Annotated in this window: 49 protein-coding genes and 3 pseudogenes (1 of these 52 only partly in view); 30 read left to right on the top strand and 22 right to left on the bottom strand. The window is 52.7% G+C overall.

The features are described 5' to 3' along the window. Both ACOTX4_RS03280 and ACOTX4_RS03275 read left to right on the top strand, forming a co-directional pair. On the top strand, positions 1-220 hold the end of the coding sequence (locus ACOTX4_RS03280; protein ID WP_045354496.1) for an integrase domain-containing protein. 1,028 nt of this gene lie to the left of the window's left edge; only the last 220 of its 1,248 coding nucleotides appear in the window; its start codon lies off the left edge, out of view; its stop codon occupies positions 218-220. Position 221: 1 nt separating this feature from the next. After that, entirely contained in the window at positions 222-866 is a 645-nt protein-coding gene (locus tag ACOTX4_RS03275) for a hypothetical protein (RefSeq protein ID WP_045354499.1), read from the top strand. Between the two features lie 217 nt (positions 867-1,083). On the opposite strand, the gene ACOTX4_RS03270 is transcribed toward ACOTX4_RS03275, so the two are convergent. Next, the gene (locus tag ACOTX4_RS03270; protein ID WP_063938321.1) at positions 1,084-3,060 is read right to left on the bottom strand and encodes a hypothetical protein; all 1,977 of its coding nucleotides are present in this window, start codon (positions 3,058-3,060) and stop codon (positions 1,084-1,086) included. A 529-nt stretch (positions 3,061-3,589) separates the two neighbouring features. Between ACOTX4_RS03270 and ACOTX4_RS03265 the strand changes: the two genes are divergently transcribed. Next, the gene (locus ACOTX4_RS03265; RefSeq protein WP_032453753.1) at positions 3,590-3,805 is read left to right on the top strand and encodes an AlpA family transcriptional regulator; all 216 of its coding nucleotides are present in this window, start codon (positions 3,590-3,592) and stop codon (positions 3,803-3,805) included. A 35-nt stretch (positions 3,806-3,840) separates the two neighbouring features. After that, positions 3,841-5,910, top strand: a complete 2,070-nt coding sequence (locus tag ACOTX4_RS03260) for a DUF927 domain-containing protein (protein WP_058656529.1) — start codon at positions 3,841-3,843, stop codon at positions 5,908-5,910. A 366-nt stretch (positions 5,911-6,276) separates the two neighbouring features. Here the strand turns inward: ACOTX4_RS03260 and ACOTX4_RS03255 are convergent, their stop codons facing one another. After that, on the bottom strand, positions 6,277-6,693 hold the full coding sequence (locus ACOTX4_RS03255; protein ID WP_045354519.1) for a helix-turn-helix domain-containing protein: 417 nt from the start codon (positions 6,691-6,693) through the stop codon (positions 6,277-6,279). Between the two features lie 371 nt (positions 6,694-7,064). On the opposite strand from ACOTX4_RS03255, the gene srlA reads away from it, so the two are divergent. Genes srlA through ACOTX4_RS03235 form a run of 4 tightly spaced genes read left to right on the top strand, consistent with a single transcriptional unit; the run spans position 7,065 to position 9,967 of the window. Then, a complete protein-coding gene (gene srlA, locus ACOTX4_RS03250; protein ID WP_058656528.1) occupies positions 7,065-7,586 on the top strand; it encodes a PTS glucitol/sorbitol transporter subunit IIC in 522 nt (173 codons plus the stop codon). After that, positions 7,583-7,957 (top strand): PTS glucitol/sorbitol transporter subunit IIA, encoded by a 375-nt coding sequence (locus ACOTX4_RS03245; protein ID WP_058656527.1) that lies wholly within the window; start codon positions 7,583-7,585, stop codon positions 7,955-7,957. The genes srlA and ACOTX4_RS03245 overlap by 4 nt, the downstream gene beginning before the upstream one ends. After that, positions 7,954-8,934: a PTS glucitol/sorbitol transporter subunit IIB gene (gene srlE, locus ACOTX4_RS03240; protein ID WP_058656526.1), complete on the top strand. Its 981-nt coding sequence runs from the start codon at positions 7,954-7,956 to the stop codon at positions 8,932-8,934. Before ACOTX4_RS03245 ends, srlE begins: the two co-directional genes overlap by 4 nt. Positions 8,935-8,944: 10 nt before the next feature. After that, positions 8,945-9,967: a Gfo/Idh/MocA family protein gene (locus tag ACOTX4_RS03235; protein ID WP_058656525.1), complete on the top strand. Its 1,023-nt coding sequence runs from the start codon at positions 8,945-8,947 to the stop codon at positions 9,965-9,967. Positions 9,968-10,272: 305 nt separating this feature from the next. Here ACOTX4_RS03235 and ACOTX4_RS03230 read toward each other — a convergent pair whose 3' ends face one another. From ACOTX4_RS03230 to ptsG, 7 genes and pseudogenes are all read right to left on the bottom strand, one after another. Beyond that, complete coding sequence (locus ACOTX4_RS03230) at positions 10,273-10,686, bottom strand: hypothetical protein (RefSeq protein WP_058656524.1); 414 nt, start codon at positions 10,684-10,686, stop codon at positions 10,273-10,275. Between the two features lie 203 nt (positions 10,687-10,889). Next, positions 10,890-11,672, bottom strand: coding sequence for a DUF6615 family protein (locus ACOTX4_RS03225; protein WP_058656523.1), 783 nt, complete (start codon positions 11,670-11,672; stop codon positions 10,890-10,892). 372 nt (positions 11,673-12,044) lie between these two features. Then, positions 12,045-12,245, bottom strand: a pseudogene (locus ACOTX4_RS03220) (nucleotidyltransferase domain-containing protein); the annotation flags it as partial. A gap of 46 nt (positions 12,246-12,291) precedes the next feature. Next, positions 12,292-12,927, bottom strand: coding sequence for a 3-hexulose-6-phosphate synthase (gene hxlA, locus ACOTX4_RS03215; RefSeq protein WP_058656522.1), 636 nt, complete (start codon positions 12,925-12,927; stop codon positions 12,292-12,294). Positions 12,928-12,950: 23 nt separating this feature from the next. After that, positions 12,951-13,514: a 6-phospho-3-hexuloisomerase gene (gene hxlB, locus ACOTX4_RS03210; protein WP_058656536.1), complete on the bottom strand. Its 564-nt coding sequence runs from the start codon at positions 13,512-13,514 to the stop codon at positions 12,951-12,953. Further along, the gene (locus tag ACOTX4_RS03205) at positions 13,514-14,356 is read right to left on the bottom strand and encodes a glucose-6-phosphate isomerase family protein (protein WP_058656521.1); all 843 of its coding nucleotides are present in this window, start codon (positions 14,354-14,356) and stop codon (positions 13,514-13,516) included. The genes hxlB and ACOTX4_RS03205 overlap by 1 nt, the downstream gene beginning before the upstream one ends. Next, the gene (gene ptsG, locus ACOTX4_RS03200; protein ID WP_058656520.1) at positions 14,353-15,879 is read right to left on the bottom strand and encodes a glucose-specific PTS transporter subunit IIBC; all 1,527 of its coding nucleotides are present in this window, start codon (positions 15,877-15,879) and stop codon (positions 14,353-14,355) included. Before ptsG ends, ACOTX4_RS03205 begins: the two co-directional genes overlap by 4 nt. A gap of 222 nt (positions 15,880-16,101) precedes the next feature. On the opposite strand from ptsG, the gene ACOTX4_RS03195 reads away from it, so the two are divergent. From ACOTX4_RS03195 to ACOTX4_RS03180, 4 genes are all read left to right on the top strand, one after another. After that, positions 16,102-17,781, top strand: coding sequence for an SgrR family transcriptional regulator (locus tag ACOTX4_RS03195; RefSeq protein WP_058656519.1), 1,680 nt, complete (start codon positions 16,102-16,104; stop codon positions 17,779-17,781). Between the two features lie 579 nt (positions 17,782-18,360). Continuing rightward, positions 18,361-20,517, top strand: coding sequence for an AAA family ATPase (locus ACOTX4_RS03190; protein ID WP_058656518.1), 2,157 nt, complete (start codon positions 18,361-18,363; stop codon positions 20,515-20,517). Next, positions 20,514-21,821: an McrC family protein gene (locus tag ACOTX4_RS03185; protein ID WP_058656517.1), complete on the top strand. Its 1,308-nt coding sequence runs from the start codon at positions 20,514-20,516 to the stop codon at positions 21,819-21,821. The genes ACOTX4_RS03190 and ACOTX4_RS03185 overlap by 4 nt, the downstream gene beginning before the upstream one ends. Before the next feature lie 394 nt (positions 21,822-22,215). Beyond that, entirely contained in the window at positions 22,216-23,058 is an 843-nt protein-coding gene (locus tag ACOTX4_RS03180; RefSeq protein WP_058656516.1) for a hypothetical protein, read from the top strand. 350 nt (positions 23,059-23,408) lie between these two features. On the opposite strand, the pseudogene ACOTX4_RS03175 reads toward ACOTX4_RS03180, so the two are convergent. Continuing rightward, positions 23,409-23,636 (bottom strand): annotated as a pseudogene (locus ACOTX4_RS03175) (transposase); the annotation flags it as partial. 112 nt (positions 23,637-23,748) lie between these two features. Between ACOTX4_RS03175 and ACOTX4_RS03170 the strand changes: the two are divergent. The 4 genes and pseudogenes from ACOTX4_RS03170 to ACOTX4_RS03155 form a co-directional block, all read left to right on the top strand. After that, a pseudogene (locus tag ACOTX4_RS03170) lies at positions 23,749-23,895 on the top strand (Lrp/AsnC ligand binding domain-containing protein); the annotation flags it as partial. Between the two features lie 77 nt (positions 23,896-23,972). Next, positions 23,973-25,649, top strand: coding sequence for an AAA family ATPase (locus ACOTX4_RS03165; RefSeq protein ID WP_058656514.1), 1,677 nt, complete (start codon positions 23,973-23,975; stop codon positions 25,647-25,649). Position 25,650: 1 nt separating this feature from the next. Continuing rightward, entirely contained in the window at positions 25,651-26,709 is a 1,059-nt protein-coding gene (locus ACOTX4_RS03160; protein WP_058656513.1) for a hypothetical protein, read from the top strand. A 250-nt stretch (positions 26,710-26,959) separates the two neighbouring features. Beyond that, positions 26,960-27,271, top strand: coding sequence for a hypothetical protein (locus ACOTX4_RS03155; RefSeq protein ID WP_072202097.1), 312 nt, complete (start codon positions 26,960-26,962; stop codon positions 27,269-27,271). A 50-nt stretch (positions 27,272-27,321) separates the two neighbouring features. On the opposite strand, the gene ACOTX4_RS03150 is transcribed toward ACOTX4_RS03155, so the two are convergent. The 7 genes from ACOTX4_RS03150 to ACOTX4_RS03120 form a co-directional block, all read right to left on the bottom strand. Next, positions 27,322-28,116 carry a hypothetical protein gene (locus ACOTX4_RS03150; protein WP_058656512.1) on the bottom strand — a complete coding sequence of 265 codons (795 nt, stop codon included), beginning with the start codon at positions 28,114-28,116 and terminating at the stop codon, positions 27,322-27,324. 222 nt (positions 28,117-28,338) lie between these two features. Continuing rightward, on the bottom strand, positions 28,339-28,530 hold the full coding sequence (locus ACOTX4_RS03145) for a DUF1272 domain-containing protein (RefSeq protein WP_072202096.1): 192 nt from the start codon (positions 28,528-28,530) through the stop codon (positions 28,339-28,341). 444 nt (positions 28,531-28,974) lie between these two features. Continuing rightward, positions 28,975-30,285, bottom strand: a complete 1,311-nt coding sequence (locus tag ACOTX4_RS03140) for an amidase (protein ID WP_109948916.1) — start codon at positions 30,283-30,285, stop codon at positions 28,975-28,977. Positions 30,286-30,338: 53 nt separating this feature from the next. Then, positions 30,339-31,634, bottom strand: coding sequence for a histidinol dehydrogenase (gene hisD / locus ACOTX4_RS03135; protein ID WP_421635351.1), 1,296 nt, complete (start codon positions 31,632-31,634; stop codon positions 30,339-30,341). Continuing rightward, a complete protein-coding gene (locus ACOTX4_RS03130) occupies positions 31,635-32,777 on the bottom strand; it encodes an ester cyclase (RefSeq protein ID WP_032659993.1) in 1,143 nt (380 codons plus the stop codon). Between the two features lie 105 nt (positions 32,778-32,882). Then, on the bottom strand, positions 32,883-33,854 hold the full coding sequence (locus ACOTX4_RS03125) for a nuclear transport factor 2 family protein (protein ID WP_015571630.1): 972 nt from the start codon (positions 33,852-33,854) through the stop codon (positions 32,883-32,885). Then, the gene (locus ACOTX4_RS03120) at positions 33,851-34,921 is read right to left on the bottom strand and encodes a LacI family DNA-binding transcriptional regulator (protein ID WP_063938328.1); all 1,071 of its coding nucleotides are present in this window, start codon (positions 34,919-34,921) and stop codon (positions 33,851-33,853) included. The genes ACOTX4_RS03125 and ACOTX4_RS03120 overlap by 4 nt, the downstream gene beginning before the upstream one ends. Positions 34,922-35,229: 308 nt before the next feature. On the opposite strand from ACOTX4_RS03120, the gene ACOTX4_RS03115 reads away from it, so the two are divergent. The 6 genes from ACOTX4_RS03115 to ACOTX4_RS03090 all read left to right on the top strand — a co-directional run bounded on the left by ACOTX4_RS03115 (position 35,230) and on the right by ACOTX4_RS03090 (position 41,346). After that, positions 35,230-36,468 carry an MFS transporter gene (locus ACOTX4_RS03115; protein ID WP_058647803.1) on the top strand — a complete coding sequence of 413 codons (1,239 nt, stop codon included), beginning with the start codon at positions 35,230-35,232 and terminating at the stop codon, positions 36,466-36,468. Between the two features lie 75 nt (positions 36,469-36,543). Continuing rightward, the gene (hisD, locus tag ACOTX4_RS03110) at positions 36,544-37,866 is read left to right on the top strand and encodes a histidinol dehydrogenase (RefSeq protein WP_063938331.1); all 1,323 of its coding nucleotides are present in this window, start codon (positions 36,544-36,546) and stop codon (positions 37,864-37,866) included. A gap of 3 nt (positions 37,867-37,869) precedes the next feature. Beyond that, entirely contained in the window at positions 37,870-38,634 is a 765-nt protein-coding gene (locus ACOTX4_RS03105) for an SDR family NAD(P)-dependent oxidoreductase (RefSeq protein WP_045335646.1), read from the top strand. An 8-nt stretch (positions 38,635-38,642) separates the two neighbouring features. Further along, positions 38,643-39,386 carry an alpha/beta fold hydrolase gene (locus ACOTX4_RS03100; RefSeq protein ID WP_003862268.1) on the top strand — a complete coding sequence of 248 codons (744 nt, stop codon included), beginning with the start codon at positions 38,643-38,645 and terminating at the stop codon, positions 39,384-39,386. After that, entirely contained in the window at positions 39,368-40,159 is a 792-nt protein-coding gene (locus ACOTX4_RS03095; protein WP_022651683.1) for an HpcH/HpaI aldolase family protein, read from the top strand. Before ACOTX4_RS03100 ends, ACOTX4_RS03095 begins: the two co-directional genes overlap by 19 nt. A gap of 11 nt (positions 40,160-40,170) precedes the next feature. Further along, the gene (locus ACOTX4_RS03090) at positions 40,171-41,346 is read left to right on the top strand and encodes a hypothetical protein (RefSeq protein WP_063938333.1); all 1,176 of its coding nucleotides are present in this window, start codon (positions 40,171-40,173) and stop codon (positions 41,344-41,346) included. A gap of 100 nt (positions 41,347-41,446) precedes the next feature. Here the strand turns inward: ACOTX4_RS03090 and ACOTX4_RS03085 are convergent, their stop codons facing one another. Genes ACOTX4_RS03085 through opgC form a run of 5 tightly spaced genes read right to left on the bottom strand, consistent with a single transcriptional unit; the run spans position 41,447 to position 45,552 of the window. Then, positions 41,447-41,866, bottom strand: coding sequence for an ATP-binding protein (locus ACOTX4_RS03085; protein ID WP_080337577.1), 420 nt, complete (start codon positions 41,864-41,866; stop codon positions 41,447-41,449). Between the two features lie 7 nt (positions 41,867-41,873). Next, positions 41,874-42,212, bottom strand: coding sequence for an STAS domain-containing protein (locus ACOTX4_RS03080; RefSeq protein ID WP_003862258.1), 339 nt, complete (start codon positions 42,210-42,212; stop codon positions 41,874-41,876). Then, positions 42,202-43,416, bottom strand: coding sequence for a PP2C family protein-serine/threonine phosphatase (locus ACOTX4_RS03075; protein WP_032609966.1), 1,215 nt, complete (start codon positions 43,414-43,416; stop codon positions 42,202-42,204). The genes ACOTX4_RS03080 and ACOTX4_RS03075 overlap by 11 nt, the downstream gene beginning before the upstream one ends. An 8-nt stretch (positions 43,417-43,424) precedes the next feature. Then, the gene (locus ACOTX4_RS03070) at positions 43,425-44,324 is read right to left on the bottom strand and encodes a hypothetical protein (RefSeq protein WP_058647809.1); all 900 of its coding nucleotides are present in this window, start codon (positions 44,322-44,324) and stop codon (positions 43,425-43,427) included. Positions 44,325-44,334: 10 nt separating this feature from the next. Next, positions 44,335-45,552, bottom strand: a complete 1,218-nt coding sequence (gene opgC / locus ACOTX4_RS03065; RefSeq protein ID WP_003862253.1) for an OpgC domain-containing protein — start codon at positions 45,550-45,552, stop codon at positions 44,335-44,337. A gap of 282 nt (positions 45,553-45,834) precedes the next feature. Here opgC and ACOTX4_RS03060 point away from each other — a divergent pair, with 282 nt between their 5' ends. From ACOTX4_RS03060 to ACOTX4_RS03025, 8 genes are read left to right on the top strand one after another with little or no spacing between them, the layout of a single operon-like run. Then, on the top strand, positions 45,835-47,649 hold the full coding sequence (locus ACOTX4_RS03060) for a glycosyltransferase family 2 protein (RefSeq protein ID WP_023323634.1): 1,815 nt from the start codon (positions 45,835-45,837) through the stop codon (positions 47,647-47,649). Then, entirely contained in the window at positions 47,646-48,977 is a 1,332-nt protein-coding gene (locus ACOTX4_RS03055; protein ID WP_063938195.1) for a DUF3131 domain-containing protein, read from the top strand. The genes ACOTX4_RS03060 and ACOTX4_RS03055 overlap by 4 nt, the downstream gene beginning before the upstream one ends. Continuing rightward, positions 48,974-50,521, top strand: a complete 1,548-nt coding sequence (locus ACOTX4_RS03050) for a DUF3131 domain-containing protein (protein WP_045335651.1) — start codon at positions 48,974-48,976, stop codon at positions 50,519-50,521. The genes ACOTX4_RS03055 and ACOTX4_RS03050 overlap by 4 nt, the downstream gene beginning before the upstream one ends. After that, on the top strand, positions 50,506-51,900 hold the full coding sequence (locus ACOTX4_RS03045) for a DUF3131 domain-containing protein (RefSeq protein ID WP_063938192.1): 1,395 nt from the start codon (positions 50,506-50,508) through the stop codon (positions 51,898-51,900). The genes ACOTX4_RS03050 and ACOTX4_RS03045 overlap by 16 nt, the downstream gene beginning before the upstream one ends. After that, positions 51,897-52,331, top strand: coding sequence for a globin (locus tag ACOTX4_RS03040; protein ID WP_022651691.1), 435 nt, complete (start codon positions 51,897-51,899; stop codon positions 52,329-52,331). Before ACOTX4_RS03045 ends, ACOTX4_RS03040 begins: the two co-directional genes overlap by 4 nt. Before the next feature lie 2 nt (positions 52,332-52,333). Continuing rightward, on the top strand, positions 52,334-55,042 hold the full coding sequence (locus tag ACOTX4_RS03035; RefSeq protein WP_063938190.1) for a hybrid sensor histidine kinase/response regulator: 2,709 nt from the start codon (positions 52,334-52,336) through the stop codon (positions 55,040-55,042). After that, positions 55,011-57,209 carry a glycoside hydrolase family 2 protein gene (locus tag ACOTX4_RS03030; RefSeq protein WP_048209494.1) on the top strand — a complete coding sequence of 733 codons (2,199 nt, stop codon included), beginning with the start codon at positions 55,011-55,013 and terminating at the stop codon, positions 57,207-57,209. The genes ACOTX4_RS03035 and ACOTX4_RS03030 overlap by 32 nt, the downstream gene beginning before the upstream one ends. A gap of 35 nt (positions 57,210-57,244) precedes the next feature. Further along, positions 57,245-57,670, top strand: coding sequence for a hypothetical protein (locus ACOTX4_RS03025; RefSeq protein WP_063938188.1), 426 nt, complete (start codon positions 57,245-57,247; stop codon positions 57,668-57,670). The last annotated feature ends 1 nt before the right edge of the window (position 57,671 follow it).

The raw sequence follows: 57,671 nt of genomic DNA, 5'->3' as shown, positions 1-57,671 counted from the left end.
CATCGCCAGAACGGCGGGTGCAGGTCATTTTCCCCGTGAAGTACTGGAATCTGCACTGGCACACCAGAAAGAAGACGAAATCGAAGCGGCCTACAACCGCAGCGACTATCTGGAACAAAGGCGACCGCTGATGCAGTGGTGGGGAAACTACGTTGATGCCGCCAGACGGCAGGTGCTGCTCGGTGCAGAAGAACCGCTGCAAATCGTGGAAGGAGAATAATGTGACCAGTCCCATTCGTCAGAGTCTGTTTGAACGGGAATGCGATATGCCGCTGCTGGAAGCGCGGCATCTTGCCCTCCTGCTTCTCGGCCTCGATGCTTCCCAACCTGCAAACGCCCTGCCGGAAGAACATCAGGAGAATTACCGTATCCTGCACGACGCCATCAGCCGCACCATCAAAGCAACGGGCATGGTCAGCGCCCCGGCGAACAAACGCATGTTCTATGCCGATGAAATGTTCGCACTGGCCTGGCGGCTCATTGATGACGAACTCACGCCGCCAGAAATTAAGGCCCGGAGCCTGAAGGCGGTGATGAAACTGTCGCGTCACAGTCGCGGCCGTAAGTGGCTGAAGACACTCGGCGACGACGCGCTTCCGGATCTCACTGCTTCCACACAACCTTCCCAGCGTGGGATGCATAAACGCGACAAGGCTCGGGAGAATACTGCCAGGCTCTGCTGGTTACTGGTTCAGCTTCTGGTTGAGGAGACTGACGGGCGTTATGGTACGTCTGATAAACCGACTTCGGATCGGATACTTCGTAAGCTGAAGACGCTGGCGCAGGAGCGGGAATTACCGTCTGATGGGCTTGGACGGGGGACGTTTTATGAGGTGATGAAGATGGGGCGGGAGAAGAGAACATAGGTAGGCGCTCCCAGTGTCGGGTGTAGCGAACCGATTAAGCTCTGAAACCTTTGGCGTATAGTCAATATCGTGCCGGAAACACACACGTCTAACAAATAACAAATTTGGCAGACTGTTACGTCATGAAAATTCTTATATACTTTAAAGATTATTTGCTACCTTCTCCCCCATTAAACATTAGAGTGGCATTAGCTATTTTGTAAATGCCACTTTTTTATCAAAATGCTGGAGCTTTTTTCCCAAAATACTGATACCAGTAATCTTTCCAGTTAGAGCGCAAAGAAAATTGTGGATTTCTACCATTTTCATGGAACTCTAGCCAAGGAAGATCCAATATATTATCCTTTCTAAGTTCTCTTGACATATTGTTGGTTGCTATTTTTGGTCTATTTACATCAATAACAATGTGCTCATTTATTATTTTCGTCAACTCCACAGCATGGCTTTTATCAAAACCTCTTGCTTTTCTTAATGCCAATGCCACCATAATTATAGGAATATAAATTGTTCCTGCTATTTTCAATGAACCAATATTTTTTGGAATTGAATTTATTATTTTACTATCAATTGGCTTCTCTACGTTTTTATGTTTACCATTATTAATAGGAAGTTGCAGATGTTCTGTCGATGTCACTAAATTTAATCTTAATTGTTGACAACTTTCAAAATCTAAAATTGAATTTTTAACTGATCTATAATCTGACTTCGGAATCTCAATGTACTTTAACTCATCATTTTCATCTGATTCGATTATTAAGCCTAATGGAGCAGAACTTGAGGACATAAGTTCTACATAACAACCATAATCAAGAGTATAGAGTGTATATTTTTTTCCTATAGCGTTTCGAGCTGAAACTCCTTGTTTTAAAACGTGAATAACCCGCATATCATAAAGATAATCAATCAAAGGATTATTGTTTTCATTACTTATTAAAAAACCACGTGTTTTTCTATGTCCAATGACTTCGTTTATTATTTTATCAAGTAAAACAACTGCTTCAGGTTTGCTATTTAGGGCCGCATGTTTATTTACCTGAAACCATTTCTGCGCAGATTTACGGACATGTACAATTGATATTTTGTTCTCCAGTGCTGACTGTGCCGCAAGTGAAATGATATTTATAGCATCTCGAGGAACCCCTTCTACCGCACGGACATACTCATCGAACGCTGATGGTTGAGTAAACACATCATTAATAAACAAGTTTGCCTCAACATCACATATTGAATTTTTATCTATTGCTTGGGCATGTTTATGAAGCAGATTTTTGAAAAAAGTCTTAGCAGCATCACGATCGTTATCAAAAACCATATACTCATCTAAATTAATAACGGAAGAGGCGTCAGAACCAAGTTCAATTCCTACACGAACACCAGTGTCTTGATCATGTAGTAAAAAATTACATCGATGGGCTATTGCTGCTATTTTTACTGTAATACCAGAGATGGGATATAGAATTCTACGAAGAAGTTCTGCAAGATAAGGTTGAAGATCCATTGGTACCTCAGACCATTCATCAATCAGTACCCATAATTCTTTTTTTGGTAATTTTGAAACTATATTGCTGAGTAGCTTAGTGATTTCTCCGAAGTGAATCCTTAATGTTTTCTTTCCAGATACTTTTTTTCTTTCCGTATTATCTGATGATATTTTATCTAAGCGTGAAAAATTGGCAGATATGTTGGTATTAGTTACCATTAAACCTATCGAAGAATTCATAGAATTATGGCTTACCGAACAATTTTCCTCCTCCGTGGTACCTTCTATATTTAATGAGGTTGCCTTATCAATAAAATCATTAAGTAATTGCGCTATTTCAGTCGTATTTTCAAGATCCTTTTCAAAAATATAGTCTAGAATTATTTCATGTATATTACATAACGTGTCAGAAAGTAATCTGGTGGCCCTTTCACTTAATGAAATATTGGGGTCAGAAAAAATCCCTCCAGTAGATCCTATCAACCTCATGTCTATAGGAACACAAATGATCCCACTTTGTTGAATATTGTTGGAAAGAACAGCCAAGAAGTGCGTTTTCCCCGTACCTCTTCTACCGAACATTATCTGATTGTCATTACTGGACAATAGGGTATATGTGGGGCCAACGTCAACAAAGGATCTGATCAGATGGTCTGGCTGAAGTTTCTCTGCCCTCTTAGCAAGCCTCATCATTATTGAATTTATATTTCGCATAATCATCCATTCGAGTTCATCATTAGAATAAATTACGAAGAAGAGAAATTAGCTATTCCCTAATAAAATGGTACCTCAATACTATAAATTATCAAAGAAATTATTATGGAGCATCCGCGTTATTACAAGAAGTTCCTAAAAAGCAAACAGGTATGTAAGATTGTTTCAAGATCATCATAATTTCCTTTTCATTTGATTAATAAACATCGCCTTAAAAGACCCTAAGGATTGGTAATGTCGGTTTTTTCGCTCATAGCTGAGGGTGAGATTGCGATAGCTAATGCGAAGTGTTTATAGTCGTCCGTTGCCATTCATTAACCTCATCATGTAGGGTCTTGATTAAGCATTAGAAGATAAAAATCATTTACTTTCAATTAATTAACTAAAAGACATCAGTTTTACCAGTAAATAAGTTCTTCCAGGACTCATTACTTTCTATCCGGACTACGATTTTTCACCCGGACCTATACCTCCCCTTCCCGTTCCGCGCTATAACCGCTCCGACACTCTGTTCCCGTGAGGTGCAATCATGAAAACCCGTGTTGACAGTAACGATGCTTTTCCCGAAAGCGGTAACGTGCGTATGCGGCAGGTGGTCCAGTTTCTGGCGATGAGCGAATCTTCGGTTTACCGCCTGATTAAAGACACCGACTTTCCCCGCCCCGTCCACCTCTCTTCCCGACTGGTGGTCTTCGATGCCGCTGAAATCCGCCAGTGGCAACAGCGCCGCACCGCCATCCGTTAATCCACGCTCAGGGATGAGCCGACTGATACCCCATCATGAAACGCGCCCCTTTTCTCTGTAAGCAGTCTCCGGACCGCACGCTCGAAGTGGTGATCCTTGCCGGAAGCCTGGCATGGGAGACCTCACGCGACTGGCGAAAAGATCCTGACCGGGAAGATGATATTCCTCCGGTGGTACTCGGCCCGGATGAACTGGCCGATCTGGACAACCTGACCATAATCAGACCTGACGCGCTCTACGTCCGGGTACTTCGCACAGGCGATATCCGCGAGGAGGAGTTGCTGAAAATCGCCGTAAAACTGGCGCACACGAACGTACAGATGGCCCGGCTGATGAGCCCTGACGGTGAGTTGCTGGAGAACTGGACCGGGCAGCTTGAACGCCTGCGACAGGAAAGGCCCTCTGACATCCTGCCGGAGTACTTCCGCCTCGATGAAGAGGCACTGTGGTTTGACAAGCTCACCGAACGCCGGGACGGTGAAAGCGATGTCCAGCCCCAGCGCATCTGTTCCCCTCTGCGCGTCACCGCTATCACCTGCGACAGCCATGACGGCAGCTATGGCCGCCTGCTGGAATGGCACACGACCACCGGGCAGTTGCGGCGCTGGGCCATGCCGATGGCAATGCTCAGCGGAAACGGCGAGGAGCTGCGGCGCATCCTGCTGGAGAACGGCCTGACTTACATCTCCACCCGCCCCGCCCTGCGCAGCCTGCTGTGCGAATACATCTCACGGTCACTCCCCGGACGCCGGGTCACCTGCGTGGAGAAAACCGGCTGGCACAACGGCGTTTACGTACTGCCGGATGAGGTTATCGGTCCCGGTGGCGACAATGTCATCCTTCAGGGCAGCCACTACCTGACCGGCGGCTTTGCGCAGGCCGGTACGCTGGCAGAGTGGCAGGAGCAGGTCGCCGCACTCTGTGCAGGCAATTCACGGCTGGTCTTTGCCGTCTGCTGTGCGCTGGCCGCCCCGTTGCTGCGCCTGACCGGAACGGGCGGTGGCGGTTTTCACCTGCGCGGTGAGTCCACCGATGGCAAGACCACGGTGATGAAGGTGGCCGCCTCCGTCTGCGGTGGCACGGACTACTGGCACTCCTGGCGGGCCACCGGGAATGCGCTGGAGGGAATTGCCAGCCGCCACAACGATGCCCTGCTGCCGCTCGATGAACTACACGAAGTGGACCCGCGTGAAGCCGGGATGATTGCCTATATGCTGGCGAACGGCCAGGGCAAGGGGCGCGCCCGCACCGACGGCGAGGTACGTAATCGCAGGCACTGGACGCTGCTGCTGTTCTCCACCGGGGAGCTGTCGCTGGCAGAACACACCGAACGCGCCGGGGAGCGCCTCTACGCCGGAATGGACGTGCGCATGGTACAAATCCCCAGCGACACCGGGCAGCATGGCGCGTTTGAGCAGCTACACGGCTTTGCCAGTGGCCAGCAGTTCGCCGATGCTCTCTGCGACCGGGTGGCCCGCTTCCACGGCACCGCCTTTCGTGCCTGGCTGGCCTTCCTCACCCACGACCTGGACGCCAGCACCACGCAGGCAAGAGAGTTACTTCGCGGCTACCAGACCGCCCTGATGCCGGACAACGCCGGAAACCAGGTGCAGCGCATCGTGGCCCGCTTTGCGCTGCTGGCGGTGGCCGGAGAGATAGCGACGCTGCAGGGCATCACGGGCTGGCAGGAAGGCACGGCGTATGAGGCGGTGCAGATCTGCCTGCACGCCTGGCTGAACGAACGCGGCCATATTGCTAACCAGGAGGATGAAGGTGTGCTGGCGCAGATCAAGCGGTTCATTACCGCGCACCAGTACAGCCGTTTTGCCTCGTGGGACGGCCCGGACCGCCCGCTGAATATGGTGGGCTTTCGCCGGGTGGAAAAAGATCCGCTGACGGGTGAAGAGCACACACTGTTTCACATCCTGCCGGAGGGCTGGCGGGAAATGTGCCGGGGATTCAGTCCCGCCAGAGCGGCCAGATTATGCCAGGAAGCAGAGTGCCTGCTGCCCGGCAGTGACGGGAAATACCAGTCGCAGGTTCGCCTGCCGGAGATCGGCAAAGCCAGGGTCTACCGACTCACCTCCCGCATCCTCAGTGTCTGAGTACAGTCTCGCGTGCTTTAAAAAAAGGTGGTACAGGGTGGGACAAGTGGTACACGCAGAGCTGGCGCGGGTTACAGCGTCCCACTTTAGATAATCTAGTTTAAAAAAAGTGGTACAGGGTGGGACAGCCGGTGCTGATTCTGTCCCACTTTTCAGACTAGCATTTTTCAGGTGGTACAGCGCAAAGCCACGGCTGGCGCGGTTGTACCACTTGTCCCACCTGTACCACCTCAAAAACAGAAGAACTGAAAATGGCGAAAAGGGACTGAAACGGCAAAGGCTGAAAGGAAGGGAGAATAAGGGGAACGGGCCTGCCCTTAAAGGGCAAAAGCCATGAGAGATACAGACTGATAGTGATCGTTAGTTCTATTGCTCAGTATTATTGTCACCGTCAACATTATGGTCGATCTGACGCGCCACACTTGCCAGAACGCGTTTCAGTACCCGCCCTCGCTGTACAGGGGCCATGTATTTGAATAGGTTATTGAGTAGCTCAAGATCCTTTTCAATTTCTGACATCCCGTCCTTTGGACAGGCAAACTCTTCATCATCACCTAAAAACCATCCCGCTTTGATGCCCATACCAGCAGCTATCTTCCGAAGTTGCATGATTCCGGGAACGGATTCTCCCTTCAGATAGCTTCGAATGGTTGAATTGGGAATACCGGTTTTATCTACCAGAGAACTGACTGTGTCTTCAGATAACGACATCGCTTCGGCAAGGCGAGTGCCAAACTGAAAATTGTTATCTTGATCAAAAAATTGATTATCTTTTTTAGACATTAGACGCCACTAATCAGTAATCAATTGATTTTGTTGAATTCAATAAAAATAAATTCACAATATATTGTGAAAAACAGATCTTTAAATTCACAAAATCATGTGATAACTTATCTGTACAAATTGCAGACTATCACCCTCTGCAAACCCAACTGCTGAGCATCGCATACTCAGGGCTGAATTGCCACGCATCCGCTCGTCCTGAAAACCGCTCAGTTCACAAAAACACGCCACAAGCGGGGATAACAAACAAAGCAGTATGAATCACAGCTGTTTATCGCCATTACCGGAGCCCCAGACGCTTACGCCTGTCATGTCTTAACTTCTGTCCGATAAGTCTGTGCGCTCCGGGCCTTTTACCCGGAGGACTCCTTATGTGGACAGTCAGCCTCGCTGAGGCGTTTATTCATGTATTCCAGACCGCAGGCAAAATCTTCCTCGACATGATGACCGGGCTTATCCCGATGCTTATCTGCCTACTGCTGGCCATCAACTTCCTGATGAAACTGGTCGGCACCGTCAGAATGGAGAAGGTCGCTGCCCTGCTTGGCCGCTCGCGTATCCTCACCTACGGCGTGCTGCCGGTGCTCGGCTGGTTCTTTATGAGCAGCCCGGGCGCGCTCACTTTAGGCAAGCTCCTGCCCGAAAAGAGCAAGCCTGGTTATGAAGATGCACTCGGCACCACTGCCCACCCCCTCACCAGCCTGTTTCCCCACGTGGTGCCGTCGGAGCTGTTCGTCTGGCTCGGCGTGGCAGCCGGGGTAAAGGCGCTCGGCCTGCCCGTCACCTCGCTGGCGCTGCGCTATATCGCTGCCGCCATGCTGATTGGTTTAATCCGCGGGATTATCACCGAGTACCTGTTCCTGCGGCTCAGCAGGCGGGGGAATACGCCATGATGACTTACTGCGCACGCATTACTGCCATCGGGCTGTTTGTCGCCGACGGCCTCACCGATAAAATGCTCATCACCTTCGACAGCAACGGGCCGAAGGACTGCCTCGATTACTCGCTGTCGCTGGAGCCATCGTTCCGGGAAGAGAGCCTGATGATACTCCCCGGCGACCGCCTGATGCTGGCAGGGCACGATTATCTGATTACTGCCGTCGGCAAGGGGGCACAGCAGGCTCTGTTTGAACTCGGCCACCTGACGCTGGTGTTCAACGGCGACCTGAATCCCTGCCACGTCGGTGCGGTCCATCTCTCCGGCCCGGTGCCGAAACTCCATGACCTGCACGGTAACCTGGTGATTGAGGAGGGACGGCCATGAACACGGTGCTTATTCCGCCCGGCCCCGGCGGCTACGGTAAAGGGCTGTGGCTGCCCGTTGGCAGCGGCAAAAAGGTGCTGTCGCTGACCGGGCGCGAAATCCATCCGGTGGCGATAGAAATCGGCGCGCTCACCGAATCGGAAATCGTTAACGGCTTCTCTGACATTCCGCCGGATAACGACATCCTGTGCGTGGTGATTAACTGCGCCGGGTCGCTGAGATGCGGCCTGTATCCGCAGAAGGGCATTCCGACCATCAACGTGCTCCCCACCTGGCGCGCCGGGCCGCTGGCGCAGTTTATTACCGAGGATAACTACGTCTCCGGCGTCACCATGGAGCAGCTGGTTCTGGTGGATAGCGCTGAAGCGCCGGACTGCGGGCCTGAGCCACTTCCTGCTCCGGAACCAGTCATTACCACCACACCGCCACCTCCGCGTGGCGCGGAGAAACTGGTACGCATGGTCGAGCAGACCGGCACCGCCGTCGGCCACATTATCGCCCTGCTGTTCGCCGCCAGCCGCGAGGCGGTGGACGTGTCGCTGCGCAACGTTATCCCGTTTATGGCTTTTGTCTCGCTGCTGATAGCCCTGGTGCAGGAAACCGCGCTCGGCAGCCTGATTGCCCACGCCCTGACGCCGCTGGCGAACTCGCTGTGGGGACTGGTGCTGCTGTCGCTCATCTGTGGCATTCCGTTCCTCTCCCCGGTGCTCGGGCCGGGCGCGGCCATCTCGCAGGTGATTGGCGTGATGATAGGCACACAGATTGGCGCAGGGGCGATATCTCCGGCCTTCGCCCTGCCCGCCCTGTTTGCCATCAACGTGCAGGTCGGCTGCGACTTTGTGCCGGTAGGCCTTTCCATGCAGGAGGCAAAACCGGAGACCATCGCGAAGGGCGTCCCTGCCTTTCTGCTGTCGAGACAACTGACCGGACCGCTGGCGGTCATCATCGGCTGGCTGTTTTCCCTGGGTTTATTCTGAGGACATAACGATGAACAAAATCAGAGCCGCCGTGGTCGGCGCGGGCATCTACGGCAAACACCATATGAATGCGTACCGCCATAACCCGGACACCGTGCTGGTCGCCATCTGCGACACCGACACAGAGCGCTGTGACGACCTTGCCATGGCCTGTGGCGTGATGGGCTATACCCGGCTGGATGTCCTGCTGCAGGAGGAAGCCATCGACGTGGTTTCGGTGGCGACACCTGACCCGTACCACACCGAATCCATCCTCACCGCCCTGCGCCACGGCAAACATGTGCTGGCGGAAAAACCGCTCGCCACCTCGGTACGCGAATGTGAGCTTATCGTGGAGATGGCGCAGCAGCGGGGCCTGCTGGTCGGCGTCGATTTCCACAAGCGCTGGGACCCGGCGGTGATGCGCATCAAAGCTGAACTGGAGAAGCCGGAAGCCGGGCGCATCCTGCGCGGCCATATCAGCATGGATGACGTTATCAGCGTGCCGACGGAGTGGCTGGACTGGGCGGGCGCAAGCTCCCCGGTGTGGTTTCTCGGCTCACACTGCTTTGACCTGGTGCGGCACCTTTCCGGACAGGAGGTGGTGTCGGTGTATGCCGTCGGGCAGAAACGGCTGATGACCGAATGCGGCCTCGATACTTTTGACAGCGTGCAGAGCCTGCTGACGATGGCCGACGGCAGTTTGTGGATGGTGGAAAACTCGTGGGTGCTGCCGGAAGGCTTTCCGAAGGACAACGACGGGCGTATCGATATTCTCTGCGAGGCAACGTATATCCGCAGCACTTCACAGCATCGCGGGCTGGAAATCACCACGCCGGCCATGACGCTCACGCCCAACAGCTATTTCATCAACTACCGCAACGGCGTTGCCAGCGGTTTCGGTATCGACCCCATCAATGATTTTGTGGGGGCGGTCAGGAACAGGTCACCGTATCCGGTCACCGCAGTGGACGGCCTGGCGGTCAGCCGGATTTGCGAAGCAGTGCATCGCAGTCTGGAAAGCGGGAAACCTGAACGCACGATAATGCCATAACTTCAAGGGCTGTACCTTTCTGCTATGTCAGATTAGTAAAGCCCTTAGCCCTGCAAACCAGATAAAGCGCAGGAATCATTAGAAAATATGGTCAGATTTTAGCCAGGAGCAGAAGTTGGAAATAGTTTTCACTACTAAGGAGAGCGAATTAATCCAATGTAGCGGTAGTTAAAATGGTACATTTTTGAGCAACCAGCTTGTACTACCAGTTGCTCGCTGATAAGGCAGAAATATTCTAATTTGACAGTGGTGCATAAGAAAAACAAAGGGAAACCAATATTTATAGCCTCCGGACACTCAAATTTTTAATATCTATCAACCTTTTTTAAGACTAATCTCGAGTCACTTTTTTCTACTACTTTATAACGACGAAGCTTCGTTAAAGCGCCTACACCACCTGCTGCAATAGCAATATAGATTGCTGCACTTGTTGCCGAACTGCCGAGGATAGCCGCTGCTCCCCCAGCAGATAATGCAGCAGTAGTACCGGTAGCTGGAGCACTGGTTCCTCCGGTAGCTAAAGTTGCCATGGCGGCAACTACCGCAATACCGATGGCTGCAAATGCTATAGCCCATGCAACTTTTCCTGTCGCATGAATTTTCACCGTAGTTTTAGCTAAACTACCTTCAATTGTAATCGTATCTCGATCTTCCTTAATAGCTTTACCCAGCTCTTTAGGTGTTGTTATCACATTATCTTTGGCGCTATTAGTGCTCATTATCCCTCCTTGCGATACTCAGTTTAACTTGCAGCCCTTCCCTAACAGTAGGCCGGCTGTATTTCTTAGCCAATTTTGAACGATGTACGTCCGCATACTATTTGGCTTCCAGTATGACTGCGGCTTCGTTCTCAATTGTTGAACGATCACAGCCAAGATATTGTGGCATGAATTCATAATGCCTGGCAGTAGTGACAATCATTTTATTCACCTACTAAGTTGAAAATTGTCACACGCTTGAGCCTATCATCATGTAAATCGATAACATCTTCTTGTATACCTCCCTCTAACATTTGAGTGACATAGTATGGTGGTGCATCCTTTATAAAATATTCAAGTGAAGGAGCGTCTTGCTCAATTAGGAGACCAACGCCACTTAACCATTCCAGAGCTCTTTCAGGAAGATCCCCTTGCGAGAAGCCTTTGCAGCAGAACAAACAATGCATCGGCCTTAAATCATCAATAACATCAGTTAAATGGTTTGCTCTATTTTGCTGGAGATGTTTTACTTTAAGAGGATTAAGAATTGCTGCCCCATAATGAAGGATACTACGTTTGTAGGTTTTACACTCCCAATTAACTTTATAACTCCCCGATTTCCAGTTTGTATACATGCAATACAAGGGAATAAGGTCATATTTCTTGGCATCCGCAATGAGAAGATCAACTTGATGCCCATTTTTATTTGTGTGATGAAGGTGTTCATATTTCTCAGAATTTAAGTTGAGAACTTTTGCTTGAATACGCATGCCTAACCATTTACCACTTCGACCTGTAAACCACCACTCCCAGTCGGAGCCATTCACTGATTCTTTGTGGCGGGTAAACGTATTAATAATAATTTTTCCCCTACCCCATTTTTTTATATTAAGCACAAGAAAGTCAGTTATTGACTCCTCTCCAATTTGATAGCTTAGTTTTTTTGCCTCTCTTAATGTACTCCAAATCCAGCCAGAATTTTTTATCGCAATTTCACCTAAGTCCATTTGTAGTATTCTCTTAGTTATGTTTATAAATAGATAAGTTGAAAGGTTTTTTGCTGAAAGCATGATTCGAATGAAGAGAATAGTATTTATACGTCAAAAACAAAAGAAGGAAAAGGGGTTTGCCCTAAGATATTTGCCGTGAGACTGATATGCACTTTATAAATTGACATAACGTGAGGCTTGCTACGTCCACTTCTCGTACTCAGCCGACATTTGAAATTTTCCCAGTCTTAGGCATCTGGACCTGGTTTTAGCATGGATTTAAGTAGCTAAAGAGTGATGTTCATCTCAGGATTTGGCTATTGGATGCATTTTCCGTGATACTTCTACACTCTGGCCGAGTAAACGACCGGAGTGTAGATTTCCCCCCTGTCAAAATGCTCTTTTCAGCATGGCAAGGACCACCCATCGTGTCGCATCATCTGCAATATTTTCAGGCAGAGCATCAGCCCGCAGATTGATATAAGTGTCAACAGCCATCCTGATGGCAATGCTGCCGGAGTCACGATCGTGCGTTGCCAGCGTGGAAGTCAGCAGGACATCAGGATCAATGCTGTGGGATTCAATATTCCGACATCTGGCACACAGTCGCGCCAGATGCCACTCTGTTCTTCTAACCTCAGTGATGCTGCAACAACACCTGCGAAATCGTCCTCGCTTCACCTGCCGGATCCGCCGCATGCGTGATCGCTGATCCTACAATCACCACATCCGGACCTAACAGCGCATAGTCCTTTACCGTCAAACTGCTGATGCCGCCTGCCACGGCAATCCGGGCTTTCCGGCGCGCCTTAAGCATCGTTATTAAATCATCTATCGGCTTGCGCCCCGCCGCCTGCTGGTCGGTGCCCGTGTGTACCGCCAGCATATCCGCGCCCGCCTCCTCCAGCAGGCGAACCCGCGCGGGGAGATCGTCGACGCAGATCATATCCACCACCACCTGCTTTCCGGCCTCTTTTGCCGCGCAGATGCAGGACTGAATCGTCAGCACGTCAGTCACGCCTAACACCGTGACATAGTCTGCCCCGGCGTCGAAAAGCAGCTGCGACTCAAAATGACCGCCATCCATAATTTTCGCATCCGCCAGTACTTCCTTATGCGGATATTTTTCTTTAATGGCTTTAATCGCGTTCACGCCTTCCCGAATTAGAAAAGGCGTGCCCACTTCAATAATATCAACGTCGTCAACCACCTTATCAATAAATACCAGCGCTTCAGGCAGGGTTAACTCGTCCAGGGCAAGCTGTAATTTCATGTTGGTTTCCTTGTGTCGAATGACTATTCGAGGTTGGCGTGTAGCGCAAAACCTTTGGTTAAACGATATCCCGTCGACTGCGCCAGATTCACTATCATGGCGTCGCCCAGCACCATGACCGCCTCTTCAAACAGGCTGCCGCCGGGCAGAATGCCTTTCACATTCTCGGGCCCATCCGGCAGTTTGTCGGAATAGGCCGGGATCCTGACCACCACATCAGCCAGTTTCCCCAACGTGGACTCGGGGAAAATGGTTAGCAGGGCCACTGTGCCGCCCAGCTTCTTCGCTTTCATTGCCACATTCACCAGCGAAGTCGTTTCGCCCGATGCGCTGGCCAGCAGCAGCAGGTCGCCTTTTTGCAGCGCAGGCGTGACCACATCACCAACAACATGCACCTTCAGGCCGATATGCATCAGGCGCATCGCAAAAGCTTTCAGCATTAACAGCGAACGCCCTGCACCAAAAACAAATATCGCGTTCGCTTCAGCGATGGTCTGCTCCAGACGCACCAGCGCAGCGCCATCAATCCGCGCCATCGCCTGATGCAGGTCAGTACAGGCAACGCCTGCAACAGATTGCGTTTCCATCATGCGTCCTCCTGACAGAGCGGGAATAAATCATCCTCATACTGGAGCATCCCCATGATTTCCCGGACATAGTTATCGACATGTCCCAGAAAGTGAAAACGTTCCGGCGCGGCGCGATAGCGCTGGTAAAGCGGCGTATCAAAGGTGATGCCAAGATGCGGGTTCTCTTTGACGGTGGCGAATTTGATGTGCGGAATATGCGGATAGTAGTGATTCCTGCGCACGCAGAGCTGCCCGTTCTCTTCAACGATGTAGCAGGCCATACCGTGGTAAAACTGCACCGTGTCGTAGTGAACCGCACAGGGTTTATACGCCAGGTTGCTGAACACCAGCGGCCCGACGCCGATATTGATGGAGCAATGGCCGTAATTCGGCGGCACGATAATGCTCTGCCCCTCCTTCACGACGGCCACGATAAGATGGTCCACCAGCAGATCTTTTGGTGAGACGGCAAAATCCGGCGACTTTTGCAGGATATACGCCGCTGTCCCCTTAATCACTTCGTACACTTCCGGATGGGTGTTGCGCCGCGTGTCGTTATAGCCGTGATAGTGACCGCTGGTTTTCTTGCGCTCCTTGCCAATCGTCCCCGGCATGATGATGGTGATGTCATACTGGTACTGGTCAGCGGTGAGCCGCTCCTGATCCTCCGCAAAGCTGAGCCCGCGGTAAACATCGTAAGCCGGTTCATCCCGCTGCGCCTCGGTGAACTCCGGTAAGACCACCGCCATCTGCCCGGCGCTTTTGCGGCCAAAGCCGAGATAGTTCAGCGGCGGTTTCAGCGCCATTACGCCATCATCATCGAGATACAGCGGCAGCCCGCTGTGGTGTAGCTGTTTCATTTTGCCTCCTGTGTATACGCGTTAGCTGCGCGGATCGCCTCTTTCAGCCGATCGGATTTCATGCCAAAGACGCTTTGAATGTTGTTCCCGACCTCAACGACGCCCGCCGCGCCAAGCTGTTTCAGCAGCGCTTTGTCCACCAGCGACTTATCCGTCACGTCAATGCGCAGACGCGACATGCAGGCTTCGATGCTGGTCATATTCCCCAGCCCGCCATAGGCCAGAATGATGCCGCTCACCAGGTCGTTTTGTTCGCTTTCCTGCGCCACCGCGTTTTCTTCAACCTCACGCCCCGGCGTCAGCAAATTCCAGCTACGAATAGCAAAGGTAAATAGGGCGTAGTACAGCGCCCCCATCACCAGCCCGACCGGGAACACCATATACCAGTGAGGCGCGCGCGGCAGGACGCCAAAGAACAGATAGTCAATAAGCCCGCCAGAGAAAGAGAGCCCGATATGCACGCTGAACCACTCCATCAGCAGGAACACCAGTCCCGCCAAGACGGCGTGAATGCCATACAGCACGGGCGCAACAAACAGGAAGGAGAACTCAATCGGCTCGGTGATGCCGCAGACAATGGAGGTGATCGCGCCAGAGAGCATAATGCCCTTCACCCGCGCTCTGTTTTCCGGGCTGGCACAGCGGTAGATCGCCAGCGCAATCGCCGGAATACAGAACATTTTGATGGGCGTCAGCCCGGCCATAAAGGTTCCGGCGGTAATCGGCACCTGGTCTTTCAACTGGGCAAAGAAGATAAGCTGGTCGCCATGCACCACCTGCCCGGCCTTATTCACGTACTCGCCAAACTGCAGCCAGAAGGTCGGCCACCAGACATGGTTAAGACCAAACGGGATCAGCAGCCGCTCGACAAAACCAAACAGGAAGGCGGACACGCCCGGCCCCTGCACCATCATGGTATTCGACAGGCCATTAATCAGATGCTGAACAGGCGGCCAGACCACCGCCATCACCAGCCCGACGAACAGCGCGGCGAAGGAGGTTATAATCGGCACAAAACGCTTGCCGGAAAAGAACTCCAGCCACGAAGGAAGCTGGATGCGGTAATAGCGTTTATACAGCCAGGCGGCGATAATCCCAATGATGATGCCGCCAAACACGCCAGTCTGGAGCGAAGGGATGCCCAGCACCATCGTGTAGTCACGCACCTGCGCCACCGACTCGGGCGTGATCCCCAGAAACTGGCCGATGGTGACGTTCATAATCAGAAACCCGGCGATCGCCGACAGCCCGGCAATGCCCTGATCATCACTAAGTCCCACCGCCACGCCGACCGCAAACAGCAGCGGCAGGTTAGCGAAAATCGCACTGCCCGCTTCCGCCATCAGCTTCAGCACGTGAACCAGCCAGTCAGCGCCGAGAAACGGCAGGCTGGCGACAATATTGGGATCCTGAAAGCTGACGCCGAAGGCCAGCAAAATACCGGCGGCAGGCAGCATGGCAATGGGGATCATTAACGATCGCCCGATGCTTTGTAACATTTGCAGAAGGTTGAATCTTTTCATCTCGATCTCCTGAGCGCGTCTTTATGACAGGGATTCGCACAACAGCAGGTTCTGCTCCGAACACCTTCAGTATCCAAACCTGAGGTGATTAAAAAAACAGCAACCAAAGACGAAAGTTATTTCCGGTTTTCGCCTAAAACCGGAAAATTTATGAGGGAAATCACGCCGAAAACCGTGAGAAAGGGATAAAAGAGGAAATCGCATTCGGCGGGAGGCCATCACATGAACATCTTCGAGGCGCATTTTCGCAGGCTGCACGCCCGCTATGGCGCAGGCCAGACGCACGAATTACAGATGAAGGAGATCGCCGCCATCTTCGGCTGTTCGGTGCGTAACTGCCGTATTGCGCTGAAAAAGATGCATCAGGAAAAATGGCTCGACTGGCAGCCCCAGCGCGGACGCGGCAAGCGCTCACGGCTGCACCTGTTAACCTCGCCGGAAAAGTTGTTCAGCCAGAACGTCAATAAGCTGCTGGAGAAACAGGATTACGGCAACGTGCTACGGTTTATCGGCAACGACAAGTATCTGCTGGATCGTCTGAGCCTGTGGCGCTTCGGTGTGCAGGATAAAAGCAGCGAAACGCGGGTGCGCATCCCCTACTACCGCAATCTGGATCCTCTCAATCCACTCGTTCCCCTGCGACGAACCGAACGTCATCTCCTGCGCCAGTGTCTGAGCGGGCTGACGCGCTATGACGCCGTTCAGGGCAGGATCGTCCCCGATATTGCCCACTACTGGACCCACAACGAGGACTTTACCCACTGGGAGTTCTGGCTGAAATCTACCGCACGCTTTGCGGATGGCAGCGAGCTGAATGCCAGCGCCGTTGAGCGTTGCCTGCTCGCCGCCAGCCAGAGCCCGCAGTTCGCGCCGCTTTTCAGCCCAATCAAGACCATCACCGCTGACGCCCCCTGGCATCTGGTGATTGAAACGTATCATCCGGTGAAGAGGCTTGACTGCCTGCTCGCTACCCAGCCAACGATGCTGTTTGATTACCAGCACGGACACATCCGCTGTACCGGCGCTTTCCACCTGCAGGAGCACAGCGACAACTTTATGGTCCTGCGGCGCAATCAACACTGGCACCAGGCGCGGCCCGGACTGGATGAGATCACCATTTTCACCTGGGCTCCGGAGCATATCAGCATGAGCTTTATTCCCCTGCTGCGGGGTGAGGAGGCGCAGGATGATCGCCCGCTCAACGAGCGTAGTCTGGAGCAGGGATGCTGCTTTGTGCTGCTCGACGGTGACGGAGCCTTTGCGGATGAGGCCGGAAGGCGGTTTATCAATTACCTGCTGCAGCCTGTCGAACTCCTCAGCCAAACACAGCTTCCCGACGAATACGCACGCATCCTCTCCATTGCTCAGGGTATGCTGCCGCAGTGGAACCACCGCCCGGTGGATTTCGGCGGGATCACCGCGCCGTTTAACCTGCGTCAGCCGGTGATCATCAGCACCTTTCAGCAGCCGGAACTGGTGGAGCTTGCCGGAGCGATTCGCATCCTGCTTGAACGCTGGCATATTCGCGCCGAGATACGAATCGACGCATTTGACAACTTCAACAGCCAGCCGCGCCCTCCTGCGGATATCTGGCTCAGCAACTTTATGCTCGATACCCTTTCGGTTCCGGCATTTCTGGAATGGCTGGCGTCCACCGCGCTGTTTACGCGCTTGCCTGAAGCCCAGCGACGAAACCTGAACGCCCTGCTACCGACCATTCTGAACAGTGACGATGAAAAGGCGTTCGCCACCATCGCCGCCTTTTTCCATGAGATGACCCACCAGCGATATGTCATTCCTTTGCTGCATCACTGGATGGAATTTGCGACCGAGAAGTCATTTACCTGGCGGGATTTAAATACGCTGGGATGGCCGGATTTTAGCCAACTTTGGCTCGAATAATGCTATGCCCGCAAAAGCTCGCTAAAGGGCCTTTAAAGGCCTTTAAGGGTAAGGGAGAGAAGTGCGGGATTTGGAGTGGGGGAACGTTTGGTCATATGCATTGGCAATTCCATCAAATCCGTCCGCAGCACCCTTTACGGTCTACCGATACCTACATTCAGAACGTCCGGTAGACGAAGCTAAAATGCCCATTCTCAATGCCTGTACCTTCAGCTGCTACATAGCTTTGGACATGACGATTTATTAAAAGGCTCATAAAGGTTCAAATCATTACATAATAACTATTATTGTTTCTTATCAATAAATTATGGAAAAACATACCTTGACCGAGGCATCCATAGTGCTATGTTTACGGTAAGCGACACAGCGCTTGGACTGCACTCCTGAGGGACCATGACATTCGAGGATGATGCCTGTCTGCTATGTCAGGTTGGTCAAACCCTTCGCCCCGCAAGCGAGACAATCAGCACGGAAGATTAATAGTATTGGCAATCTGTAACGAAGAGTTGCAGTACTGCCCCTTCCATCATCCACAATGATAGCTATCAGTAAGTTAACGAAAATGAGAGGGCATCGGAAATGCTCGAAGTTGAATTTCAGGAATGGTTGAAGAGCAAAGGCGCCAAAACGCAAGCAGGCCTCAATTCCCGTATTTATGCTGTCAAAACTATAGAAAAAAATCTCGCAGCACTTGGTTCTCCTCATGCAGATCTGGATGCAGCCTACAAGGCGGATGGATTTGCGCAATTGCGGCAGCGGATCAAAGAGATTCGCCGTGATGCCAAAGACAACGGCAATGACTATCGGTTACTAATGCCTGAATCAGAGCAACCGCTTAACCGATTGTCCAACTGGAATAGCTGGCTCGGACAATATGGACGTTTTCTGAGCGGTGATGACTCTCAGGCCGACGAAATTCGGGATTATGTCCTTGAAAACTACATCACCCCAGCCAGAGAGCGAGGTGACACAAGTGTCACCCTGGTAGTTGGTCCTCTGAATACTGAAATGGGTCTCGACAAGGGATGGCCGAACATCTGTCAGGCTCTTGATGGTCAAAAATTTCAGGAACTAGCGGATGTTCCCCCTCCGGTGACGGAAGGGCCTAAAAAGAGCACAACCCGGAAATATACGTTCATCCTTACGGAAGGAAGCGAACTGGTGGCCCACACTAAACCAACTCCGACTAACCTTATTTTTTACGGTCCTCCAGGTACCGGAAAGACCTATCACACGGCGAGGGAAGCCGTAGCGCTCTGCGATGGCAAAGATGCCTATCCGAACTCAAAAGATGGGCGTGCGGCCCTGATGGCGCGCTATAACGAACTGATGGCAGAAAAGAGAATCTCTTTCGTCACATTCCACCAGAGTTATGACTACGAAACCTTCGTTGAGGGCCTTCGTCCAGAAATCGGTGAAGATGAGTCTTCGTCTGCTGGATTCAGACTCATGCCTACGCCGGGGCTCTTCAGAGAAATTTGTGCCCTTGCCGATCAGGCCAGAACACAACCCCGTGCACAGACAGATGCCTCGGCACTGCAACTATCCCAAAAACGCTTCTGGAAAATGGGGCAAGGGACAATTGGCACCGAAGACGATGTGTATGAAGATGCCCGCGACAATGGGTATATCGCTCTGGGTTGGGGTGGGACCATAGACTGGAGCGCGGATAGATTCTCATCGTTCAACGCGATCCATGATGAATGGATCAAGCAAAATCCAGGGAATCTGACGCCTAGTAACTGGACGCAAACCTATCCCTTCCGTTGCGAAATGAAGCCTGGTGATATCGTGATTGTCCCTTACGGGAACACTGCGTTTCGCGCTATCGCTGAAATAACTGGTGATTACTATTTCGTTCCTGAAGCCGAAGGTTACTATGCCCACCGCCGCCCAGTTCGCTGGCTACTGACCCTTGATGAACCACTGCCACTCGATACAATTATCGATGGTAACTTCACCATGCGGACGCTCTATTCCATTGCCACCAGTCGTGTGAATATCCCGGCGCTAGGCAGACTGCTCTCAAGTACAGAGAACCTGGATAATAGTTCCGATGTTAAAGGACAACCAGAACAATTCGTCCTCATTATTGATGAGATCAACCGGGCAAATATCTCGAAAGTGTTCGGTGAACTGATTACGTTAATTGAGCCGGATAAACGTCTTGGAATGCCTGATGCACTCACCGTAACTCTGCCTTATTCGAAAAAGAAAGATTTTGGCATCCCCGCCAACCTTCATATCATAGGCACCATGAATACCGCCGATCGATCCATCGCATTGCTCGACACAGCATTAAGGCGGCGATTCAACTTCCGGGAAATAGCTCCCGACGCGACCCTGCTAAGTGAAGTAGAGGGGATCGATCTCAAAGCCGTTCTTAGCACCATCAACCAGCGTATTGAATATCTTATAGGCCGGGAATATCGCATTGGACACGCCTTCTTTATCAATTGTGAATCCAGGGCACAAGTTGAAGATGCAGTGCGCAATAAGGTCATACCGCTGTTACAAGAGTATTTCTTCGAGGACTGGAGCCGAATCGCGGCAGTGCTGGGCGATGGTTTTATGCAGGAAGAGCAGATTTTACCGCCACCCGGAATAGAGGGGGAACCATTATCAAGCTGGTCGGTACGTGCACCGTTCAGAAATGACGCCTTTGATCGACTGATAGGCAAAGCCAGAACGTTAAATGTCACTGCTCTTGAGGTGGCTGGTGAATCGAAAGAATGACGCACCTCACGGTTCGCGAATGGGGTGGTGTTTGTGTGAACACAGAAAGCAGCATAAACGCTCCTCATGCTTTTACCCGCCCTCAGGCTAACGCGCTGCTAACGGCGGCGCGCGAGCATCCGCTGGCAAATCAGCACGGTACCAATATCTTAATCGATCGCCATAACAAAATTATTGCCGGGCAAATGGTTGGGGTCATTGCCGCTCCGGGATGTAGCCTTGAGATCCTGCCCAAATTCGACGACGAGACGATAGAACCGGACGCCACAATACGCAGTCGCCTGATACGTATGCTTGATGTCGCCCTCGGCCTTAAACTCGGCAATGGACAGGCTGCAACAATGGCGAGACAAGCTGAAAGCTTGCTAGAGATACTCATCCGCTTGTTCGCCGAACGACTCTTATCTGAAGTACATCGAGGATTACCGCGCACCTATTTGGCACAGGAAGACGATTTGCCCTCATTGCGCGGAAGGCTCAATATCAAAAGACAATTCACTACGCTTGCCGTCCGCCCCGACCGTCTCGCCTGTCGTTACGACGAACTATCGGCTGATACCGCCCTGCTTCGAATAATGAAGGCTTGTGTAGTTCTGCTTCACCATTATGCCCGCGCTGCTGATACACTCCGTCGTCTGAATGAATTGCGCATCCTATTAGCGGGTGTTAGCGACGTCCCTTTCAGTCATCTGCCGTGGTCACAGGTACGGATCGACCGAACCAATCATCGCTGGGAAGCCCTCTACAATCTGGCACGTCTTCTCCTGCGACGCGACTGGCAAGCTACACACTACGATAAACGAGCGCAAAACGGGATTACACTGCTTTTTCCAATGAACGACCTGTTCGAGGCATATATAGCGGCGCTGGCGAAGCGTGCTGTACGCGGTACGGAATGGACGGTTCGTGCACAGGCAGGCAGATTATACTGTCTGATCGAGGACGTAAAAGAAGGCAAACCACGCTTCCAGACCCGACCGGATATGCTTATCGAGCGGGACCATCAGATTGTTATGATCATAGACACTAAATGGAAGCGTATTGGGCGTCATCCCGAAGATGCCAGGCATGGCATATCGCAGGCTGATGTCTACCAGATGATGGCCTATGCACGGATTTATCACTGCCCACAAGTTTTGCTTCTCTATCCACATCATGCAGGTCTGGGAACGCAACCTCTGAATGCAGGCTATAGGATTCTAGCAGGCAAGGAACAATTACAGGTGGCTAGTGTGGATCTGATTCTCGATGAGGACAAGATTGTCGGGCAGTTAATTAACCTTCTCGGCATCAACACGCAGTGAGGTGAAAAGGCGAGACCGTTGCACCTTGAGGCTCGGCTCTCTCAATAACCTCAACCGCGATTAGGGCTCAAACCTACATGATCATTTAATGCATTTAATATACTGGGCTTATAGTCTTGGTACGTAGAGAATAGACGGTAAGGCATGTCCGCGATGAGCGATAAACAGACGTTCGCAATTTGCACTGTACAACGTCTTCTACCCCAGTTGTTCACATATTCAGGAAAACGCCCCAATTACCCCTTTACATCGGACCACTACTTTAAGTACCAACTGTATTATCCACACTAGTAAGCCCTACAAGAATTTGTTATCAATAGAGATAGAACAAACACGAGCAAAACCATGATGAAAAGTGTGCGATTTGCTCTCTATAAACATGTTAGGAGGTTAGATGGAACGATTGAGGGAGCAATACCAAGAAAGAATAAACAGAGTCCTCCTTGACGGCTTTGAGAAGGAATTATTGGACTCTGCCTTTATTAATCTTTTGACACCGAACCCACTTAGGTTGAACAACTTTGCATATGCTCTACGTGAACTAACAAGGCATGTTTTACACCGGTTAGCACCTGATGATGAGCTTCAGCAATGCCAATGGTTTTCGCCGGATCAGACATCATCAACAGGAATTACTCGAAAACATCGCATTAAATTTGCGATTCAAGGAGGGCTTTCTGATTTCTATGTAACGAAAAAACTTTGCATTGATGAGATAGATGAGGTATCAAGCGAATTGATTGCTATCATCAATCGTTTAAGTGGATTTACACATATAGAAGAAGCAACATTCAAAAGCTCAATCGAAAATACTGAAAGAACCGCAGATGAATGTCTTTCAGCAACTCTTGACTTTGTTAACAAGATTGATGAACTGAGAGCCGAAGTTGCAGATAAGCTCTTCGATGATATCAATGGAGTTCTGATCGACAGAATAAACAGCGAATCGGTTGTTGAGTTAATGGAAATATCGACCCATCAGTATATTGATGAAATAACAGCAGAAAACATTTCTGTTGTTAAAATTGGCGTAAACTCTATGGAGATGCATGTCGAAGGGAGAATAGGAGCGACCTTAATGTACGGGTCAGCATCCGATCGGCGTAAAGGAGATGGAGCTGAAATTCCGGCCTCGTTTCCCGTATACAGTGAAATGGAAGTTCTATTTAAACAACCATTGGGTAGTGCCATTAACCTTAATCAGTTTAGCGTAGATATTTCGAGCTGGTATGAGTAAGCCTCCTAACAAGACTATGCACTGCGACGATTTTTCCATTACGCCTTTGCCTCCACTACAAAGCCGCGCATGCTGGCGGCGTTATCAACATCAGTTTCTGGCACAGGGTTGCTGTTGCAGCCCTGACAACCTTAGAGTTCTCTAACGCATAATCGACTTTAATGCCCAGATAACGGACTATGCTTTCCTGTTTCTTATGATCCAACAGAAGTTGGATTGTAAGTATCCCGCTTAAACGGACCATTTGGTCTTTGTTCCACGGTGACGTGTTCATACTCAAATCTCCTGCAATGTGGGAGATTTGAGTATGGTTGTTCCTTATGAGCGATCTGCAGACATTCAAAATACATGCTTTCATCCTCCACCTGTCGTAAACGACATAGTTCTGTTACACACAGATCGGCAAATTTCTTCTTCCAATTATAAAAAGTGGCCTCAGAAGTCCCCATCTTTCTGCAGACTTCCCCGACGCGAGTGCCAGTTTCGGCCTGCTTCAGCGCAAACGCTATCTGTTCTTCGGTACAACGGGTCTTTTCATGGCTGACGTGCCTCTCTGTAAGATAAAAGAAAGACCGGATACTTCAGTTTAGCCTTGTACTGTTTTCAGGGGGAAGGTCGTTAAGGTAACATACTCCATATGCAAGAGGACCTCTATAAGAGAATAAGGTGTCTAAGCGGGATACTTACAACAACATCGGCAGCGATGCGGGTTTCTCATTATAGATGGTATCGGCAGATATGGATGCATACGCGGATTTCGCGATGTCGGTGATTCGTAGATTGCCCGGGAATAAAGAGGTGCAGAGTATGTTTGTGTTGAAGGAGATAAAGAGATGACGGGTTGGCCTCTAGAGTAAATCAATTTCAATGATATTGTATCATAAAAATGAGTTACTAAATTAATAAGGAATAGAATGGAAATTGCATATTTGTGGGTCGAAAGATTTAAACAATTTAAAGATTATGGTTTGAATTTATCAAGCAAATACTTTTTTAAGTATAAAAAAGAATCATCTGAACTTCTTGTGGAAATGAAAGAAACATATCCAGAAGACTTTTTCGGAGGCAGCGTAAGCGATATTACCGCATTGTTAGGGATTAATGGGGCGGGAAAAACAACATCTTTAGAATTAATCTGTAGACTTATAACGGAAAGTTTTAGAGTAAGAAGTGATTTCATCATTATTTACAAGAAAAACACACAATATTATATTGTGAATAGGATGGAAAGTGATTTGACTTACCCTGAGTCATTAATATTACCTGGAGATATTAATGACTTAAAAAAAATTAGAGTTATGTTTTTCTCGAATGTCTTCGATGCAAATTACATTGACTTTCCTGATGAAGTTGTTGATATATCTTTGAACGCAAAAATGAATCCTAAAAACATTCATAAAAATAGCTTTAGGAGATTAGAAAGCGTTCTTGAAAAGCAGATTAGATTCTTGGGTTCTCATGCGGCAAGAAAAATAAAATTACAACCACCTACTAAAATTGAATATCGAATAAGTAGGACGATAAAAGAAAGCTTGCGAGGATTGAGTCGGAAAAATAACTTTCAGAGCTCAAGTGATGAGGCAATTAGTGAATTAAGTTATATTTCAGAGGGTTTACAGCGAATTTTTTTAAGAGAAGTTCGTAAGATTGGTCGTGATAACCTTTTCAATTTGTCCATTACAATTATAAAACAGCAGTTCATAGCCAGTTTGATAAATCCAGGCTCAAAAGTCGATTATTGCATCGCTGATATATTAGAAATAGTTTCATCCTTATTACGTGATGATGAAACATCTACTGACGTTATTCTGCAAGCGATCTTGGACGAGTCACAGTCAAGAGACAGTATTTATAATTACACAGAAAATCACATTATGAGTGAGGTTGTTGGTTGTGTGTTACTCAATCTAAAATCTATTTTTGAATCGTTAAATTTCACTCCTGATTCTTCATTAAGAAACTCAAAGATAATTTTTTCGTTAGACTATTCTGAATGTAGTAATTGGCAACATCAAAAACTTTCGAGTATGTTTGAAGTGTTTTGGGGTTGTAATGCATCTTGGTCCGGCTTAAGTTCAGGGCAAAAGGCATATCTGAATATATTCAGTTTGGTTTGGGCGGCAATCTCTGAAGGTGAACATTCGCGCGATGAAATGGATAGTGTTATATGTATTGATGAAGGAGACTTATATTTGCATCCACAGTGGCAAATCGACTTCCTGCAAACACTTATAAGAAGTCTTCCTGAAATATCCAAAGGTAAAATTCAAATAGTTTTTACTACACACTCTCCACTGTTAGTATCAGATGTTCCCAAACAATGCTTGTTAATACTTAATGGTAACAACTCACAGTTGAATATGCTAGAAGATATTAATACTTTTGGAGCGAATTTTTATGATATTTACTCAAAGGCTTTTGGTCTTAAGGGGGTGCGCAGTGCATCAATCTCAAACTCTTATATTTCAGAAATACTGCATATACTTGACAAAGAAACTTTAACAAAATGCGATATTAAAAAATTGAATGAATCATTAGGGCTAATTGGTGATGAGTTGGTCTTGCATCATATTCGGAAAAGGATTTCTTAAAATGATTAGCATACAGAATCATATTAAAGGACATGGGGAAATACCTGATTTACTCATTGAAGAGTCTTTGGAGAAATTGTGGACTTTTCTGAATCAAGTAGATAAAAAAGGTCTTTTCAAAGAAAGCTCATTAATAATGAGAGTGAGATCTTTAAAAAAACACGTCACAACTGACCAATATAAAAATGATAACCAAGAAAGTTTTTCTAGACATTTTTCTTTAATGAATTATTTAGATGATGAGGTCGTTTTAAAAAAAATAGTATTTTCTAAACCTGAGGTTTTTAAATCAATTAAGTCTGACATTAATAAGCACGTGAATGATAGTGATTTATTCACAAAGAAAAAAAACTCTTTTGTAAAGACAAATTTTTGCAAGTTATTACTTTCTCGAGTGTTTAATTACGAATCATATAGAAGTAGCGCTACTCTCTATGAGATATACGAAAACATGTTTTTTGATAAAGCTACTTGTGTATATTGTAATGCTGACTCTGCTTTAATTATCAGTCAGAAGGAAGGAGGGTTAAATAATAAACAGGCTTTATTCGAATTGGATCATTTTTATCCGAAAGCTAAGTATCCTTATTTAGCTTTGTCTTTTTACAATCATATACCATCATGTTCTAATTGTAATGGAAAGTTGAAGCGTTCACGGGATTTCACTGTCGAAACTCATATACATCCGTATGTTCGTTGTTTCGATGATGAGTACGATTTCGTTCCAAATATGGATGTTTTTACTGGAGGACCATTGAATCTTGTTAAGATGAGAATTAAAAACGGTCAAACTGATTCATTAGTTAAAGATTTAAAACTTGAATCAAGATATTCAAAGCTTTTATCTGTGTCTTCTGCTAATGTATTTATTGAAATGTTGCATAAGTATGAAGATGTAATTAGAGACGGCTCAGCAGATCCTAGATATGAAGATATGTTGCTCGATTTAATTAAGAGTCATGTATCCCTTGAAAAAAATGATGTTTTAAAGAGAAGTTACAGTAAGCTTAAGTTAGACTTGCTACGAGCCTTTGACATCAATTCAAGAATAGTAAAATGATTGTTTGGTGGGGCGATCCCACCATCATTAAAACTATTTATTTTATACAGTGTGACCTAAACCCCGTTTTTTCACACAGACTGCTGTTAGTTACTTCCGCTTTTGGCACTGAGCGGTCCTTCATTGGCGCCACGGCAGGGAAGCCCACTTGGACATTCTGGTGATTCTGTCCAACGCCTATTGAAACTAAATCAGTTCTCCCCAACATTGGACATGGCACTCTCGCCGGATCACGAAGAGATTATGGAACATGATGCACGTCTATAAAAGACCACCAAATCAGCTCCTTTCTATAGCTCGTTTGAAGTGTCATTTGTTGCATGAAGTGGAATCAAATAAATCAATAATGACTCACTGGGAAGCAGCCAGAACAGCACTCAGGAATTTGGGACATCATGCAAGCATAGCCTCGTGGGTTTCACTTAAAAATGATCCCCGAGTTTTCACTGATGGCGCCGAAGAAAAGCATGGGTTCATTTTTGCTAACGATGAGGATGATACTGTGTTTGTTGTCACTTCTTGGCCGATTGAAGAGTACGGCCCCCCTCTCAATACATATTGATCTTTTGAACTGGACAGAAGAGTTATTCTGTCCAGATGCAGCAGTGAGCTTCAGAACTGCGCTATCACCACTCTGGTCTTGCCTTCTGAATCGCCCCCCTCCAGATCGGCAACCACACCTTTCGGGTTATTCACCCATCCATCCGGGTCATAGACAAAACAGACCAGCGTGTCACAGTCCGGGTGGGCGCGGTAACGGGCCATATCAATAATTAATTCTTCTCCGATTTTTCCCGCTCCCAGAGACTTACGTGTTTTCTTGACCTCGATTACTATTTTTTCTTTCTTGAGCAAAAAATCCTGTCTGGAGGACGAGCCTGCATAACTCGGCGAAGCCTCTTCCGGCCTGACATCATCGAAATGAAGGGTGAGAAGAGCATGAACCAGATCCTGAACGTCATACTCGTCGGTTACCTCAATGCTATCTCTGTTGTTATATCTTTTTTTCAGCTGGCGACAGAACGACGGAAACCTTTCAAGCACGTTAATTATCAGATCTAATCTGTCAGTTTCTTTCAATACTGGGCTAGTATTCAGAGGGAGGGCATAATCTAGATCAGCTTTTGCGGCATCAAAAACCGGTTTTAATTGTGTGGTGAGAATTTCATAATTTGAGGCATAAAATCCTTTTTGAGCTTTGATAAAGTCTTTGTAAAATTCAGAATCCTGTCCATAACTGTCTTCCAGTAACTTTTTGACCCGTCCGATCCATATTTTATATTTTGCTGCATCCACATACATTTTGTTTGCGTTCAACAACGAGTTGTATTGCATCGATTTGGTCGATAAAACGTCTTGAAAGTCCTCTTCAAATGAGTCAAATCGTTCTGCTAAGCTTTTCTGCATGATAGTGCCGTCCGTAGTGCTAGTTGAGTAATCTCGGATTATACAATGTCCCACCATCAACTAGCTGACTTACATCGCGTTGATCGGTACATGACGACGTCAGCTTTGTCAGCCCCTAGCACACAGCGGGCGGCTAGCAGAATCACGAAGGTCGTTATGAGCAAGGAGTGAACATAGTTTTCATCTCTATTGTTTATGGTGACGCTGACTGGATGCAGGGTGTCACAGGAGGGATGCTTCGGGCCGTATTGGACGTCGCACCAGTTCCCCTTCGCAGTTCGGGCACTGGCCATTAAGCCGTTGGGTCACGCAATCAATACAAAATGTGCATTCAAATGAACAGATGAATGCCTCTTTTGATTCAGGTAGCAGATCTTTATCACAGCATTCGCAATTAGGACGGAGTTCAAGCATGGTGCTCTCTTATTGTTAAAGGGACTTCATTGGCTATACCAAAGGCCATCTACCCGTATCTCCTTATGCGATAGATGACGCTATTGTTTTTCGCGTGTATTAGATGAGCATGGTCTACAGTCTGGAAAATTCAAGAGAGTGAATTATCCGACAGAAACACTCACTTCCGGAAACAAACGACAAGCCTGTAGCGTCCACCAGAGCCTAAACTAGCAAGCCCCCCAACAATCAACTTAAAAATCAAACAGATACAAAAATCCCTTCCATATCAACACCATCGCCACTCTTTTTGCGCCTTCCCTTCCCCGCAAAAAATCAAAATCCCCAACAAGCTCAACCACCTACCCCACCAATTACAAGGACGCCAGCCCAAATAATGATCCGGATACGTCCGGTGAAGTACAGAAAGCCCGCACTGCGCAAGCTCTGCGGGCTTTTTTGTATCTATCCCTTCTCGCCCAACGCCCCCTCACACGCCAGCGCCAGCACCATCAGTGCCGCCTCATCCTCCTGCACCGATAACATCTCCATCCCTACCGGCAGCCCGATACGGCTTACGCCACAGGGCAACGTAATGGCAGGCAGGCCGCTGATGGCGGCCAGTTCCGGCGCGCAGCCTGGCGGCATCTTCGCCATACTTTCTGGTAATCGTTGTACGGTGGGATACACAAATCCGTCGATGCGCTGCGCCTCCGCCACCTGGCAAAGGTTCTGCCGCAACAGGCGCTGAAAGCGACGCCCCGCCAGCCAGAGCGGGGTTTTCAGCGTGTTACTCGCCAGCATCTGACGTAGAAACGGCGCAAACTCCGGCAGGAAAGCGCCGGAGTCCACAATGCTCGTCAGTCCGGAGGGAGCGCCAGGCTGTTTGCTAAGCCAGTCGTCAATCGCCACGCGAAATTCATACAGACTGAGGCAGGTGGCCTGCCTCACCTCTTCAAGGAAAGGGAGTGAAACCTCCACCAGCGTCGCTCCGGCACGGCGCAACGTGTGCAGCGCCGACTGCCAGACCTCCAGCTGTACCTCATCCTCTCCCTGTAACGCGGTTACCACACCAAAGCGAACGCCTTTCAGCGAACGCACAGGAAGCGCAACCGGCGGCAGGCCATGGATCACCGCATGCAGCAAGGCGGCATCTTCAACGCTATGTACCATTGGCCCAACGGTATCTTTGCTGGGCGAGAGCGGCGCTACACCGTCCAGCTGTGAACGGCGAAAGGCAGGCCGTAGCCCCACCAGCCCGGTATAGCTACAGGGAATGCGGATAGAGCCGCCGGTATCGGTACCCAATGCGCCATCCGCCATTCCCGCCGCCACGGCCGCAGCGCATCCTCCGCTGGAACCTCCGGCGGTGAGTGTCGGGCAAAGTGGATTCGCCACATCGCCCCCCAGCGAGCTTCGCGAGCGCACATCGAACGCGAACTCGGACATATTGGCCCTGGCGAGAATAATCGCCCCCGCGCTGCGCAATCGCTGCACGACCCGTGCATCCGCTGTCGCGTTAAGTGAGGCCAGCGCCCGGCAGCCAAGAGTAATGGGCATCGGCGCGCAGGCAATATTATCTTTGACGATCAGCGGCACGCCGTGCAGGGGGCCGATCGGCTCTCCACGTCGACGCTGCTGCTGATGCTGTTCCGCCTGAGACATAGCGTCAGGGTTAACCCCGAGGATCGCGTTGAGCGCCCGGTGCTGCTGTATGACGTCGAGACGTTGGGCAATTTCCTCCGGGCAGTCGTCTGGCGGTATCAGGCGCTTCATAATCTCAGGCTCCCCGTGCTGAAAACCGGGCAGAAGGCTGCCCGGGATACGTTTTAGTCCCGCATGCCGGTAGTAATGGCATCAATGTCCTGCGGACGCAGACGAATTTCCGCCGCCCGTCGGTGCCCCTGCATCCCCTCGGTACGGCTCTGGCGGATCGCCGGTTCTGCGATTGCCGGGATACCCTGCTCGTCAATCCACTGATGGGTACAGATTTTGACGTACGCGCCAACCCACAGACCGCCGGTATAGCTTGCCGCCGCCATCGTCGGTAACGTGTGGTTGGTGCCGCAGCATTTATCAGAGAACACCACACTGGCGTTCTGACCAATAAACAGCGAGCCATAGTTGCGGATCTTCGCCGCCGTCGCGTGCGGATCGCGGGTATGCACCTGCAAATGCTCCGTCGCCATATGGTCAGCAAAAGCAATCAGCTGCGCTTCATCTTCGCAGAGCACAATCTCACCCTGCCGGCGCCACGCCTCCCCCGCCGTTGCCGCCGTTGGCAGGCTGGCGAGCTGACGCTCAACCTCCGCCAGGGTACGCTCAGCGATATCCCGGCTGGTTGTCGCCAGCCCGACGCGGGTATGAATATCGTGCTCTGCCTGCGCCAGCATATCGGCGGCCAGAATGCGCGGGTCGGCGCTGTCGTCCGCGATAGTGAAAATCTCGCTCGGCCCGGCGAGGGCATCAATGCCGACCCGACCAAAAACCTGGCGTTTCGCTTCATTAACGAAGGCGTTGCCTGGCCCAACGATTTTGTCCACCGACGGAATGCTCTCCGTTCCCCAGGCCATAGCCGCAATGGCCTGCGCGCCGCCAACTTTGAAAATGCGGTGCGCGCCTGCCAGATGGCAAACTGCAATCATCGCCGGATGGGCGCCCGGGGGCAGACAGGCGATAATCTGTTCACAACCCGCCACCGTCGCAGGAACAATCGACATCACGGGAGCGGAGAGAATCGGATACCGACCGCCCGGCACGTAGCAGCCCACCGTCTGCACCGGGATGATCCGGTGACCGAGATGCACGCCAGGCAGCGTCTCTACCTCCAGCGGCTGCATGGTCGCCAGCTGCGCCTGCGCAAAACGACGCACCTGATTAATCGCAAACTCACTGTCGCGGCGCGTCTGGGCATCCATCCCCTCCAGTGCTTCGGCGATCTCCTGCTCGCTCACCTCAAACTGCGCGGGCACGACCTTATCAAACTGCTGCGAAAAGGCTCTTAGCGCCGTATCGCCTTCGGTTTTCACGCGCTCGATAATGGCGCTGACCTTCTCCGTCAGGGAACGATCGGCCTGCGCATCCTGCCCCTGCGGGCGCTTAATCCAGCTCACCTTATTTAACATTTACGCGTCCTCCATCTGGCCGAGTTTGATTTGCGCCAACAGCGCCAGATGGTCGTAAACCACCCACTCATCAACAATTTTTCCGTTGACGATGTGGTAGTGCGACATGCCCATCACAAACAGTCGTTCTCCGGTCGGCTTGCCCAGTTCGCCGTAACCCAGGTGATGCCCTTCGATGATCCAGCGAACGGCCACTTTGACGCCGCCTTCATCGCACGGGTTGGAACAAATATGCTGCGGCAGCCACGCGCCGTCAGGGATCATCCCCACCAGCGCTAGCGTCTGATGGGTTACCGCCGCGGTGCCGTACAGCTCTTTCATCAGCGGACCGTGCCACTGTACGTTAGGCGCATACACTTCTTTGATCTTGCCAAACATCCGGCGGTTGTAGATCTCATGCAGCCAACGCAGGCACTGCTCCTCAGTATCGGTGTGCGCAATGGAAACATCGCACTCCATCTCCGGCGGATATTGCCCCAGCATGCGGCCGTTTTCGCCGATGTCCATCACGCGGAAGCCTTTATCGAACTGCTCTTTTGCCATATTAAATGCGATTTGATCGGTGTTCAGGCCAAGCTGTTTCATTAACGACATGTTGTCGCTGACCACCCACTCCCGATAAATTTTATTCTCGTGGATCATGCAATCCGCCACGGTCCGGGTAACGAAGGAGCGGTTGGTCGGCTTGCCTAAATGGCTGTGCTGGGTATGCCGCCCGCTTCCCGTCACCAGGTGAGAGGTATAAAAACCGTCAACATCATTTCCGTTCCAGATAACCTGGGTTGCCATTCCGCGCCGTTCCGGGAAGGCAATTAAGCGTTGCAGCGTATCCTGTACCACCTGTTCACGGTTATAGAGTGTCCCCAGCGCGTTATACAGCACGCAGTTATGGGTATAGTGAGAATAAATTAAGCCGACATCGCGCTCGTCCCATATTTTATGGGTGCAGCGAACGATATAATCGACAATATCGGTATAGCAGTCATCAAAGCCGCGTAATGATTGCACACGCGGTCTTTTTTCCGGTACCAGATCGACAAAATCACGACGCTCCACCTGTAATACAGGTTCCTCTTTCAGCGATTTCACGCTGCTTTTTTCGGGTACGGCTGGTGCTTTATTTGTTGCTTCGGTGGAAGACATATAAACTCCTGCTCTGTTTTCAGACAATAAGAACCCGCACCCGTAAGTGAGGGTGAATTAAACACGGTTAATATTTGCAGCCGGAATAAGGGGGCTGCCGCCCCATTAATTAAATATTTGCGACCAAATCGCTAATTCATCGATCCCCAGGTATTCACGGAAAATTAAACCATCACGTAATTCAAGCTGGCTGATACCGGTAATTGATATGGGTTTACGGGTCGGCGCACCAAATTTGCCGTAACCGTCATGCCAGGTTAACAACGACCAGCGCAATGAAAGTCGAATCGGCTCATTAGGATCTTTACGCACAATCAGGTGATGAAGTTGCGTTTCGCTGTCGGCAAATGAAGCGCGATAACCGGAAAGCTGTGCGCCAATTTCCTGTTCGCCGGTGCAGAGGCAGTGCCCCGGCGCGTACAGCGTCGCCGCCGGGTGATAGAGACCGGGCACCACGCCGCTGTTACCGCCCGCCCACATCGTTAAGTAGCGCTCAACGACCCCGGCCAGCGCCCCTTCCACGTCGTCGCCCTCGGGCCCGCCCGCCCAGCGGGCGTCCAGCGTCTCAGCAGACACAGATTCCAGCCCAAGCTGCTGGCGCATGGTCGCCAGGTTAAAAGCAAAATCGCGGACATCCAGCCCCAGTTGCGCCACAATCGCGGCACGATCCTGAAGCAGCCACTCCTGGCGTACGGCACCATCAACACAGATGCGATCGGCCCAGGTGCGGACCCAGACATTTTTCCCCGTCGGCGGGCCAAAAAATCCCTCCCCCTGGTGCTGAATGCGGGCTACGGTACGCTGCGCCGCATAGTACTCATCCCCCGGGTTCTGGCTGCACAGAATATCCTCCGTCAGCACCGCTCGCTGCGGGAAGCTGTGCATCGCCTCAAGCGTCAGGCGCATAAACTGGGAAAGCTCATGCAGCTGTTTTTCGGGGGTAGTGAAAACCACCGGCGTGGCGTAAAAATCCGCCAGCTGGCCGATATCTTTCTGCTCCCACACCACGTGCGTCAGCGTCAAAATGAACTGCTGGATAGAGTCGAATTGAGGGCTGAAGCCCCGCAATCTGGTCATGTGCGCTCCTTAGACTGGAATAGCGTTAAACCATTGGTTTCGATAACGCCGCTGCGTGGGCGACGCGCCGAGTGGCGTATCACCAGCGTACCGGGCACCGTAATCTGTTCAGGCTCTATGGTTCCGCTGTCAATTTGTTTCATTAACAGTTCCACCGTGGCATCCACCATCGCGCCGACCGGCTGCGACGCCGAGGTCAACGCATAAGAGGGCCAGCCGGAAGGGCCAATGTCGTCATACCCGACAACGGAGACCTCCTCCGGAATGCGCAAACCAAACTCATAGCGCGCCACATCCATTACCGTGACGGCCATATGATCGTTGGCGACAAAGACCGCATCCGGCGCTGGCGACGTCGAAAACAGGGTATAGGCTGCCCGGGTGGTTTGCTGAGCGTCGTAATTCCCGTGCACCACCCGCACATCGGTGATGCCATGTTCTTCCAGCGTGGAGATGAACCCGCGCTGGCGGGCAATATTGACCGGGGAATCGGCCACGCCGCCCACGTAGGCAAAACGCTTGTGCTCCCCCGCCAGCAGAAACTCGGCAATCTGCCGCGCGGCCGCTTCGTTATTACTGTTGACGCTGGAGGCCATGCCACTGTCTTCGCTGCGGTTAAACAGCACTACCGGGATCCCGGCGGCAAGGCATTCTTCAGATAACTCCAGCGACAGCGTCACCGAGGCCAGCACAATACCATCCACCCGGTACTGCATAATCTGGTCAAAAATACGGTCAACGTTGCCTTCCCGGTCGCCAACGAACAGCAGCAGGTGATAGTTCAGCGTATCCAGCTTTTGCGCCAGCGCCTCCAGCACCTGCGAGTAAAAGGGGTTATCAAAGTAAGAAATGACGACACCGATAATGCGCGAACGAGCCGTGTTGAGCGAACGGGCAATCGCATTCGGGCGATAACCCAGCTCGCGCGCTGCCTTCAGCACTTTTTCACGCGTTGCCGGCGAAATGCTGGCCCCCGGCGTGAACGTTCGCGACACCGCAGATTGCGATACCCCCGCCAGCTGAGCGACCTGTTGGGATGTGACTGCTGCAAAAGTCTTACGTTTCATTACCCCTGATTCCTTATCAACGTCCTGCCCATTTGCGCGTGCTTCAAACGCCTCAGCAAGTGGGTGTTTTTTATACTTACACCACCTTTGCATGCGTATGCAACACAAAAAATTAAAATTCTCACAACAAGATCGAGATCACTTTACAAACATGAAACCTTTTCGTAACCTCAAATATTGAATACGTATGCAAAGAGTTTTCATACCGTCAATGGTACCGGAGAGAACAGGAGTCGCCCAAAGGATTGAACCGGTAAACGTCGTCCCTGACTGGTTATAACCCATTAATTCTCAAGAGGTTCAAAACCATGTTTCAAGCACTGTTACGCCGTCGGGAAGCCCGGCTCTTTTTTATCATCAGCATCCTGTTCTTTATCTGCATCCATAGCATTGATGCATTCCTGGCCCCCATGATGATCAACCAGGGCATTGAGCCACAGATCATGGGCATCATTATGGGCGCGTCTGGTCTGGCAACCCTTCTGATACGCTTCCCGTTAGGCATTATTTCCGACGTGGTTAAAAGCCGCAGGATCTTCATCCAGATTGGCCTGCTGCTGCCAATTATCGCCTGGCCGATTGCCTGGCTTGAACCCAATGCCATTACGCTGTATCTGGCGAAAGCGGCAGACGGCGTCACGGCGGCGACCTGGGTGCTGTACAACATCCTGTTCATGCGTTACTTCGGTCGCAACGAAGCCCCTGCCGCCGTCGCGCTGCTGGCGCTTGCAGGGCCCATCGGCGTGTTTCTCGGCAACTGTATTGGCGCGGTGCTGATTCACTATTTCGCCAATAACATCGCCTTTTTTGTCTCCTGCATCTCCGCCCTGGTGGCGTTGATCCTGACGACCCGCATTCAGGACGTGCACGACCCGGTTCAGGCCCCCACGCTTAAAGCCTGCATTACCGGCGCGCGCCAGCAGCTGGCCGACCGTTCCGTCTGGCTTATTGGCATTCTGGCGACCGCCGTCATTCTGGTGCCCTTCGCCACCCGCGACACGCTGACGCCGGTCTATGCCGAGCAGCTTGGCGCCCGGGCGGGGATCCTCGCGCTGCTGGGTAACATTCACCTTCTTTTTTACGGGCTGGCCATCGCCCTGTGCAGCTCGGTGTTTTATCAGCGACTTGGGCTGGTAAAAACCGCCGTGCTCGGCATCGTTTTACAGGTGATATCCACTTTCGGCATTCCCTTCACCAGCAATATCTATGTTATTTACCTGTGGCAGGCGCTGGCGGGGTTCTCGTTCGGTATGGCCTTTGCCGCATTCATGTCGCTCAGCGTAGTGAATACCTCGTCTGATGAACAATCCACGCGAATGGGGCTATTCCAGACCATTTATTCCTGCGGCATGTTTGTCGGGCCGGTAATGATGGGCGTAATGATGCAACATATTAACCTGTCGTCCGGTTATATATTGATTGCCGCCCTTTCCGTTGTGGCCGCTATTGCCACGCCGCTGTCCGCTCGATGGGTATATGCCCGTAAAACGCAAACCTCAGCCCAATTATTAAAAAACGGTGCGTACGCTGCCGCGCCGGATCAATAACCCTTTCTGAAGTAAATACCCTTTCCCGGCTCGCCGGGAGGACAACTGACATCTGAAAAAGGTAAGGAGAAGCGAGTGTCCTGGAAATTAAAAACCGGTAAATCTACCGAAGAGCGCCAGCAAGCCAACCAGCAAATAAGAGAAACGGTTGAACAAATACTTGCAGATATTGAAAAACGCGGAAATAAAGCCATTCGCGAATTATCCATTAAATTCGATCGTTATGACCGTCAGGATTATCGTCTGACGTCCGCGGAGATTGACCGCTGCATAAAACAGTTAAGCCGTCAGGATATTCAGGATATTGAATTCGCCCAACAGCAGGTCGCGAATTTTGCCCGCGCGCAGAAAGAATGTCTGCGGGACCTGGAAATTGAAACGCGTCCCGGCGTTATTCTCGGGCATAAAAATATTCCGATTAACGCCGTGGGATGTTACGTGCCTGGCGGAAAATATCCCCTGCTCGCCTCCGCGCACATGTCGATCATTACCGCCAGCGTGGCGGGGTGCTCAAGAATTATCAGCTGTGCCCCGCCGTTTAACGGTCAGCCCGCCCCGGCGATCGTCGCGGCGCAAAAAATGGCTGGCGCAACGGAAATCTATGCCCTTGGCGGCATTCAGGCGATAGGCGCCATGGCGCTGGGCACGGACTCGCTGGCACCGGTCGACATGCTGGTCGGCCCCGGTAACGCCTTCGTCGCGGAGGCCAAACGACAGCTGTTCGGCCGGGTAGGTATCGATCTGTTTGCCGGTCCGACGGAAACGCTGGTGATTGCCGATGACACCGTTGACGCGGAAATGTGCGCCACGGATCTGCTGGGCCAGGCCGAACACGGCGTCACCACCCCTGCCATCCTGCTGACGAACTCGCTCCAGCTTGCCAAAGAGACGCTCAGCGAAGTGGAACGGCTGCTGGAAAAGCTTCCTACCGCCGACATTGCCCGCCAGTCGTGGCAGGACTACGGGGAAATCATCGTCTGCGACAGCCACGAAGAGATGCTGCTGGAGGCAGATCGTATCGCTTCCGAACATGTTCAGGTGATGACCGACCGGGACGACTGGTTCCTGGCTAACCTGACCAATTACGGCGCGCTGTTCCTTGGACCACGTACTAACGTGGCCTACGGCGATAAGGTGATCGGCACCAACCACACCCTGCCCACGCAGAAAGCCGCACGTTATACCGGCGGCCTGTGGGTGGGCAAGTTCATGAAAACCTGCACCTTCCAGAAAGTCCTCAGCGACGAAGCCACCGCCGAAATCGGCAGATATTGTTCCCGTCTGTCGCTCCTGGAGGGGTTCGCCGGACATGCCGAGCAGGCCAATATTCGCGTGCGCCGTTATGGCCAGACGGAAGTTCCCTACGCCACACCGGCCCCGGTCAGGGAAAAGGTGTAAGCCATGACGCTTTTGCAAACGCCCTCTTTCACCCTGCACGGCAAACGCGCGCTGGTGACCGGCGGGTCAAGAGGGATTGGCTTCGCTGCCGCCGTCGCCCTCGCACAGGCAGGGGCAGAGGTCTGGATTGCCGCCCGGGGCCGCGAGGCGCTTGCGCATGCCGCAGGTCTGGCAGCGGAACACAGCCTCGCATTTCACCCGCTGGAACTGGATATTACCGACGCTCAGGAGGTGGAGCGTGTGCTGGCGACGTTGCCCACGCCCGACATTCTGGTGAACAGTGCCGGGCTGGCCCGCCACCAGCCGTTTCTTGAGGTAAACGAGGAAAATTTCGATGCGGTGATGGCGCTTAACCTGCGCGCCACCTTTTTTGTCAGCCAGCATGTGGCGCGCAGAATGCGGGCGGGCAGTAAGGGAGGAGCGATTATTCACATCTCATCGCAAATGGGACACGTTGGCGGCCCCGAGCGTAGCGTGTACTGCGCTTCCAAATTCGCGCTAGAAGGGTTAACCCGAACGATGGCGCTGGAGCTGGGCGATGCGGGGATCCGCGTCAATACGCTGTGCCCGACCTTCATTGAAACCGACCTGACGCGTTCGTCACTCGCCGACCCGGCATTTCGCCGCTATGTGCTGGACAACATCAAACTGCGCCGGCCAGGCAGGCTGGAGGACATTATGGGGCCGGTAGTGTTCCTCGCCTCTGAGGCCGCCGGGCTGATCACCGGCAGCGCCCTGATGGTTGACGGCGGCTGGACGGCTACGTGAGGGATGCAATGGAATATCCGCTTCTGGACAATACCGATCTACCGCTGGTGCTGCTTGGTGGCACCCTGTGTAACGCCCGGCTCTGGCAGCCCCTTATTGAAAGGCTGAACATCTCAGCGGTGCTGTGCATCACGCTGACGGGCGCAGAGTCCGCGCCGCAGGCGTCACGGCGGTTATTAAAGGTTCTGCCGCCGCGCTTTCTGCTGGCGGGCTTTTCGCTCGGCGCGATTGTCGCGCTGCAAATGGCCGCCGACGCGCCAGAAAGAGTGAACGGGCTGACGCTGATTTCCGTTAATCCGTTGCCCGTTGCGCCAGACACCCTCGCTTCACGCCGGGAAGCGGTACACACCGCACAGGCGCGGGGCCTGGCCGACTGGCTGGTCTCCTCGCTGTGGCAGAGCTATGTCGCCCCGTCACGTCTGTCCGATCGGATCCTGCAAGAGACTATTTGCCGAATGGCGCAAGAGTGCGGCATTGAGACCTTTGCCGGGCAAACGGAAATGGCCATTCACCGGCAGGACAACCGGACTGCGTTTAACGCCCTCGCCTGCCCCACATTACTTCTAAACGGCGCGCAGGACGTTATCTGCACGCCTCATCATCATCAACTACTGGCAGCAGGCAATGCGAACGTGACCAGGCATACGGTGGAGGCTGGCGGGCATTTTATTCCGCTGGAAACCCCGGATGAGATCGCGCCGCTGCTGCGTCAGTGGATAACGGAGTGCATACAGTGCGCAAAAACAGTTTAAAGACCGCATTTCTGGAAAATACCCCGATCGTTAACGGCTGGCTGGCAATCCCCTCCGGGTATAGCGCGGAAATTATGGGCCATCAGGGTTACGACGCCGTCACCGTCGATTTGCAGCACGGCATGATTGATTTTGCCAGCGCGTTGTCGATGCTACAGGCGCTATCGGCCACGCCTGCCGTGCCGCTGGTGCGGGTGGCAGATAACGATCCGGCGCAAATCATGCGCGTATTAGACGCAGGAGCCTACGGCGTAATCTGCCCGATGATCTCCAGCGCGGAACAGGCTCGCCGTTTTGTCGCGGCCTGTCGCTATCCACCGCTGGGGGTTCGCTCCTTTGGTCCGGCCAGAGGTCTACTCTATGGCGGCAGCGATTATCCACAGCACGCCAACGACGAGATCCTGACGCTGGCAATGATCGAAACCCGCCAAGGGCTGGCGGATCTTGACGCCATCCTTGATACCGAAGGGCTGGACGGTGTGTTTATTGGCCCCAACGATCTCTCGCTGACGCTGACCGGCAGTGCCAGCGCCGAATCCCAACATCCCGAAATGCTTGCTGCTATTGAGCGGGTGATTCACTGCTGCCGCCAGCAGCAAAAGATTGCCGGTATTTTCTGCACTTCCGGCGCGGCCGCGGCAGCGCGTATTGCTCAGGGTTTCCAGTTTGTTACCCCTGCAAACGACGTTATGCAGCTGGGTCGCGCCTCACGTGAAGCCATTGCCCTCGCCCGCGGCAACGCCATCCCTACCACCGGAGCATCCGGTTATTAAAAGGAGAAATGATGAAAACTATCCATCTTACCCAGAGCCAGGCACGAACACGGTTAATCGCCCCCGACGATATGGTCTCCTGCAATCTTGCTTTTATTGATTGCAAGCTGCCCGGCTCGCATCTCAAACAAAACTTTTCCTTCATCGGCCCGGGTGTAACCCAGTCCAGCGAGCAGGTCGTCAATATTCCCGAGCCGCACGGCTTTAACATTGGCGCGGCGGCTATGCCAAAAGGGGTGACGAATAACCTGCATCTGCATTTCACCGCAGAAGTGTTCCTGATCCATGAAGGGACGTGGCGTTTTCGCTGGGGCGCCAACGGCGAGCATGAAGCTGAATTTAGCGCCCCCACCATCCTCTCAATACCGACCTGGATCTTCCGCGGTTTCACCAACGTCAGTAAAGAAGATACCTGCGGCATGGTATTTACCGTGCTCGGCGGGGACAACACGGGCGGCATCATCTGGCACCCGTCAGTGCTGGCGGCTGCCAGCGAATACGGTATGTATCTCAGCAAGGATAATATGCTGATTGCGCAGGAGCCAGGTGAACCAACGCCCGATCCCGCCGCGCTGCTGACGCCGCTGTCAGAGCAATATATTGCCAGTCTGCGTGACTACAGCGTTGAGGAGATGCGCCAGCGTGCGGTAACCGGCGATGACCGCCGCTGGTCAGCACAGGGACTGCTGGATTCGGTGCTGCCGGGACACGGCGGCGAAATTGCGCCGGTTATCGGTTTCGGCATTTCACAGGATCGGGATTCCGCTCCCGCTATCCTGAGCCCGCACGGTTTTTCCGTCGAATGGTTGCGTCTTGCTGACGACCACATTGTCGGTCGCCATCTCTGCCCGGATATTCAGGTGATCATGGTCTTTAAAGGCCAGCTGGAGGTGACCTGGAACGAGGCGGGTAAGGAAGTCAGCATTATCGCCCCGGAACGTTCGGTGATCTCCATTCCGGCAAACAGCTGGCGCCGCTACCGCTCGGTTGATGGCAATGTGGAGTTTATTCTGACGACCCGGGGCGATCAGCGTAAGCGCCTCTACTGGGACGAGGCGATTCTGCACGAGGCGAGAGAACACAATCGCTGTATCGATCCTGATGGCTACGTGGCGGATGCCGACATCCTGCCAGCCACGGCCCGTCGGGCCGGTGCGATACTGGCAAAATGGCAGGCGGAGGCCTGACTGGGCTTGTGCTCGTCATCACGATACTGGCGCAGATTGATCACTGCGCCATTGTGAATACCCACATACAGCCCTGATCGGACCTTCTTAAACGTCACAATTATCCGACCATCCTCTTCTCCAGAACGGTGATATTTTTCCCTGCAATATTTTCTACCGTGAAATTATCCACATACAACAAAATGAGTTTCAGTCCTCTGCCGCTTTCAGCCAAAAGAGAGGCATCGAACGTCGCGTCGTCACGCACCGCCGCGAGACGTTCAGCGGGAAATTTATCGCCATCGTCCGTAAAACGCAGCGCCGCGTCCGAGACGGTAACGATGAACTCCACGGTGAAGCAACGTTCCGGATCCTCATGTAGCGCATGACGAATAATGTTGGTAGCCGTTTCACAGGCGGCGAGATCGAGCGCAAAGCGCCAGTCATCGCTAACGGACAGCGAAGCCATCTGACGCTCAAGCCATGCCGCAAGCGGCGAGACGGAGGTTAACGTGGCGGGAAAAGTAACGTCGTTAGCCACAGTCAACTCACTGATTTAGATGCGAAAGTGCCGTAGCGCGATCCGGGCAAATGCGAAATATGCGATCCATACGGGTCAGGGTGAACATGTTGCGTATACCGGGGTTCAGCGCACACAGCATCATTTCACCTTTACCATTCATCATCTTCAGCAGGGAAACCAGTGCGCCAAGGCCGCTGCTGTCGATAAAATCGATTTTGCTGAAATCGACTATCAGGGCTTTACGATCCACCCCAATCTCCCGGGCAATAGCTTCCTTAAATACCGCCGCCACCGAGGCGTCCAGTCGGCGCACCGAAGGCGTCATAATGTTTACGTCGTCCAGTCGGTCTGTATCAATGTTCATCGTTTACTCCTGTACGCTCAATCACTAATAAGGAAACATCGTCCGCCATGGCCTGCTGTTCACGGTATTTTCCGCTGCGCCAGCGTATAAGATGCTGCGCAAACTGCGGTAAGAGCCGTTCCAGTGCGAGCGTGGCGTCATCCTGAAGCCGACGCTGCAAACGAGCCTGACCAAACTGTTCGTTGTCAGGATTTTCACACTCGGTGATGCCATCGCTAAACAGGCAGAGGCGCTCACCCGGCGCCAGCGAGAAGCTTACGTCTGACCAGCTGAGATCCGGCATCAATCCTACCGGCGCGCCGCCTTCACCTACCGTCCTGACCTCGCCGCCAGGGTTCACAATGAACGGCGTAGGATGCCCGGCCTGGCAAAGCTTGCCTTCACCTGTTGTCAGGTCGATAACACCGTAAATCATGGTGAAATAACTCATTATCTCAACCTCTTCGCTGCAAAAGCGACCATTCAGGATCCGAACGACTTCCGCAGGGGAGGCAACGTCGCTATCGTCTGCAAACAGAAAACGCTCTACCGCCCTGCCATGCAGAAACTGACGGGCCACGGCAAGTGACATCATCGCCGCACCAACGCCGTGCCCCGACACATCTACACAGTAGAATCCCAGGTGATTGTCCAGCGGGAAGACATTGAAAATATCGCCGGACACCCAGGCTGACGGCAAAAAAATCCAGTCTGCAAAGTAATCCCGGTAACGCAACTGATGCGCAGGCAGAACCGACTGCTGGATCCGCGCCGCCACTTCAAGGTCTTGCTCTATCTGCCTTAACGCCTCACTGAGGCGTGCATTACGCGTAGCAAGCGTGGCCTCAAGGGACAGAACCCGTGCCCCCGCGTGCAATCGCGCCCGCAGCTCACTCTGCTCGACCGGCTTGTTGAGAAAATCATCCGCACCGGCGTCAAACCCCACCGTCAGATCGCCCGGCTCTTCGCGTGCGGTAAGCAAAATTAAATAAACATAATGTCCGAACTGACGGCTGCGAACCTCCCGGCACAACGTCAGGCCATCCATTTCCGGCATATCCCAGTCGCTGATCACCAGGCTGACTGGCTGGTTTTCGAGGATCTCAAGCGCGGCAACGCCGTTCTCCGCCTCGTAGACGGTATACCCCCACTGCGTCAGCATTCGGCTAAGCAGGCGACGATAAACCAGTGAGTCTTCAACTATCAGGACGTGCTGTGACAACATACGCCCTCCTAAAGCGGTAAGAACCAGATGACGCTGACGGTGCCTTCCCGGAATTTACCGCTGCCGCTCTGGTGACCGGGGTAACGGGTGCCGGAGTAGTTAGCATACTGAACAGAGAATGAACCTGGCGTATAACCCGCATAGCCAAAACTATAGCTGTAGTCGCCGTTCCAGGGCTGTTGCTGGCTGCTGTCCGGAAACCAGAACGCCGTGGCGCGCACGAAGAAGTGCTGCTTCAAGGTATAACCACACCCGCCCAATACCACGTTCTTGTTTTTGCGGATATCGTTGCTGTCCAGATCGTAATAACGCGGAACCCAGCTGTAGCCCATCTGGCAAATGATAGAGTCGCCTTTGTTAATCAGGAGCGTATTCTCTATCGGTTTCGGCAGTGAAAATTTATACGCCAGCGTCACGGCCCCCTGCTCAAAATAGGTGTGGCGACGGTTTCCTGACGTCCAGAAGCGGTTATCCCCGTAATTGCTGTACACCAGGCTGAAAGTGTTGGCATGCCAGTCATCATAGCCAAAACTGTAACGAAAATCGGCCGTGTAGCGGCTGGTGTCCGTCACCGGCAAACGCGATGTCACGTTCGCAAACCAGTAACTGTAGGGTGAGTATTGCAGGCTGAGATTAAGCGTCTGGTTGTATTTACGTTTCTGCTCTGCGGTGTCCGAGCTGTTAGGGATAGTCATCCACTGCTCTTTTAGTCCCGAACTAAAGCTCAGCGCGCCAGAGAAGACGTCTTCATTACCGGAGAACAGGCGACCCCAGCGGCTGGTGAACACGCCAGCCTGCACCGGCTCGCCGTTCTTGTCACGTAGTGAATCCGCATCGTCCTTCGGCGCCGACTCTGCGCCAGTGGCAACGCACAGCAGTGCGCAGGTCAGCAAAAATTTATCCCGCATCAGCCCTTCCTTAGTTAGGTATCCAGCGCGCGGCGACGTTATATTTCGCCATCAGCCACAGCACGCCCAGCGCCGCAGCGTGAATGAAGGTGTTCACTATCCAGTCCTGGCGCCACAGATCGAACGTGACGAACTGGCTTACCAGAAATACGACGTAGACATGCAAAATAAAGGTATAAAGCGAATGTTGACCCAGCGGAATAAGAAACCAGCCTGCGAGGCGATACAGGGGCAGCCAGCACCAGGTCAGCACCAAATAGACGGTCACCATCAGACAGATATCGTTAAGTACCCTGACGGGCCCAAGGCCATTTTTTGCCGCCCAGGTATGATAAAAAGCGTTGAAGTCCTCCGGCGAGAGGCTGTGCATTAGCAGTGCGGGCGGCATAAACGGGTTGGTATGGTTCTGGGCGATAAAGCCAAGAAGCAGCGCAATTATCACCAGCGCCACGAGCACGACCTTACCGGCGGGCGTACGGGCAAAAGAGATCAAATCCTCTTTGTACCAACCGCTGCACATACCCAGCACGAAAATAAACTGCCAGGCCAGCAGCGGAAACGCGAATTCAAACTGAGACGGCGTAGCGCGTACCGGCCACATCTGCCAGCCGCCGTAGACGAGCAACGATAAACCCAGCAGCCAGTAGACGTATCCTTTCTGGAGCATCCCCAAAAACAGGGGGCTTAACAGCAGAAGAAAAATATAGAGCCCAAGGATTTGCGTTTGATGAGGGCCAATTTGCAGGTAGAGGACAATGTTAAACCAGGTTTCTTTAATTTGGGGCGTCACCGGATACAGTGACCAGGTTGTACCTGAGTAACGATCGGTAAAATGGGTCACCTCAAAGACGTTAATAAACGGCAGATATCCTAACAGTAAAAATGAAAGAATAATGATGATATTTATCCGATATATTTTCCATGCACGCAGATAAAGTCCCCAGGATATAGTCAACAATACTGCTTTTTGCAATCTTACACGGTTTAACATTCCCAGCATAAATCCTGAAAGGATCACAAAACCCTCAGCGCCGGTGACCAGACCAAACCTTTCCCAGGTAAATATATTAAATATCGACATCACTTCCGTGTGCGCCACCACCATCATCACTAAGGCGATACCGCGCATAAAATCAATACGTAAATCACGTTTATCCGACGCGATGTAACGCCATGTCGTTGGTTTTTCAACGTCTTTATTTATAAGCACAGGCGCAATCTGGCTCATGGGGCGTCGCGTTCTCCATGCTAAAAAGTTTCTTGTATTTTATTTAGATAGCGTAAACAAAAGCATCTGGCAATTTTTGATAACGCTTCAAATATTATTAAGCGTAGTTAACAGTTATTTTAGCGCGTGTAAACAATCGAGTTTTAACCTCTCTGGAATTATTTCCTCCGCCATCTACACTTACTTTACTTTTTGTTTACGGACGTTATTTTCCGTTTTGCGCTCCCTGTCAGTAACGGGTCTGTAATTAATAACTATCGTGGAAACAGGATATCCTTCTCTATGGATTTTTATTTTACCCGTTTTGAACATCGCCAGCCGCCTGAACCGCTTAAGACACCGCGATGGGTCATGTTAACATGGCAGGTATTGGCGGTTGCCTCGCTGATTTTAGGCGCTAATTATATTTACTGGCGCTGGACAGCTTCCTTAAATACCGACGCGCTGTGGTATGCCATTCCATTGGTGCTGGCTGAAACCCTGGCCTGGATCGGCACAGTGCTATTCACCATAAACCTGTGGAAAGAAGACGATCCGCCGCAAAATCCGCCCCCGATTGAGATCAATGATTGCCTGCGCTCCGAAGACGCGGAAGCCTCAAGACCCATCAAGGTCGATCTTTTTATCGCAACCTATTCAGAAGATGTTGAGCTGGTCAGGCTTTCAATTCGGGACGCCATGAAGATGGATTACCCCGGCCCGCTGGACTACAAGGTGCACGTGCTCGATGATGGCCGGCGTCCGGAGATGAAAGCCGTCTGCGATCAGGAAGGCGCAAACTACATCTCCCGCCAGACCAATATTGGCTTTAAGGCCGGTAACTTGCGAAACGGACTTGAGCAAACCGACGGTGATTTCCTGATCATTTGCGATGCCGATACCCGGGTCTTCCCCACTCTGCTCAGCCACACGCTGGGCTACTTTCGTGACCCTGACGTGGCCTGGGTTCAGACACCGCAGTGGTTCTTCGACCTGCCGGAGGGGGAAAACCTCGCGCGCTGGCTTGGGCGAAAAGCAGGCAAAACGGGATACGGGCTAGGATGGCTCGCCCAGAAGTTCATCGGGCCAGTAACCATCGGCCGCGATCCCTTTTTTAACGATCCGCGCATGTTTTATGACGTCATTCTGCGACGGCGAAACTGGGCCAACGCCGCCTTCTGCTGCGGTGCGGCCTCTGTACACAGGCGCGAAGCGGTAATGCAGGCAGCGCTGCGCAGCTACGTCTGGACGATAGAAGAAGAGATCGATCGCCACACGCGGGACATTCGCGATCCCGTCATGCGTGAAACCCTTCAGGACGCCATGCGTCCCCACGTGGCCTTCGACACGGAACTCACGCCCTATAAATTTCACGTTTCAGAAGATATTTATACCTCCATCCTGCTCCACGGCGATGCCGCCCGCCGCTGGCGCTCGGTAATGCACCCGCGGATCGAATCGAAAATGCTCTCACCGCAGGATATGCTGACGTGGATGATCCAGCGCTTCAAATATGCCGCGGGTTCACTGGATATTCTGTTCCATGACAATATTTTCAGCCGCCGCCGTTTTAAGCTCTCTTTGCCGCAAACGCTGATGTACGCCACCACCTTCTGGTCCTATCTGGCCTGCGTGTGGAACACTGTTTTCCTGATATCGCCCATTGTTTACCTGTTTACCGGCATTCCGCCTGTATCAGCCTGGTCTGAACCCTTTTATCTTCATTTTTTGCCCTTTTTTATTGTTTCGGAGCTGGCGTTTATGTTCGGCACCTGGGGAATATCAGCCTGGGATGGCAGAGCATCGTATCTCTCATTCTTCTCCATGAATTTGCGCGCGCTCAACACAGTCCTGCGCGGAGAGCAGATCAAATTCCACGTTACCCCCAAAGAGAGGCAGACGGGACGGTTTCTATACCTGGTGAAACCGCAAATCGCCATCGTCGTGCTCACGCTGGCGGGGCTGATTTGGGGCGGTATTCAGGTTGCACGTGGGCAGGTTGACGATCCGTCCGGCTACGTTATCAATATCTTCTGGGGTGCAGTCAACATTGCCGCCATGCTGCCGCTGATCTTCGCCGCCATGTGGACCCCGGCTGAAGAAGAGGTGAGCGAATGAGAAAACGCGACGCACTTTTGTCAGCCCGCAGCTACCTCACCATTCTGCTCGGCTTTCTGCTGGGATTCGCTATTGTCGTCTGGGTTGAAAAACAGATGCCGACACGCGTTGAGAGCAGCGCAGAGATATCGCTGAGTAACGATTTCCCACCCTTGCCCGCTCCGCGTGAACTGACATTCGAAGAAGCCATCTGGGCGCGGGTGGCCTGGCAATATTATGTGAACAACACGCAGCCGAATGGCCTGGCCAACGCGCACGACGGCGAACCCTGGCTCAGCCTGTGGAGCACCGGCAGCTATCTTTTTGCGGTTGCAGCCGCCAGGCAACTCAACGTTCTTACTTCCGAGGAGTTTGATGAACGCATCGCGGCCGCACTGGCGGCCCTCGCAAGCCTTCCACTCAATCCTCAGGGGCTGCCCGCCGCCTATTACCATGCCGACACACTTGAGACCCTGGGCAAACCGGACGCCTCGGCTATCGGCATGGGCCGCCTGCTTAACGCCCTGCAAACGCTGCTGTGGCGTTATCCTCAGCACGCTGGCGCCGTACGCAATCTGCTCGATCGCTGGAAGATGGGCGCCCTGATTGCCAATAACACCACCAGCCAGGCCGCGGTCCCGCTCCACCATTGGGCGCTGGCGACGGACGAGCCGAGAAACAGCTTCGGCTATCGTCTTTATGCAAGCCATACGCTTCGGCTGATCGACAGCGCGGCGGGACTGGCCGTGACGAATCCACCAGAAGGGCAGCAGATGATCGACATCGACGGAATAATGGTGCCCGACGAGGGGCTGCGTACGCCGTGGGGTCGCCAACCTTCGCTTATCAGCCTTCCCTATTTATTAACGGGGCTTGAGCTGGGTTTTGATGCGCAGAGCGCAGAAATCACATGGCGCATAATGCAGATCCAACAGCGTCGACATAGCCTTCGGGTCCGCAAGCCGCCGATCAGCACCGATTACGCCGAGCCCGCGCCGGATTACGTCAACGATCTGCCCAATCGCCAGCCGCTGCAAAATAGCGCTCTGCTTGACGCCACGCCGGAGCAAACGGCGATGACTTCGACCCGCACCGCCTTTGCCTGGTACGCCCTGTTCCGCAACGGCTGGAGCGAAGCACTGCGCCAGCAGGTGCAAAAGCTACAGGTACCGGGCAAGGGCTGGCAGCGCGGGCTTAACCTCAACAGCAGCGTGAACGAGATCGTTGATGCCGATACCAATGCGGTCGTCCTCGAAAGCCTGGCGTACATTGCCCACGGTCAGATGCTTTGTCTGGCCTGCCCTGGCCCCGCCACTCCCCAAACCTCTTCAGCAGGAGCGAAGCCATGAAGCTGAAATCAATACTCTTTTTTCCTCTTCTGGCCGGGCTTGTGGCGTGCTGGCTCTCACTCTCTGCGGCACAGGCAGCGGCTGGACTTCCCGCTTCTGATTACCCACCGCGTAGCGGCGAACTCACGCCTCGCGAGATGACTATTGCCAAAAACGCCTGGCAATATTTCGTTGCTAACTATCAGCCCACAACCGGCCTGGTAAATGCCGTTAATAAATACCCCTCAACCACTATGTGGGACAGCGCCTCTTATATGGCCGCGATGACGGCCGCAAGGGAGCTGGGGATTATTGATAAAGCTGAGTTCGATCGCAGAATGCTGAAATTACTCGCTACCCTGAACAAACTGGATTTATTCCGCAACGAACTGCCCAATAAAGCCTATAACACCATCACAGGTCAGAAGGTTAACTACCAGAACAAACCTGGCGAGATTGGCTTCTCGGCGCTGGACATCGGCAGGATGTTGATCTGGCTGAAGGTCATTAAGGAGCGCTATCCGGAATACAGCAACAGCATTGATAACGTGCTGCTGGGATGGAACTTCACCAACGTCATCAACCCCTGTGGAATGATGTACGGAGCCTACCTGGAAAATGGCCAGCCAAAGTACGTGCAGGAGGGGCGGCTGGGCTACGAAGAGTATGGTGCAGCGGGCTTTGCGCTGTGGGGCTTTGGCACCTGTCAGGCCAGCCAGCCTCAGCCCTACGAGCTGGCTGAGATCTACTGCGTAATGGTGCCTTATGACTCGCGCGATCCGCGCCTTACCAGCCAGCATAATTACGTCGTAACCGAATCCTATGTGCTTTACGGCCTCGAATTTGGTTTCGACAAACCGACGGACAGGGAAAACAGCCCGCGTGACTACACCCATCCGTGGATGAAAAACTTCGCCGACAGGGTTTACCAGGCTCAGGAGAATCGCTACGCCATCACCGGTATTTTATCTGCTCGCTCTGAGCATCAACTCGATCAGTCACCCTACTTCGTCTACGACACCGTCTTTAGCGACGGCTTCAACTGGAACACCATCACCGATAAAGGCGTGTACGTTCCCAATACGGCCGCCGTCTCTCTGAAAGCGGCGCTCGGGATGTGGGTTCTCTGGAATTCGCCTTATACCGACCGCCTGCTGGACGCCATTGAAAACGCCAACGAGGCGGGCAAAGGCTACTATGAAGGGCTGTACGAAAACGGCGACGGCCCCATCAAAGAATTCACGGCCAATAACAACGGCATCATGCTTGAAGCATTGCTGTTCAAAAAAGAGGGCAAGCTGATGCAGTTCAACAGCGATAATCCCAAAGATCCCCACTTTGCCCCTTCCCTGTGGGAAAAAAAGCTGGTGGATCTCTTTGAGCCTAATAATGCCTCGCGCAACCGTCCATTCCTGAACAGTACGCCCGCAGTGAAGACATGGTGTGAACAAACCGGGACCACTCTGCGCACCAAACCCGCTTGCCAGGCCTGTCAATGTGCTACCTGTAATACGGACGAGCCTGTGAAACTGCCGCCGGTGACCGCACAATGCTTAAGACCTTAGCCCGCTGGCTGGCTGCCGCCGTCCTCATTCTTATTATCGCCTTCGCCCTGTTCAGCTGCGAAAGCGCAGGGTGGCGCTGGCTGACCAAAGGCGGCTGGCACACCACCGCTCGCATCAGTAGCCTGACCCCACAGGAGCGGGAGTGGGCGGGTATCGCCTGGCGCTATTTTGAGAATAACACCCAACCTCAGACAGGGCTGGTCAACGGTAGCGATAAACAGCCACGCGTTACGCTGTGGCAAATGGGCGATACGCTTATCGCCCTGCTGGCAGCCCGCGAGCTGGGTCTGATCCAGGCGGCCGAGTTTGATGCACGGCTGACGCGCCTGCTCGGAACACTCAATCGCCTGACGCTGACCGAAACCCGCACGCCAGGCAGACTCTATTCCAGCCGTACGGCCACGCCCATCGATTTCACAGGAAAACCGGCGCAGCGCGGATGGTCGGCGAAAGATATGGCGCGGCTGATGCTGGCCCTGCGTCTCACTGCCGAGCGAGCACCTGAGTACCGCGAATATCTGGAAAAAATCATCCTGCGCTGGAATTTTTGTCCGGTGATGGATAAAGACGGGGAGCTGTGGTCTGCGTCCGAGCAGAACGAACAGCTGTTGGTACGCGACGAACTGCGGCTGGGTGAAAGCGAATATGCCGCCAGCGCGTTTCGGCTGTGGGGATTCCCGGCGGGCAAGGCATTTTCCCCGCCTTCCCAGAACGTCATCATGTACCAGCGCAGCCTCGCCGTTGACGCGCGCGATCCAAGAACAACCTGGCAGCCATCGCTGCTCTCCACCCTCCCCGCGATGCTCCCGGGTCTGGAGTTTGGCTGGCAGGCCCCCGGAGTGGCCGTCGATATTCAAAAAAGGCTGCGCTCCCGGGCCGAAGGAGTATGGCTCAGCCAAAAAACGCGCTGGGAGCACGACGGCATACTCACCGCACGCGCCGATTTTTACCTCTCTCAGGCACCATGGCACGTCGAGGACACCGTCTGGGGGAATGGTTACGCCTGGAATACGTTGGGCGATGACGGTAAAAGCTATCCCCGGCTGGCACAGGTGACCACCAAAGCGGTCTTCATGCTCTGGACGCTGTGGGAAAACGAATATACCGATGCCCTGATGGCTATAACCCGACACCTGAATAACCCGCAACAGGGCTGGTTTGAGGGCCGCGTTGAGGCCACCGGCGATATCAACCCGACGCTAACCCTCTCGACGAACGCCATGGTGCTGGAAGCGCTGCTGTACAAACACAACGCCGGACCGCTGTTTGAAAACGGCCTTGTGAAGAATGATGGCTATTTTGCCCGCCGCACGTCGGATCCTTTCAATCCGCCCGGCCTCTGCCTGCCCGGCGAACGTGCCTTGAGGGCCGCACCATGAAATTTTATCGCGATCTCTTTGACGCCAGCCTGAACCGCGTCCTGCCGGAGAATGATAAACGGCACTTTTTTGAAACGTTCTGGGAAACGTTTGTCCATATGTCACCGGAGACAGAACAGCACTTTGCCCGGGACCAGGGCGGAGATGGCCAGCAGACGATCTTCAAGAGCTTTTTCGCCATGCTTGCCGTTGACGGTGCGCTGTTTGTACCCGATTTTCTGGAACGCCTGGCGCGGGAGCAGAGTGATGAAGGACTAGGCCTGCCACCGCGATTTTTCGGCCTCTGGCGGGAGGCAATGCTCAGGACCGTGCGCGCCTGCGATCCACTTTGCGATGAAGAGATCCTCACAGCCTGGGCGATGGCAATTGCCCCCGGGCTGGAATATCTGCGCCGCCAGGCGGAGCTGCATTATAAGGCCAGAGGTGAGTAACCATGCGAGCCACATCCCGTTTCGATCTCAACGCGCTGCCTGTGGGGGTGATGATTTACGATCCCGCCGAGCATCTGCTGGCCTGGAATGACCAGATATCGCGCTTTTACCCGGTGATCGCCCCCTGGCTGATCGCCGGCGCTTCCCTCGAGAGCCTGGCGGAGAAATTTATTGATGCGGGTTATAACATCGACTCCACCCGCCGCCGGACCCTGCGTGAAGCGATCGTTCGCAACTGCCGTCAGTCAAGCCATCGAGAGGTGCGGCAGTCGGGAAACCGGCGGCTCTACGTGCAGCATCAGCGTCTCGCCGATGGCGGCATTCTCAGCCTGCATACCGATATTACCGAGCTTGACGACGCCCAGCGCTCGCGCCAGCAGCTGCACGATGATTTTTTACTGACCGCAGAGTCCATTCAGATCGGCATCTGGAACTGGCAGGTCTCTCACGACAGCCTGGAGGTGAACGATACGTTGCTGGCGATGGTGGGTCAGTCGCGTACGCAGCTGCACTACCCGCTGCGCTTTTTACTGAATCTGGTCCATGAAGAGGATCGTGCCGTCCTGCGCAACGCGATGATAGCCTCCAGGCAGGAGCACATGCCGGTGTTTGAAAGTGAGATTCGCGTGCAACACGCGACGCAGGGCTGGCGCTGGATGCTGGTTTCGGGACAGGTGGTCACCCTCAGTATGCAGCAGCAGGCCGAACGGGTGATCGGCACCCTACAGGACATCACCCGCCGCAAGGAGGCCGAGTTGTTAGCCATTGAAGCGGCGAAAGTGGCCCGGGAGGCCAACGAGGCGAAGAGTGCATTTCTCGCCAACATGAGCCACGAAATTCGCACCCCGATGAACGGCATTCTGGGCATGACTCAGCTCTGCCTCGATACACAGCTCACCCCCGAACAGCGTGAATATCTTTCTCTGGTGATGAGTTCAGCGCAGTCACTGCTGCATATCATCAATGACATTCTCGATTTCTCACGCATTGAGTCAGGTAAGATGACCGTCGATACAGAGCCGCTGGAAATCCGCCCCTTTGTGCAGTCGCTCATCCGCCCGCATATGCCCTCCGCCAGCGAAAAAGGCATTGAACTGCTGGTGGATATCGCTCCGGGGGTGCCGGAAGTGCTCATCGTTGATGGTCCCCGACTACGTCAAATTCTGACTAATCTCCTGGGCAACGCGCTGAAGTTCACCCATCACGGTGAGGTTATGCTGGCAATAGAGCCTACAGAAAGTGAAGGGCACTGGCGTTTTCGCATACGCGACAGCGGCATTGGCATCCCGATGGAGAAACAAAAAGCCATTTTCGAGGCGTTCAGCCAGGCCGATAGCTCTACCACCCGCCGCTACGGCGGTACTGGCCTCGGGCTGACCATTTCTGCCCGCCTGGTAAGTCTGATGGGCGGAGAGCTAACGGTTCAGAGCGAGCCGGGTGAAGGCAGCGAATTTGCTTTTACGTTGCCACTGGAAGGTCAGTTGGCTGTCTCAGCAACCGATGCTCCTGTAGCACGCTTTAACGGCGAATCGGTACTGGTGGTAGACGACAACAGTACCAACCTGCGGCTGCTGGACACCATGCTTCGCCAGATGGGTCTGACACCGACCTGTGTTAACAACGCCGGGGAAGCGTTAAGCCTGACCGCAAAAAGGGGATACTGGCCGCTGATCCTGCTGGATGCCCAGATGCCGGATATGGACGGTGTATCGCTGGCCATTGAGCTCTCTGTTATGCCGCAGGCCGAGCAAAGCCACATCATTATGCTCAGTTCCATGAGCCGCCATTTCGATGCCAATATGCTCAAGCGCATCGGGGTTGCCCACTATTTGCATAAGCCGGTTGCCCAACGTGAACTCTATCAAACCATAGCCAGCGTCCTGGCACCCGCTCCCCTTGCCTCTCCCACGGCTGTGCCCGCTTCTGCGCCCGTTACTGCGCCCGTTACTGCGCAGGCCAGTCTGCGAATCCTGCTGGCCGAGGACAACCTGGTGAATCAGAAAGTCGCCAGACGCCTGCTGGAGCTGCTCGGCCACCGTTGCGAAGTGGTATCCAATGGCCGGGAGGCCCTCGAACGCTGGCGTGAACAGTCCTGGGATTTGATGTTGGTTGACTTGCAAATGCCAGAAATGGACGGTGAAACGGCCATTCGCCTGCTTCGTGAGGAGACACTGACGCGGGGGCGTAGCCACCAGCCCGCCATCGCGATGACCGCCCATGCCATGCAGGGTGACAAGGCGCGCTGTCTGGCAATGGGCTTCGACGGCTATATTGCCAAGCCGGTAAGTCAGGAGGCGCTCAGGGAGGAGATAGCCCATGTTCTCGCCGGAGAAGATAAGGGTCTGCCGGATGAGGCACAGCTGTTAAAACAGTGCGCGGACGATCCTGAACTGGTTAATGAATTGCTGGCGCTGTTCGGCAACGGTCTTGACGAGGCGGTGGCAGCCATGGCGCTGAACATTGCGCATAATGACCGCGATGCCCTGCGGCGAGCCGCTCATAAGCTTCGCGGCGAAGCCGTCACCCTCGGTTTCATTCGTCTTTCAGAAGTGCTCCAGCAATTGGAGAGTCAGGCGGTCTCGCTGAACCAGACGGGGCTGAGCGTTTTACATGGCGAGCTTATCGAGGAGGCCAGACGCTCTGCGGCCTGGCTGCGCCGCAGAGCACAGGAGGTTAAAGATGATCAGGCTTCTTCTGCTGCTGGCAATTAGCCCTCTGCTGGCCCAGGCCAGCCAGCCCGTCACCTGGTCACTGGCCGGAATGTGGCGCGTGCATGACGCCAACCTCAGCACCTTTGATGGCGCCAGCGCGCCTGACCGCGACTGGCGATCGATTGCGGTTCCGGCCAACTGGTACAGCGCCGGATACGATCATCAGGGTGCCCTCTGGTATCGGCACGAATTTACCCTGCCCAGGCGCGCGCCCGATACCATGGCCACCCTGGTCTTTGATGGCGTGGACTATTTTGCCGACGTCACGCTCAACGGCAGGCATCTTGCCCATCACGAGGGGTATTTTCAGCGCTTCTCGGTAGACATAAGCGATGCTTTGCAGCGACACAATAAGCTCGCCGTGCGGGTGGACAGTCCCTGGGAAGATCCGAAAACAATCTGGCCGCTGCATAAAACGATGGTTAAAGGCGTACTTAACCAGCACGATACCCGCCCTGGCGGGGCCTGGTCAGAGGACGGCCAGGATGCCAACTCCGGGGGGATCTGGTCGCCGGTAAAGCTACATTTGAGCCGCGGAGTGACCATCGACGAGGTAATACTGCGTCCGGACTGGCGTGAAGGGCTGAGCAAACCAGCGCTGCACGCCGAGATCCGCTACCGGGCGTTGTCTGCCGGTGACGTAACTTTGCGCCTGTCGGCCACGCCAGACAATTTTACGGGCCCGCCTGTAAAGCAGAAATTCCCTGTAAACCTTGCGAGAACGGACGGAAAGCCGCAATCGCTTCGCGTCACGCTGCCAATGCAAGGCGCCAGGCTCTGGTGGCCAGTGGGCTATGGCAGGCCAAACCTGTACCGAGTGCGCGCAACCCTGACGGATAAGCAAGGAGTGATGGATACCGCAGTTGCCCGTACCGGGTTACGCAAGATAGTGAAGCAGCCTGACAACAAGGGCTGGCTCTTTAATGACAAACGCCTGTTTATCAAAGGGAGTAATTACATCGGCTCCCCGTGGCTTAGCACCATGACACGCAAAAAATATCGCCGCGATTTCAGGCTGGTGCAGGCAATGAACGCCAACGCGATACGCGTTCACTCGCATGTGGCAGGCCGGGCACTTTACGATGTGGCTGACGAAATGGGGCTGATGATCTGGCAGGATGTCCCCCTGCAATGGGGTTACAATAACAGCGACGCCTTCGCGGATAATGCCGCGCGACAGACCCGCGAGATGGTTGAACAGTTTGGTAATTCCCCGGCCATTATCGTCTGGGGCGGTCATAACGAGCCGCCATGGAATTCACCGTGGATGGAAAAACGCTTTCCCGACTGGAATAAAAACCTGAACCAGACGCTGACGAAACGCGTCGGAGACGCGCTTTCGCAAGATACCTCGCGCATAGTGCATCGTTTTTCTGCGGTGGAAGAACACTACTGGGCCGGATGGTACTTTGGCACCATGCGCGATCTTCTTGGCCCCGCCAAAACCGCGATCATCACGGAGTTTGGCGCTCAGGCGCTACCGCGACTCTCAACCTTGAAAACCATCATTCCCGCCCGCCTGATGTGGCCGAAAAGCACCGCCGCCGACGATCCCGGCTGGACGCACTGGAAATACCATAACTTCCAGCCCTTCCAGACCTTTAAATTTGCCAATATTCCGCGGGGCAATACCATTCAGGAGATGATTGCCAACACCCAGCGTTACCAGGCAGAGCTGGTGGCAATGGCGGCAGAGAGCTATCGTCGGCAGCGCTACCAGCCGGTAACTGCCCTCTTCCACTTTATGTTTGTAGAAACCTGGCCCTCCATCAACTGGGGCGTCGTGGATTATCTGCGTAAGCCGAAAGCGGGCTACTACGCCCTGCAAAAAGCCTATCAGCCCATTCTGCCGTCGATTGAACCCGTGACGGCGGTGTGGCGTCAGGGAAGCGAAGCAACGGTTCGCCTGTGGGCGATCAATGACACCTGGTCCGCCTGTGAGGCGTGTCGTCTGAAGTGGCAGGTGAAGCAAAATGGTCGGGTGCTGGCTAAAGGCAATACAAGCCTCACGCTTCCCCCCGATTCGGGCAGCAGGATCAAGGACATCACCGTCACACCGACCACCAGGCATAACGTTACCATTGAGTATGAGATTTCGGATCGCGCCGGTAACACCGTGGGTTCCAACCAGCGCAATGAGAGAGTGGAAAGCCCTCCTGAGCAATGAATGCTGGCTACCCAACGATGCTATTGATACCCGGCATGTCAGCCTTTCAGCGTGTTAACGAACCAGCATCTGGCCTGGCCGGGCGGATGTTCTTCCAGGTGCACTGCCCGCATGGAAAAACCGGTCCCGACGTCGGGCTGCATCTGCACGTTCAGCGTAACCCGTTTTCCCGCTGCGAAATCTTCCTCGACCATTGGCAGCGGCATATAACCCCCCCGTCCGTGGAGCTGGCGCCTCAGTTCAACATTTGCGTCACCTCGCTTCAGCCGGGTGCCGTTGAAAGTGAATTATTCGAGCATATCAGTGACAAAAATTATCGTGCACAGATGGAACAGCTGAAGGAGAAGATGACGTTCCTGAAAGCCGATGATGCCGCCGACTCGATTCCTTACGTGTTGCAGGAACCGGAACATGTGAACGTGGCTGAGCTGTTTATTATGCCGCCCGAACAGCCGTGGTAAG

Origin of the sequence: Enterobacter cloacae complex sp. IR5459, from assembly GCF_049238005.1 — a bacterium.
GTDB classification, from domain to species: Bacteria; Pseudomonadota; Gammaproteobacteria; order Enterobacterales; family Enterobacteriaceae; genus Enterobacter; species Enterobacter hormaechei_C.
Note: the sequence above shows the minus strand (reverse complement) of the source record. Positions and strands in the feature narration are given on the sequence as shown.

Bases quoted from the DNA above. Each gene is read 5' to 3' on its own strand.
- ACOTX4_RS03270 (WP_063938321.1), bottom strand. From the start codon at position 3,060: ATGCGAAATATAAATTCAATAATGATGAGGCTTGCTAAGAGGGCAGAG.
- ACOTX4_RS03265 (WP_032453753.1), top strand. From the start codon at position 3,590: ATGAAAACCCGTGTTGACAGTAACGATGCTTTTCCCGAAAGCGGTAAC.
- ACOTX4_RS03260 (WP_058656529.1), top strand. From the start codon at position 3,841: ATGAAACGCGCCCCTTTTCTCTGTAAGCAGTCTCCGGACCGCACGCTC.
- ACOTX4_RS03255 (WP_045354519.1), bottom strand. From the start codon at position 6,693: ATGTCTAAAAAAGATAATCAATTTTTTGATCAAGATAACAATTTTCAG.
- srlA (WP_058656528.1), top strand. From the start codon at position 7,065: ATGTGGACAGTCAGCCTCGCTGAGGCGTTTATTCATGTATTCCAGACC.
- ACOTX4_RS03245 (WP_058656527.1), top strand. From the start codon at position 7,583: ATGATGACTTACTGCGCACGCATTACTGCCATCGGGCTGTTTGTCGCC.
- srlE (WP_058656526.1), top strand. From the start codon at position 7,954: ATGAACACGGTGCTTATTCCGCCCGGCCCCGGCGGCTACGGTAAAGGG.
- ACOTX4_RS03235 (WP_058656525.1), top strand. From the start codon at position 8,945: ATGAACAAAATCAGAGCCGCCGTGGTCGGCGCGGGCATCTACGGCAAA.
- ACOTX4_RS03230 (WP_058656524.1), bottom strand. From the start codon at position 10,686: ATGAGCACTAATAGCGCCAAAGATAATGTGATAACAACACCTAAAGAG.
- ACOTX4_RS03225 (WP_058656523.1), bottom strand. From the start codon at position 11,672: ATGGACTTAGGTGAAATTGCGATAAAAAATTCTGGCTGGATTTGGAGT.
- hxlA (WP_058656522.1), bottom strand. From the start codon at position 12,927: ATGAAATTACAGCTTGCCCTGGACGAGTTAACCCTGCCTGAAGCGCTG.
- hxlB (WP_058656536.1), bottom strand. From the start codon at position 13,514: ATGGAAACGCAATCTGTTGCAGGCGTTGCCTGTACTGACCTGCATCAG.
- ACOTX4_RS03205 (WP_058656521.1), bottom strand. From the start codon at position 14,356: ATGAAACAGCTACACCACAGCGGGCTGCCGCTGTATCTCGATGATGAT.
- ptsG (WP_058656520.1), bottom strand. From the start codon at position 15,879: ATGAAAAGATTCAACCTTCTGCAAATGTTACAAAGCATCGGGCGATCG.
- ACOTX4_RS03195 (WP_058656519.1), top strand. From the start codon at position 16,102: ATGAACATCTTCGAGGCGCATTTTCGCAGGCTGCACGCCCGCTATGGC.
- ACOTX4_RS03190 (WP_058656518.1), top strand. From the start codon at position 18,361: ATGCTCGAAGTTGAATTTCAGGAATGGTTGAAGAGCAAAGGCGCCAAA.
- ACOTX4_RS03185 (WP_058656517.1), top strand. From the start codon at position 20,514: ATGACGCACCTCACGGTTCGCGAATGGGGTGGTGTTTGTGTGAACACA.
- ACOTX4_RS03180 (WP_058656516.1), top strand. From the start codon at position 22,216: ATGGAACGATTGAGGGAGCAATACCAAGAAAGAATAAACAGAGTCCTC.
- ACOTX4_RS03165 (WP_058656514.1), top strand. From the start codon at position 23,973: ATGGAAATTGCATATTTGTGGGTCGAAAGATTTAAACAATTTAAAGAT.
- ACOTX4_RS03160 (WP_058656513.1), top strand. From the start codon at position 25,651: ATGATTAGCATACAGAATCATATTAAAGGACATGGGGAAATACCTGAT.
- ACOTX4_RS03155 (WP_072202097.1), top strand. From the start codon at position 26,960: ATGATGCACGTCTATAAAAGACCACCAAATCAGCTCCTTTCTATAGCT.
- ACOTX4_RS03150 (WP_058656512.1), bottom strand. From the start codon at position 28,116: ATGCAGAAAAGCTTAGCAGAACGATTTGACTCATTTGAAGAGGACTTT.
- ACOTX4_RS03145 (WP_072202096.1), bottom strand. From the start codon at position 28,530: ATGCTTGAACTCCGTCCTAATTGCGAATGCTGTGATAAAGATCTGCTA.
- ACOTX4_RS03140 (WP_109948916.1), bottom strand. From the start codon at position 30,285: ATGAAGCGCCTGATACCGCCAGACGACTGCCCGGAGGAAATTGCCCAA.
- hisD (WP_421635351.1), bottom strand. From the start codon at position 31,634: ATGTTAAATAAGGTGAGCTGGATTAAGCGCCCGCAGGGGCAGGATGCG.
- ACOTX4_RS03130 (WP_032659993.1), bottom strand. From the start codon at position 32,777: ATGTCTTCCACCGAAGCAACAAATAAAGCACCAGCCGTACCCGAAAAA.
- ACOTX4_RS03125 (WP_015571630.1), bottom strand. From the start codon at position 33,854: ATGACCAGATTGCGGGGCTTCAGCCCTCAATTCGACTCTATCCAGCAG.
- ACOTX4_RS03120 (WP_063938328.1), bottom strand. From the start codon at position 34,921: ATGAAACGTAAGACTTTTGCAGCAGTCACATCCCAACAGGTCGCTCAG.
- ACOTX4_RS03115 (WP_058647803.1), top strand. From the start codon at position 35,230: ATGTTTCAAGCACTGTTACGCCGTCGGGAAGCCCGGCTCTTTTTTATC.
- ACOTX4_RS03105 (WP_045335646.1), top strand. From the start codon at position 37,870: ATGACGCTTTTGCAAACGCCCTCTTTCACCCTGCACGGCAAACGCGCG.
- ACOTX4_RS03100 (WP_003862268.1), top strand. From the start codon at position 38,643: ATGGAATATCCGCTTCTGGACAATACCGATCTACCGCTGGTGCTGCTT.
- ACOTX4_RS03090 (WP_063938333.1), top strand. From the start codon at position 40,171: ATGAAAACTATCCATCTTACCCAGAGCCAGGCACGAACACGGTTAATC.
- ACOTX4_RS03080 (WP_003862258.1), bottom strand. From the start codon at position 42,212: ATGAACATTGATACAGACCGACTGGACGACGTAAACATTATGACGCCT.
- ACOTX4_RS03075 (WP_032609966.1), bottom strand. From the start codon at position 43,416: ATGTTGTCACAGCACGTCCTGATAGTTGAAGACTCACTGGTTTATCGT.
- ACOTX4_RS03070 (WP_058647809.1), bottom strand. From the start codon at position 44,324: ATGCGGGATAAATTTTTGCTGACCTGCGCACTGCTGTGCGTTGCCACT.
- opgC (WP_003862253.1), bottom strand. From the start codon at position 45,552: ATGAGCCAGATTGCGCCTGTGCTTATAAATAAAGACGTTGAAAAACCA.
- ACOTX4_RS03060 (WP_023323634.1), top strand. From the start codon at position 45,835: ATGGATTTTTATTTTACCCGTTTTGAACATCGCCAGCCGCCTGAACCG.
- ACOTX4_RS03055 (WP_063938195.1), top strand. From the start codon at position 47,646: ATGAGAAAACGCGACGCACTTTTGTCAGCCCGCAGCTACCTCACCATT.
- ACOTX4_RS03050 (WP_045335651.1), top strand. From the start codon at position 48,974: ATGAAGCTGAAATCAATACTCTTTTTTCCTCTTCTGGCCGGGCTTGTG.
- ACOTX4_RS03045 (WP_063938192.1), top strand. From the start codon at position 50,506: ATGCTTAAGACCTTAGCCCGCTGGCTGGCTGCCGCCGTCCTCATTCTT.
- ACOTX4_RS03040 (WP_022651691.1), top strand. From the start codon at position 51,897: ATGAAATTTTATCGCGATCTCTTTGACGCCAGCCTGAACCGCGTCCTG.
- ACOTX4_RS03035 (WP_063938190.1), top strand. From the start codon at position 52,334: ATGCGAGCCACATCCCGTTTCGATCTCAACGCGCTGCCTGTGGGGGTG.
- ACOTX4_RS03030 (WP_048209494.1), top strand. From the start codon at position 55,011: ATGATCAGGCTTCTTCTGCTGCTGGCAATTAGCCCTCTGCTGGCCCAG.
- ACOTX4_RS03025 (WP_063938188.1), top strand. From the start codon at position 57,245: ATGTCAGCCTTTCAGCGTGTTAACGAACCAGCATCTGGCCTGGCCGGG.